The sequence below is a fragment of the Undibacterium hunanense genome (assembly GCF_014284335.1).
Lineage (GTDB): Bacteria > Pseudomonadota > Gammaproteobacteria > Burkholderiales > Burkholderiaceae_D > Undibacterium > Undibacterium hunanense.
On sequence record NZ_JACOGF010000017.1, the window covers coordinates 1 to 57,671 of the forward strand.

General features: G+C 51.4%; 48 protein-coding genes and 1 pseudogene. 16 read left to right on the forward strand and 33 right to left on the reverse strand.

Annotation, left to right across the window (positions count from 1 at the left end; translation table 11 throughout):
- Nucleotides 1-194 (reverse strand): annotated as a pseudogene (locus H8L32_RS23925) (DUF4214 domain-containing protein); the annotation flags it as partial.
- A 466-nt stretch (nucleotides 195-660) separates the two neighbouring features.
- Between H8L32_RS23925 and H8L32_RS28230 the strand changes: the two are divergent.
- Entirely contained in the window at nucleotides 661-3,906 is a 3,246-nt protein-coding gene (locus tag H8L32_RS28230) for a BTAD domain-containing putative transcriptional regulator (protein ID WP_186950155.1), read from the forward strand.
- 43 nt (nucleotides 3,907-3,949) lie between these two features.
- On the opposite strand, the gene H8L32_RS23935 is transcribed toward H8L32_RS28230, so the two are convergent.
- The 3 genes from H8L32_RS23935 to H8L32_RS23945 form a co-directional block, all read right to left on the reverse strand.
- Entirely contained in the window at nucleotides 3,950-7,999 is a 4,050-nt protein-coding gene (locus H8L32_RS23935; protein WP_186950157.1) for a sensor histidine kinase, read from the reverse strand.
- 183 nt (nucleotides 8,000-8,182) lie between these two features.
- The gene (locus H8L32_RS23940; protein WP_186950159.1) at nucleotides 8,183-8,650 is read right to left on the reverse strand and encodes a response regulator; all 468 of its coding nucleotides are present in this window, start codon (nucleotides 8,648-8,650) and stop codon (nucleotides 8,183-8,185) included.
- A 141-nt stretch (nucleotides 8,651-8,791) separates the two neighbouring features.
- Nucleotides 8,792-9,292 (reverse strand): DUF2306 domain-containing protein, encoded by a 501-nt coding sequence (locus H8L32_RS23945; RefSeq protein WP_186950161.1) that lies wholly within the window; start codon nucleotides 9,290-9,292, stop codon nucleotides 8,792-8,794.
- Between the two features lie 466 nt (nucleotides 9,293-9,758).
- Here H8L32_RS23945 and H8L32_RS23950 point away from each other — a divergent pair, with 466 nt between their 5' ends.
- Both H8L32_RS23950 and H8L32_RS23955 read left to right on the forward strand, forming a co-directional pair.
- Nucleotides 9,759-10,100, forward strand: coding sequence for a four-helix bundle copper-binding protein (locus H8L32_RS23950; RefSeq protein ID WP_186950163.1), 342 nt, complete (start codon nucleotides 9,759-9,761; stop codon nucleotides 10,098-10,100).
- 145 nt (nucleotides 10,101-10,245) lie between these two features.
- A complete protein-coding gene (locus tag H8L32_RS23955; protein WP_186950165.1) occupies nucleotides 10,246-11,817 on the forward strand; it encodes an oleate hydratase in 1,572 nt (523 codons plus the stop codon).
- Nucleotides 11,818-11,976: 159 nt separating this feature from the next.
- Here the strand turns inward: H8L32_RS23955 and H8L32_RS23960 are convergent, their stop codons facing one another.
- Together H8L32_RS23960 and H8L32_RS23965 are read right to left on the reverse strand one after the other, a co-directional pair.
- Complete coding sequence (locus H8L32_RS23960; RefSeq protein ID WP_186950166.1) at nucleotides 11,977-13,512, reverse strand: sensor histidine kinase; 1,536 nt, start codon at nucleotides 13,510-13,512, stop codon at nucleotides 11,977-11,979.
- Nucleotides 13,467-14,144: a response regulator transcription factor gene (locus tag H8L32_RS23965; protein WP_230412393.1), complete on the reverse strand. Its 678-nt coding sequence runs from the start codon at nucleotides 14,142-14,144 to the stop codon at nucleotides 13,467-13,469. Before H8L32_RS23965 ends, H8L32_RS23960 begins: the two co-directional genes overlap by 46 nt.
- Before the next feature lie 185 nt (nucleotides 14,145-14,329).
- Between H8L32_RS23965 and msrB the strand changes: the two genes are divergently transcribed.
- Genes msrB through msrA form a run of 3 tightly spaced genes read left to right on the forward strand, consistent with a single transcriptional unit; the run spans nucleotide 14,330 to nucleotide 17,436 of the window.
- On the forward strand, nucleotides 14,330-14,818 hold the full coding sequence (gene msrB / locus H8L32_RS23970) for a peptide-methionine (R)-S-oxide reductase MsrB (protein ID WP_186950168.1): 489 nt from the start codon (nucleotides 14,330-14,332) through the stop codon (nucleotides 14,816-14,818).
- Nucleotides 14,819-14,836: 18 nt separating this feature from the next.
- Nucleotides 14,837-16,705, forward strand: coding sequence for a cytochrome c biogenesis protein DipZ (locus H8L32_RS23975; protein ID WP_186950170.1), 1,869 nt, complete (start codon nucleotides 14,837-14,839; stop codon nucleotides 16,703-16,705).
- Between the two features lie 23 nt (nucleotides 16,706-16,728).
- Nucleotides 16,729-17,436 carry a peptide-methionine (S)-S-oxide reductase MsrA gene (gene msrA / locus H8L32_RS23980; protein ID WP_186950172.1) on the forward strand — a complete coding sequence of 236 codons (708 nt, stop codon included), beginning with the start codon at nucleotides 16,729-16,731 and terminating at the stop codon, nucleotides 17,434-17,436.
- A gap of 146 nt (nucleotides 17,437-17,582) precedes the next feature.
- Here msrA and H8L32_RS23985 read toward each other — a convergent pair whose 3' ends face one another.
- From H8L32_RS23985 to H8L32_RS23995, 3 genes are all read right to left on the reverse strand, one after another.
- Nucleotides 17,583-18,107 carry a hypothetical protein gene (locus H8L32_RS23985; protein WP_186950174.1) on the reverse strand — a complete coding sequence of 175 codons (525 nt, stop codon included), beginning with the start codon at nucleotides 18,105-18,107 and terminating at the stop codon, nucleotides 17,583-17,585.
- 158 nt (nucleotides 18,108-18,265) lie between these two features.
- Nucleotides 18,266-19,252, reverse strand: a complete 987-nt coding sequence (locus tag H8L32_RS23990) for a FecR family protein (RefSeq protein ID WP_186950176.1) — start codon at nucleotides 19,250-19,252, stop codon at nucleotides 18,266-18,268.
- A 125-nt stretch (nucleotides 19,253-19,377) separates the two neighbouring features.
- Nucleotides 19,378-19,842, reverse strand: coding sequence for a sigma-70 family RNA polymerase sigma factor (locus H8L32_RS23995; protein WP_186950178.1), 465 nt, complete (start codon nucleotides 19,840-19,842; stop codon nucleotides 19,378-19,380).
- A gap of 612 nt (nucleotides 19,843-20,454) precedes the next feature.
- Here H8L32_RS23995 and H8L32_RS24000 point away from each other — a divergent pair.
- Nucleotides 20,455-22,770, forward strand: a complete 2,316-nt coding sequence (locus H8L32_RS24000) for a TonB-dependent siderophore receptor (RefSeq protein WP_186950180.1) — start codon at nucleotides 20,455-20,457, stop codon at nucleotides 22,768-22,770.
- Nucleotides 22,771-22,817: 47 nt separating this feature from the next.
- Here the strand turns inward: H8L32_RS24000 and H8L32_RS24005 are convergent, their stop codons facing one another.
- From H8L32_RS24005 to H8L32_RS24035, 7 genes are all read right to left on the reverse strand, one after another.
- Nucleotides 22,818-23,594: an enoyl-CoA hydratase gene (locus H8L32_RS24005; RefSeq protein WP_186950182.1), complete on the reverse strand. Its 777-nt coding sequence runs from the start codon at nucleotides 23,592-23,594 to the stop codon at nucleotides 22,818-22,820.
- 30 nt (nucleotides 23,595-23,624) lie between these two features.
- Entirely contained in the window at nucleotides 23,625-24,497 is an 873-nt protein-coding gene (locus H8L32_RS24010; RefSeq protein WP_186950184.1) for an alpha/beta hydrolase family protein, read from the reverse strand.
- 83 nt (nucleotides 24,498-24,580) lie between these two features.
- Nucleotides 24,581-25,777, reverse strand: a complete 1,197-nt coding sequence (locus H8L32_RS24015) for an acetyl-CoA C-acyltransferase (protein ID WP_186950186.1) — start codon at nucleotides 25,775-25,777, stop codon at nucleotides 24,581-24,583.
- Between the two features lie 180 nt (nucleotides 25,778-25,957).
- Nucleotides 25,958-28,345, reverse strand: a complete 2,388-nt coding sequence (locus H8L32_RS24020; RefSeq protein ID WP_186950355.1) for a 3-hydroxyacyl-CoA dehydrogenase/enoyl-CoA hydratase family protein — start codon at nucleotides 28,343-28,345, stop codon at nucleotides 25,958-25,960.
- A gap of 57 nt (nucleotides 28,346-28,402) precedes the next feature.
- The gene (locus H8L32_RS24025; RefSeq protein ID WP_186950188.1) at nucleotides 28,403-30,193 is read right to left on the reverse strand and encodes an acyl-CoA dehydrogenase C-terminal domain-containing protein; all 1,791 of its coding nucleotides are present in this window, start codon (nucleotides 30,191-30,193) and stop codon (nucleotides 28,403-28,405) included.
- 92 nt (nucleotides 30,194-30,285) lie between these two features.
- Nucleotides 30,286-30,888 carry a TetR/AcrR family transcriptional regulator gene (locus H8L32_RS24030; RefSeq protein ID WP_162061746.1) on the reverse strand — a complete coding sequence of 201 codons (603 nt, stop codon included), beginning with the start codon at nucleotides 30,886-30,888 and terminating at the stop codon, nucleotides 30,286-30,288.
- Between the two features lie 265 nt (nucleotides 30,889-31,153).
- The gene (locus tag H8L32_RS24035; RefSeq protein WP_186950190.1) at nucleotides 31,154-31,540 is read right to left on the reverse strand and encodes an RNA-binding S4 domain-containing protein; all 387 of its coding nucleotides are present in this window, start codon (nucleotides 31,538-31,540) and stop codon (nucleotides 31,154-31,156) included.
- 272 nt (nucleotides 31,541-31,812) lie between these two features.
- Between H8L32_RS24035 and H8L32_RS24040 the strand changes: the two genes are divergently transcribed.
- Entirely contained in the window at nucleotides 31,813-32,451 is a 639-nt protein-coding gene (locus H8L32_RS24040; protein ID WP_186950192.1) for a TetR/AcrR family transcriptional regulator, read from the forward strand.
- Nucleotides 32,452-32,746: 295 nt separating this feature from the next.
- Here the strand turns inward: H8L32_RS24040 and H8L32_RS24045 are convergent, their stop codons facing one another.
- The 10 genes from H8L32_RS24045 to H8L32_RS24090 all read right to left on the reverse strand — a co-directional run bounded on the left by H8L32_RS24045 (nucleotide 32,747) and on the right by H8L32_RS24090 (nucleotide 42,254).
- Nucleotides 32,747-33,547 carry a DUF429 domain-containing protein gene (locus tag H8L32_RS24045; protein WP_186950194.1) on the reverse strand — a complete coding sequence of 267 codons (801 nt, stop codon included), beginning with the start codon at nucleotides 33,545-33,547 and terminating at the stop codon, nucleotides 32,747-32,749.
- The gene (clsB, locus tag H8L32_RS24050; protein WP_186950196.1) at nucleotides 33,544-34,707 is read right to left on the reverse strand and encodes a cardiolipin synthase ClsB; all 1,164 of its coding nucleotides are present in this window, start codon (nucleotides 34,705-34,707) and stop codon (nucleotides 33,544-33,546) included. The genes H8L32_RS24045 and clsB overlap by 4 nt, the downstream gene beginning before the upstream one ends.
- On the reverse strand, nucleotides 34,704-35,519 hold the full coding sequence (locus tag H8L32_RS24055; protein ID WP_186950198.1) for an endonuclease/exonuclease/phosphatase family protein: 816 nt from the start codon (nucleotides 35,517-35,519) through the stop codon (nucleotides 34,704-34,706). The genes clsB and H8L32_RS24055 overlap by 4 nt, the downstream gene beginning before the upstream one ends.
- An 11-nt stretch (nucleotides 35,520-35,530) precedes the next feature.
- Nucleotides 35,531-36,007, reverse strand: a complete 477-nt coding sequence (gene nudB / locus H8L32_RS24060; protein WP_186950200.1) for a dihydroneopterin triphosphate diphosphatase — start codon at nucleotides 36,005-36,007, stop codon at nucleotides 35,531-35,533.
- A 187-nt stretch (nucleotides 36,008-36,194) separates the two neighbouring features.
- Complete coding sequence (locus H8L32_RS24065) at nucleotides 36,195-36,677, reverse strand: cache domain-containing protein (RefSeq protein ID WP_230412394.1); 483 nt, start codon at nucleotides 36,675-36,677, stop codon at nucleotides 36,195-36,197.
- A gap of 317 nt (nucleotides 36,678-36,994) precedes the next feature.
- On the reverse strand, nucleotides 36,995-37,801 hold the full coding sequence (locus tag H8L32_RS24070) for a CsgG/HfaB family protein (protein ID WP_186950202.1): 807 nt from the start codon (nucleotides 37,799-37,801) through the stop codon (nucleotides 36,995-36,997).
- 28 nt (nucleotides 37,802-37,829) lie between these two features.
- The gene (aspS, locus tag H8L32_RS24075; protein ID WP_186950204.1) at nucleotides 37,830-39,632 is read right to left on the reverse strand and encodes an aspartate--tRNA ligase; all 1,803 of its coding nucleotides are present in this window, start codon (nucleotides 39,630-39,632) and stop codon (nucleotides 37,830-37,832) included.
- 61 nt (nucleotides 39,633-39,693) lie between these two features.
- Complete coding sequence (locus tag H8L32_RS24080; protein WP_186950206.1) at nucleotides 39,694-40,296, reverse strand: DUF502 domain-containing protein; 603 nt, start codon at nucleotides 40,294-40,296, stop codon at nucleotides 39,694-39,696.
- Nucleotides 40,297-40,349: 53 nt separating this feature from the next.
- Complete coding sequence (locus tag H8L32_RS24085; protein ID WP_186950208.1) at nucleotides 40,350-40,670, reverse strand: FmdB family zinc ribbon protein; 321 nt, start codon at nucleotides 40,668-40,670, stop codon at nucleotides 40,350-40,352.
- Between the two features lie 159 nt (nucleotides 40,671-40,829).
- On the reverse strand, nucleotides 40,830-42,254 hold the full coding sequence (locus tag H8L32_RS24090) for a sodium:solute symporter family protein (protein ID WP_186950210.1): 1,425 nt from the start codon (nucleotides 42,252-42,254) through the stop codon (nucleotides 40,830-40,832).
- A gap of 382 nt (nucleotides 42,255-42,636) precedes the next feature.
- Here H8L32_RS24090 and H8L32_RS24095 point away from each other — a divergent pair, with 382 nt between their 5' ends.
- On the forward strand, nucleotides 42,637-43,317 hold the full coding sequence (locus H8L32_RS24095) for a Bax inhibitor-1/YccA family protein (protein ID WP_186950211.1): 681 nt from the start codon (nucleotides 42,637-42,639) through the stop codon (nucleotides 43,315-43,317).
- A 96-nt stretch (nucleotides 43,318-43,413) separates the two neighbouring features.
- Here the strand turns inward: H8L32_RS24095 and H8L32_RS24100 are convergent, their stop codons facing one another.
- Complete coding sequence (locus H8L32_RS24100; RefSeq protein WP_186950213.1) at nucleotides 43,414-44,379, reverse strand: M20/M25/M40 family metallo-hydrolase; 966 nt, start codon at nucleotides 44,377-44,379, stop codon at nucleotides 43,414-43,416.
- Between the two features lie 366 nt (nucleotides 44,380-44,745).
- On the opposite strand from H8L32_RS24100, the gene H8L32_RS24105 reads away from it, so the two are divergent.
- Both H8L32_RS24105 and H8L32_RS24110 read left to right on the forward strand, forming a co-directional pair.
- A complete protein-coding gene (locus tag H8L32_RS24105) occupies nucleotides 44,746-45,876 on the forward strand; it encodes a GNAT family N-acetyltransferase (protein WP_186950215.1) in 1,131 nt (376 codons plus the stop codon).
- Between the two features lie 24 nt (nucleotides 45,877-45,900).
- The gene (locus H8L32_RS24110) at nucleotides 45,901-46,209 is read left to right on the forward strand and encodes a single-stranded DNA-binding protein (RefSeq protein WP_186950217.1); all 309 of its coding nucleotides are present in this window, start codon (nucleotides 45,901-45,903) and stop codon (nucleotides 46,207-46,209) included.
- Nucleotides 46,210-46,322: 113 nt separating this feature from the next.
- Here the strand turns inward: H8L32_RS24110 and H8L32_RS24115 are convergent, their stop codons facing one another.
- Complete coding sequence (locus tag H8L32_RS24115) at nucleotides 46,323-46,913, reverse strand: DUF938 domain-containing protein (RefSeq protein WP_186950219.1); 591 nt, start codon at nucleotides 46,911-46,913, stop codon at nucleotides 46,323-46,325.
- A gap of 33 nt (nucleotides 46,914-46,946) precedes the next feature.
- Nucleotides 46,947-47,579, reverse strand: a complete 633-nt coding sequence (locus H8L32_RS24120; RefSeq protein WP_186950221.1) for a LysE family translocator — start codon at nucleotides 47,577-47,579, stop codon at nucleotides 46,947-46,949.
- Nucleotides 47,580-47,713: 134 nt separating this feature from the next.
- Between H8L32_RS24120 and H8L32_RS24125 the strand changes: the two genes are divergently transcribed.
- Both H8L32_RS24125 and H8L32_RS24130 read left to right on the forward strand, forming a co-directional pair.
- Entirely contained in the window at nucleotides 47,714-48,160 is a 447-nt protein-coding gene (locus tag H8L32_RS24125; protein WP_186950223.1) for an Lrp/AsnC family transcriptional regulator, read from the forward strand.
- Nucleotides 48,161-48,337: 177 nt separating this feature from the next.
- Entirely contained in the window at nucleotides 48,338-49,018 is a 681-nt protein-coding gene (locus H8L32_RS24130; RefSeq protein ID WP_186950225.1) for a flavin reductase family protein, read from the forward strand.
- Between the two features lie 7 nt (nucleotides 49,019-49,025).
- Here the strand turns inward: H8L32_RS24130 and H8L32_RS24135 are convergent, their stop codons facing one another.
- Complete coding sequence (locus tag H8L32_RS24135; RefSeq protein WP_186950227.1) at nucleotides 49,026-50,255, reverse strand: hypothetical protein; 1,230 nt, start codon at nucleotides 50,253-50,255, stop codon at nucleotides 49,026-49,028.
- A gap of 273 nt (nucleotides 50,256-50,528) precedes the next feature.
- Here H8L32_RS24135 and H8L32_RS24140 point away from each other — a divergent pair, with 273 nt between their 5' ends.
- Complete coding sequence (locus tag H8L32_RS24140) at nucleotides 50,529-52,517, forward strand: OPT family oligopeptide transporter (RefSeq protein ID WP_186950229.1); 1,989 nt, start codon at nucleotides 50,529-50,531, stop codon at nucleotides 52,515-52,517.
- 76 nt (nucleotides 52,518-52,593) lie between these two features.
- Here H8L32_RS24140 and H8L32_RS24145 read toward each other — a convergent pair whose 3' ends face one another.
- Nucleotides 52,594-53,214 carry a TetR/AcrR family transcriptional regulator gene (locus H8L32_RS24145; RefSeq protein WP_186950231.1) on the reverse strand — a complete coding sequence of 207 codons (621 nt, stop codon included), beginning with the start codon at nucleotides 53,212-53,214 and terminating at the stop codon, nucleotides 52,594-52,596.
- 86 nt (nucleotides 53,215-53,300) lie between these two features.
- On the opposite strand from H8L32_RS24145, the gene H8L32_RS24150 reads away from it, so the two are divergent.
- Entirely contained in the window at nucleotides 53,301-54,332 is a 1,032-nt protein-coding gene (locus H8L32_RS24150) for an alpha/beta fold hydrolase (RefSeq protein WP_186950233.1), read from the forward strand.
- On the opposite strand, the gene H8L32_RS24155 is transcribed toward H8L32_RS24150, so the two are convergent.
- Both H8L32_RS24155 and H8L32_RS24160 read right to left on the reverse strand, forming a co-directional pair.
- Nucleotides 54,326-54,865 carry an RNA polymerase sigma factor gene (locus tag H8L32_RS24155; protein WP_186950235.1) on the reverse strand — a complete coding sequence of 180 codons (540 nt, stop codon included), beginning with the start codon at nucleotides 54,863-54,865 and terminating at the stop codon, nucleotides 54,326-54,328. The two genes, H8L32_RS24150 and H8L32_RS24155, sit on opposite strands and share 7 nt — an antisense overlap.
- Before the next feature lie 3 nt (nucleotides 54,866-54,868).
- Complete coding sequence (locus tag H8L32_RS24160) at nucleotides 54,869-55,084, reverse strand: YgaP family membrane protein (RefSeq protein WP_329605225.1); 216 nt, start codon at nucleotides 55,082-55,084, stop codon at nucleotides 54,869-54,871.
- Nucleotides 55,085-55,340: 256 nt separating this feature from the next.
- Here H8L32_RS24160 and H8L32_RS24165 point away from each other — a divergent pair, with 256 nt between their 5' ends.
- Nucleotides 55,341-57,641: a DUF6600 domain-containing protein gene (locus tag H8L32_RS24165; RefSeq protein ID WP_186950239.1), complete on the forward strand. Its 2,301-nt coding sequence runs from the start codon at nucleotides 55,341-55,343 to the stop codon at nucleotides 57,639-57,641.
- Nucleotides 57,642-57,671: the final 30 nt, after the last annotated feature.

A 57,671-nucleotide genomic window follows, 5' to 3' on the forward strand; every position in this document is an offset into this window, starting at 1 on the left:
TAGATGGTGTTGACGGTTTGCGCTGTGGTCAGGTTGGCATACGTGTCTGCGTATTCTTTCTGAACGGAGAAGCTTTGCGCGATGTCTTTGAGGGACAGGTTGGACGCTGTCCAGTATGCCAGGCCCAATGGGTCCGCTGGACGATTGAAATAAGCGATGTAAAGCTTTTGGATATCACTAGCTGCATTAGCCATTTAGAACTCCTGTAAATTTTATTTGAATCATTTTGCGCATCAAGCACGCACCAGTTAATTACCGGATCGTATCTTCACAGAGATAATTATCTGGAGTAAGTGTCTACAATCACAACAAGATATGACATTCGTCATTTCGCCTCTGCCTGGCCTGGAAAAATGCTTTTCTGTTCACGAATAAAGCGTGTTAAGCTTGATTCGGTCACTAAAATTGATTTCATCCATGAAAGCTGAAGTTAAGGCAGAGATAAAGACCAAAATGCAGCTATTCTGGTGCTCTGCGATGACGGGGATGAAAAGTTATCGGTACTCTTCATAAAGCCTCATTTATAGAAAATGCTTCCTTTGATGCAATGAGTGCGAAGTGAACGTTACAGCGTTTGAAATCAGTCCCGGATATTTCAATGGCACATAATTATTTGATGGATTAGTCAGCAGGTTCATATAAAACTTAATTCCACCCGTTGTGCCAAAAATCAATAAAACCAACAAGACATCCAAAGCATTAGCCACCACCCACACGGCTAACAAGAAAAGCCTTGGCATCAGCAAATATGCGAAGCTAACCATACCGCGCCTGCATGAAACCATGCAGCGGCCAAGATTATTTTCTTTGCTTGACAGCTTGTTTCAACAACATGCCATCGTTTGGGTAATATCACCACCAGGGGCAGGAAAAACCACACTCGCGGCAAGTTATCTTGCACAAAGTCAGCGCACGCCTATCTGGTATCAGATTGATGAACTGGACAGTGACAGCGGCACCCTGTTTTTCTTTCTTTCAGAAGCAAGCAACTATCTGGCAAAGCCTGTCTCCATCACGCATGAAGATAATTTGAAAGATACAAAAAAATTGGATCGCCTGTATTTTCGCGATTTTTATGCCAATCTCCCACCTGATACCATCATTGTCTTCGACAACATTCAGGAGTTTGACTGGCAAAACGGTATTCACCTGATCGAAAGTGCATTGAGTGAAATACCTGCTGGAATTTCCATACTGGTACTCAGCAGAGAAGCACCTCCGGCAAGATTTTCAAGAATGCAGCTGGATCATAAATTGAGTGTCATCAACTGGAACGAAATCAGCTTGACCCAGGAAGAGGCTTTAAACCTCGCGCGCTTGCACACCACGCACAGCGAGATAGACACACAATGGCTTTCACTGGTCGATGGCTGGGCTGCAGGCATCGTCATGTTGCGTGATCTTGCCAGACAAGCAGATGACAGCCCCCTTCAGCGATTTAATGGCCGGGATGAATTGTTCAGGTACTTTGCGGGTGAAATTTTTGAGCGCATGCCAGCACAGCATCAATTCATTCTATTAAAACTATCGGTCATGGCTGGCATAACCGAGAATGATGCAATCGCATTAAGCGGCGATCAAAACGCACCGTCACTTCTGAAATCGCTTTACTATAAATCTCTCTTTCTGGAAAGACGTGGAACAGAGCCCTACTCTTATCATTTTCATGCCCTGTTCAAAGAATTTTTGCGACACGAATTTAATTCACGGATCAGTCAACAGGACCAGATCGGGCTACGTAATATTGCCGCCAGACTTCATGAAGAAAAAGGGCAAATTGAAGATGCAGTCATCCTGCACCAAAAGAATGCCAATTTTCAGCAGTTGATACAACTCCTGATCAGCAGTGCAGAAGGCATGTTGAAAAATGGTCGTGGCCAGGTTTGGCGTGACTGGATAAGTGCTATTCCACCTGCGGTGATGAATGACGTGCCTGAACTCTGGTACTGGCAAGGAATGTTTCTCAATGACATAGCCCCAAGACAGGCACGCATCTCGCTGATACGGGCTGCCAATGCTTTTCATGGACCGGCACAATTGCACCTGAAGTTATTGTCCATCGCAGCAATTATCGAAGGCTATGATACAGAGGCAAAAAATTATGATGAACTGGGTCCCTGGATCAAGGAGATGCTGGCGGGGCTTGAGGTGCTTGATATCAGCACTACTCAGGCCGAAATTCAGCTTAGACTATATTCGAAATTACTGCTTGCGCTGCTATTGTTTTCGCCGGAATCTACCGATCCACCACACTTGGTCAAACAGGTCATCAGCACACTCAGAGTGGCGACAGAACCTGTAGAGAAATTATCAGCGGGATCCATCTTGCTGCGTGTCATTGAAAGAGGATTTGAAATCACTGCCGGGCAAATAAACTGGTTACTGGCGACCATGCAAGACTGTCTGTCTGCCTTTGCAGCTACTCCATTAAAGCAGGTGAAATGGCTACGTCAAATAATTCGCTGGCATCAGAATGAAGGTAATCTGCATGAGTCATCCCGCTTCCTCGATGAAATAAAAAACATCGTCAACAGCAGCAGTCTTGATCCAATTCTTGCACAACTCATAGAAATTGAATATCTGATCGCCACGGGGGACGTGAAAAATTCACGCCTTTTATTGGATCAGGTACAAACTGCCCTACCTCCCTCACCAGACAAAGAAAATATAGAATTTCAGATTCTGGAAGCAAAATGGAATGCCCTTGATAACCATATATCGCAGGCAATTCTCTGTCTACGCCATGCATTTGAATTAAGCGAAAAATTGAGGGTAAAGAACATAGGGCAATCACACCTGGAAATGTTTCTGGCCGCCTGTCATACGCAACAGGGTGAATTTATCCTGGCCATGGACTGGTGTGAAAAAGCATTAGAGAATGCAAACGGCTATGAACTCTTTATAGCCCAGGAATGCCAGATTTTTATCCAGGCCTATGCACAAATATCAGCCGGCAAGGACCAGATGGCAATCCAGTTACTGAATGATGCACTGACACGTCATCAACAAAGAAAGGCAATTACCCTTTTCCCACTGAACCCCATGCTTGCCGCACGTCTGATCGATTTTGCACTGAAGAAAAATATTCAGCCCGAACATGCAAGAAATATTATAGTCAGACAAAATTTAAGCCCGCCAGATAAGTTTACGTCTTATTGGCCATGGCCTGTCTCTGTACGTATCTTTGGCCAATTTGAGTTATCGATCAACGGAAAAATTCTTGCACATGCAGGTGGTGGTCAGCAAAAACCCTTGTTGCTGTTAAAAATACTGATCTGCGCTGGCAACAAAGGACTTGGCTTGAAATCGGTTGCTTCGCAATTATGGCCAGACTCGGAAACCGCCCGCACCACCTTGAATGTGACTGTACACCGTTTGCGTAAAATTTTAGGTGGCGATGACAGAATACTGATAGCGAACGGAAATATTTCTATTTCTGAATCAAGAACCTGGTCAGACCTGGCGGCCATGTCACATAGCTGCCAGATCATTTCCACTGTCAATCCAGCCACGTCAACAGCAAGTATTGTTCAGCTTGGCAATGCATTGCTGGATTTGTATAGAGGCCCCTTATGCGCTGAAGAAAGCGATAGCTGGCTCATTGCGCATAGAGAACGCTGGAACAATTATTTCGAAGATGCCGTAACACAGTTGGGACAACATCTGGAAAATTCCGGGGAATGGGGTCTGGCATCAACACTATATAGAAAAGTACTGGAAGTTGATGCCCTTGCAGAATCAAGTTACCGTGGCTTGATGCGTTGTGCCCATGCAGAAAATGATATCGTGACTGCCGTCGCCGCTTTCCGCAGATGCCGCGAAACACTGTCTATTCTGGTTGGCCTGCCGCCATCGGCTGAAACAACGTCGCTGGCCATAGAACTGGGTCTGATCATAGCGCCATAATCTGATTAGCACTCACATGCTAAAAACATTTTTTACCGCTCCTCTAGAGACGCGGACGTTCAAATTGCAATGGCAAATACAGCGTAAAACAAGTTCCTTCACCGACAATTGACCTTACATGTATGCTGCCGCCATGTTGTTCGATAATGTCACGGACAATAGTCAATCCCATACCCATACCCTCACCAGCTGTTTTGGTGGTATACAACGGATCAAACAAGCGTTGCTGTGATTCGTGTGACATGCCGATGCCGTTATCTTCAACCTCAACGGCCAATACCTCATTGATGATGGCGGTACGAATAATCAGGCTGCCGGGCTTCAGTTTATGCTGATTTTCAGGACGTGCAAGAATGGCCTGGCAAGCATTAATGAGAAGATTCATGAACACCTGATTTAATCTGGCGGGCCAACACTTCAGGACAGGATTGGCATCCAGCTGGGAAACAATTTCTATGACATCACCATACTGAACGCGCACCAGATTGACCGTTGAAAGCAAACCTTCAGCGATACCCGTTTCTTTCATATCGGCGTCATCCAGGCGGGAAAAGGTACGTAAATTCAATACCAAATCACGTATTTGTCTGGCACCACCCAATATGGTGTCGAGTGACTCGACAGAATAGTTCAAATGTTGCTGGAAAATATTTGCAATCTCGGCATCAGTATCCTCATCCAGTAAATTGGTCAGGAAATCATTGAACTGTATCAAGTGCAGACGCAAGTTCTGGCTGCCTACATAAATGAAGTTGACCGGATTATTGATTTCATGGGACAAGCCGGCAGTCAAGGTACCGATAGAAGCCACCTTTGCCTGGTTGATCATGTGCACCTGGGTTCTGTCCAGTGCTTCTCTGGTCGTATCAAGCTGTTGCGATGCCTCCAGATTTTCTATCGCAATTGCGCCATAGGAGCACAAGGCACGGAAAACCAGCTTCCTGCGTTCATCAAACACCTTGGTTTCAGGAAATTTAATGTGTATGAGTCCAAGCAATTTACTGCCAATAAGCAACGGCGCAATCAGCGCGGAAATTCTTGGATTCAACTGCAAGGCATCATTATCATCACCGTCATCCGTGGCGGGTTTAAGCAGTAGTTCTTTTCTTTCACGCGCCACTTTTGCAAGTTGGGATTCGCTTGAAACAACTGGAATTTTTCTTTCGCCGCTTACCGTCTTTGATCTTGTGGGAAATACCAACTCAAGCTCATCTCCCTCTTTCGTTGCCCGATAAATCAAGATCTCCGGTGCGTCAAGCAAACGGCTGATATGCGTATGCAAAGCTTCATACACCAGTTCGATATTTGGGTCGTGCGTTATTTCAACGCCAATTTCAGAAAGATGACGGAAACTTTCCAATGACAAGCCCAACTCGGTATTTGCCCGGTTCAGCGCAACATTGGTATGAATCAGGTTCTTGTTGATATCCATCAATTCAAGCTGCTTCTGCCTTAACGCTGCGGTACCTTCCTTGACCTTGGTATCAAGAACCATCTGCGCATTACGCAAATAACGGGTCCTTAACTGCACCAGGAAATACAGGATGGCGATAACAAGCAAAACCTGCAAGACGGTGAACCACCATGTCTGTCGCCACGAAGGTAGCACCAGAACCGGTATGTCCAGGGCCGGCTCGGTCCAGATGCCATTGCGATTCGATACGCGCAATTTCAAATGGTAACGCCCGGGTGGCAAATTTGAATAACTGACCAGGCGCCTGGATGCATCGACTTCTATCCAGTCCTTGTCATAATTTTCCAGGAAATAGGCGTACCGGTTATATTCGGGTGCGGAAAAATCAAGAGCAGCGAATTCCAGAGAAAAGTTATTTTCATCAGGACTGATCTTCAATTCCTGCGTGTCCGGTCCAGTAAATCGCAAGCCTGAGAGCTGATTCTTGCCACCAACTTGCAAATTACTAATCGCCAGCGATGCGCGATAATTCCAACTTTGAAATAGTTCAGGTTTCACTATCGTCAGGCCATCCGCGCCACCAAACAACAAATCACCTTCCGCAGTCTTTGCCCCGCTGTTCAACCAATGAATTTGTATGGCGCCACCATCGGCCAGTCTGACTGGCTGGATTTTCAGTGTATCGGGATTGATGACAGCTAATCCCTTGTCCGTACTCACCCAGATTTGCCCCTTTGCATCTTCAAAAATTTTATCCACAATGGCATTGGGCAAACCATCTTTAGTGGTAAGCCGAACCTGATCTGGAAATTTCTCTGTTGAAGATGCGACGCGACTGCGATTGAATAAGATGATGCCATCACCGAGTGTGGAGACCCACAGGCGGCCACGCGTATCGGCATGGACACTGGAAACGTAGGCAGATGAATTCGCCACACTTTTACCGGTGGGCCATATGTGTTCAATTTTCTGCATATGCTTGTCATAGCGATAAAATCCGTGGTGTCTGGTACCTATCCACACGCCTTTGTCAGCATCCTTTTCCAGCAACACGATAATGTCATTGTTTAATGCCTCGGTGCCAGGAACACGCCTGGTCAGTCTGGTGACTGACTGATCAAGATCAAACGTCCACAAGCCGTCAGTGCCGCCCATCCACAGCTGCCTGTCATCTTTCATTAACGCAGTGACTGACTCTGCGGGCTGACGCGGCGCTGTCGAAACCAACTGTATCTTCTTTTCGGAAAGATCCTTTGTATTTACTATGTAAAGGCCTCGTGCTGATGCCAGATATATCTCATTGTCAGACGCCTGCACCATGGCATTAATGGCGACCTTGGGAAGAGAAACAGCGGGATTCTCTTCACTGGACTTGATCCAGGTGATTTTTCCTGTCACCGGACTCACGATGTTTACACCGTTGGTGCGCAAGCCCAGCCAGATCTCACCATTTCTCAGCGGCAACACAGATGTGACATCTGTATCCCTGATTTTAAAGTTGGATGATGCTCCGCCAAATATCGTTTGAATGGCTGTTTGTTGTCCGTTTGTGCGACTGATACCGCGCTGGGTGCCTATCCAGACCGTGCCAGCAGTATCGCGCAAAATGGCCGAAGCAGTGTTATCTGCCAGGCTATATGGCAAATCATCCTTATGTTGCTCGCGACGTGTCGTCATTGTGGCCACATCAACGACCACAATGCCCTGGCCCAAAGTACCAAGCCAGACTTTGCCCGGATTGATTTCCTGGATAAAATTGATATCTTCCTTACTGATCACATGGGGCGTATTACCGGTCTCCTGAACCGCCTTGATCAGCATGGAAGAATAGGCAGTTATGGTTGAGTTTGCCGTTCGCTCTGCCACGAATGCACCCTGACCCAGGGTACCCACCCAGACCTTGCAATCGCTGCCTTTACTTAAACTCAGAATTTTTGGCGCGGCTTTGTCTTTACCGGGCAAAGTAACAGGAATATAGCTGTCCGACTTTTCATCCTTGATAAACAAGCCCTTGCCCGTACCCACCCACAAGACACCCTGACAATCGCGCACCAATGATCTGACTTCGCTGGAAATCAGGCCACGGGTATCCATCCCACTCTTGCTTTCATGTGTGACGGCATCGTCCTTGAATTGCAAATGATCCAGACCGCCCCTGCTGCCTATCCACAAGCCATCCTTGCCATCATCCAGGATGCTTGCAATTGCCGGATGACTGGTTCCAGTCACACCGACAGGGATGCGAATAAAGCGATCAAGCACATCATCATAACGGGCTAAACCGCCACTATTGGTGCCTACCCAAAGTCTGCCGCGGATATCGATATGCAAGCTGAGTATTGCACTGTCGGGAACGCTACTCTCATCATTCGGTATGGGATCAAAGTGGCGAAAGCGATAACCATCCCAGCGGGCAAGGCCACCCTGCGTTCCAATCCAGATAAAACCACGCTTGTCCTGGACAAGCGCAGTAACAAAAGAATGGGGTAAGCCATTGGAGGTGTTAAGGGTTTGGAAAATGCTATCGCCAAGCTCTTGCCAGGGGACAGCATTCGATGTCGGCTCATTTGCGACGGCAGTTGCATTCAGTAGTGCAAATACAAACAAAAGGCCAATACGTCTGGCTATCGGCAACAGCATCAGTATCAGCGCATGGGAAAATGCATTGATTATTTTCACAGAAAAAAGATTCAGATTCCTGGAGTCTGTGAAAAATCTCATTTTCTTCGATTAAGTGCGTGTTCCATCAGGTTTGAAATAAGTGATTTACTGTCGCTAATGCTGTTTGGCCTGATTTCCCGGCATTATCTCAATCGAAGGCCATCGACAGCCATCAATCGACAAACTGATTGATGGCCCACTTTAAATGGCAACAGAAGTTTTGCTCATGACTTCAAACTGCTGAACTGCAAAATTAACCGCATCCAATAGCTGCTGAGAGTCGTATGGCTTGACGATGAATTTACAAATACCACCCAGATTAATCGAATCGATTACAGCATCCACATCAATGTATCCTGATACCATGATGCGGGAAGTCAGCGGTACCAGACGCTTGGCTTCAATGAATAACTCCACTCCGCCCATCCTTGGCATACGGTAGTCGCTGACTATACAAGCCAGCTTGTCCGCCGTGCCGATACTATTGATTATGCCGACTGCTTCCAGCCCATCACGGGCTTCCAATACATGGAAATGATCGCGCAAAACGCTCGCCATGACAGACAGATTCGATTCCTTGTCATCAACGATCAGAACCGAATAGCGAGGTAAAGCAGAATCCAGCCCTGCTTGCAGTTGAGCCAGATTTTTTGTACTAAAAACAGCCATCAAACATCTCGATAGTTAACAATATATCTTGCCTAGACTAAATCATTATCTAGACATAGGCAAGGATAGAAAAATAGTGCCTGGCAACAATAAAAATGCACACCCTGGCCGATAAGCAGGTACGGCACAGACACAATGCATTTAAACACTCTGCAATTCAGGCACAGACACTTTCAGCCTGCGAAGCTGTATTACGACGCCAACCAGAAACAGGATAAAAATCAAACCTGTAGCGACGACCAGGCCCGGTGCGTCTGCATCAGGAAATACAGGATTGCCTGCGGGGAGCCGTGTCGTCGTTTCGGTCACGCCAGGTATCATATGGAAAAAGAAGGTCGTGCTGTAACTGACCGTCTCAACCAGCAGCCATGAACGGCCAAAGAGCTTCGTTTTTCCGGCAGCGACTGCCACACCCAACACGATCAGGGTCAAAATTCCCAATGCATGCGGTTTGCCGAAACCGCCGTGGGCGAAAATACCAAATCCGGTGAGGCAGGTGACGACGGTGGCCCAGATATACACCTGCCCTGTCAGCCCATCTGGCTTGATACGTCCATCACGAACAAAAGCCACAATCCCCGCAATTACGGCGATCAGGCTAATCAGGGTATGAATAAGACCAAGGGTAGACAGTCCGAACATGGTAGTGATCCTTATGGTGAAAATGCGTTATGAGGTCTTCAACAGAGGTCTTCAGCAGCGATTGAAGACAAGGGAGATGTGCAAGCATGACGACATTGCTATACAAACATGTTTTTACCTTATCAGGCAAGCATATTCCGTGTTTTGGCTCATATGTTTGTCTCTCGCGTCTCTTTCCAGTGCCATATTCAGTGCCATATTCAGACCGGCATCGTCACCGGCTTAAACGATAGCCTGCCGGATGAAAGCAATCATATTGAAAATAAGCTGCCATGTACGTCAGCGTACATTCTATTTTTTGAAAACGGCGTATATCTCGAACTCAGCTTATTACTCAGCTTATTACTAAGCTTATTTATGAAATGAATTCTGGATTTCATGCCCATACGCCATGTGGAAAATCTTCAATGCCACGTGTGGGCTTTATTCAACACCCCATCTGCCACGCCTGTACAAGGAGCCCGTCATGAAACTGAAACCACTCAATGAAAAAATGGAGCAATGTCTTGCCACCTGTCTGGCATGTCATCGCATCTGCACGGCAACTGCTGCCCATGTCATGCATGGGGACAGCAATCACAGTGAAGTGCTGCATCTGGTGAGTCTGCTCGATTGCGCCCAGATTTGTCTGGTACATGCCGATTTCATGTCTCGCCGCTCACCACATCATTCCCATCTGGCCAAAGAATGTGCGGAAATCTGCAAGGCCTGCGCCACGCTGTGTGAAGCCCATACTGACTCTGATGGCATGATGGATGAATGTGCCAAAGCCTGTCGTGCCTGTGCGGACAGTTGCACACAGATGTAAGTCACTGGCCCTGGGCATTGCCATGTACTGCCTTTTGAAAACCGGCATTTGTTTGTCATAGAACAAACCCTATAACACGAAAGCACGCCAAGCTGGTAGCAGATCAAAGCATGGCTACATGCATACTCTTACCAACAAGGACATCATGACTACCAATACAAAAGCATATCTGATCGGCGGTGGTATAGGCTCGCTGGCGGCTGCGGCATTTATGATACGAGACGGCAAAGTAAAGGGCGAACATATCACCATTCTTGAGGCAGGCTCTCTGATCGGTGGCAGCCTGGATGGTGCAGGCAATCCCGAACTGGGTTATTCATTGCGTGGTGGTCGCATGTTAACCACCGACAATTATGAATGTACATGGGATTTGTTCAAATCCATCCCTTCATTACACCATCCCGGTAAATCAGTATTTGATGAGACTCTGGAGTTCAATCAACACTACAAGTCCAATTCCAAGGCCAGACTGGTCGACAAGCGTCGCGCCAAAGTGCCCGTAGCGTCAATGGGTTTCTCCATGCATGATCGCATGGAACTACTGAAAATGACCATGACCGAAGAAGCAGAGATGGGCAACAGCGCGATTACCGACTGGCTCTCGCCCTCTTTTTTCGAGACAGAATTCTGGTATATGTGGGCCACCACCTTCGCCTTTCAGCCATGGCACAGTGCGGTCGAATTCAAACGTTATCTGCATCGTTTCATGATGGAATTTTCGCGCATAGAAACGCTGGCAGGCGTCAAACGCACCGTCTACAACCAGTATGATTCACTGGTCTTGCCTTTGCAAACCTGGCTGAAACAGCAAGGCGTACATTTCATCACAAATTGCCAGGTACAGAAACTGACGCATACCGTCAATAATGCGTCACTGATGGTAACCGGCCTGGATTGCCTGCGCGATAGTCGCAAGGAAAGTATCGTCGTCAATGAAGGTGATCTGGTATTCCTGCAAAATGGTTCCATGACTGATGCGTCCAGTCTAGGGTCCATGAGCAGCGCCCCGGAAAAACGCAGCAAGCTCGATAGTTGCGGCTGGCGCCTGTGGGAACAGCTTGCTGCGGACCGGCCAGGCATGGGCAATCCCACTGCATTCAACAGCTGTATAGCCCAATCCTATTGGGAATCTTTCACCGTCACGCTGAAAGACCCTCGCTTCTTCAACCTGATGCAAGAGTTCAGCGGTAATGAAGCCGGCACTGGTGGGCTGGTGACCTTCAAGGATTCAAACTGGCTGATGTCCATCGTACTGGCGCACCAGCCACACTTCATAGACCAGCCGGAAGGCGTTCAGGTGTTCTGGGGTTATGCCTTGTTCCCGGACCGCATCGGCAATTATGTCGCCAAACCCATGAGCGAATGCAATGGTGCGGAAATCTTGCAGGAACTATTGGGACATCTGCGCTTCGATGCCGAAGTATTTGACAACGCCAATTGCATTCCCTGCAGGATGCCTTACATTACCAGCATGTTCATGCCCCGTTCTACCGGAGACCGTCCTTTACCGGTGCCACCCGGCACCAGGAACTTTGCCTTCATCAGTCAGTTTGTTGAAGTACCTGATGATGTCGTCTTCACGGTGGAATATTCCGTCCGCGCAGCCCAAATGGCTGTCTACCAACTGCTTTCAGTGGACCGTCAGGTACCACCTGTCACGGCACATGACAAATCAATAGGGACAAAAATGGAAGCTTTCATCAAGGCATTTAAATAAGCTTGCGCAAACAATTCTGTATTGAAGCGCATACGCTAGCATGAACTTCAGCAAGATTTCTGTGAATCCAGAATGATTGCCTGGATGGTTTGAAACCGGCATACCGGTTTTACAGCCTATACCAGGCTGGATTGGACTATCCAAGCCTACCCTGCCGTGTCAATTCGTATTCACTACCAGCGGCAATTCAAAGCAGAAGCAGGCACCCTTTCCGGGTTCACTCCGCAACGCGATACTACGATGGTGCAGTTGCAGAATGCGATGCACGATCAATAGACCTATACCGCCACGACGCCCTTCTCCACTGAGCGCAAAAGGGCGCTTAAAGAGATTATCCAATAGTTCAGCCGGTATGCCGGGGCCGGTATCGCGGATGCAAAGTTCAACCGTGGTTGTCCGCTTTTCCACAGCCACGGTCACCGTACCGCCCACTGGCGTATGGCGGATCGCATTGTCGATCAGATTGCTCAGTACGCGCTCTATCATTCCCAGGTCCGCCGTTACCATGGCATTGCCAGATAATTCTGCGTCCAGCCTTACCTGGCCAGCCTGGGCTTGCAGTTCAAATTTCTGGAACACGTCCTGTATCAGGTCATTCAACAAAAAATTCTCGGGAAGCGGCTCAACACCACCATGTTCCAGCCGCGCCAGATCAAACAGGGCTTGCGCCAGGCGGCCGACCTTACGGCTCTGCCCCAGTGCAATCGCCAGGTAGCGCTGGCGATCTGCCGCATCCAGTGTGGCATCACGGGCAGCCAGGGTTTCCAGATAGCCGTGTATTGATGTCAGTGGCGTGCGCAGATCATGTGAAATATTCGCGACCACTTCGCGCCTGTCATGATCCATCTGTTTCAGTGTTTGCCATTGCTCGCTGATACGGGCGGCCATCTGTCTGAAGCTGATTTCCAGTACCGCGATTTCGTCACGCTGGTCGGCGGCCTGTACTGTTGGTGGCGGTACCAGCGCTTGTTCTGCCTGGGTGTCAAAGCGGCGCATGGTGTCGGTCAGTTTGTGCAGTGGCCTGGTGATCCAGCGCAACGCAGCCCAGGCAGCAACCAGGGTAAGCAATGCCACCAGTGCCATCGACCACAAGGTAACCCGTAACACGGCATTGATGCCTGCGCTGGCGGCATAACGGTCATGGGCTTCGCCTTGCAAAATTACGTAAATGTAACCCACCTCATGTCCATCGCGTCCATCAAGTCCATCACGCGCCTCACGATGCAGTGCCGCCGCACTGAAAACCTTGCGCCTGCTAACGCTGCGTGGATCATCTCCGGCTATGGGCAACATGCCACCCGCCAGGAATTTGTGCACCGGCGCCAGATCAATATGCTGGCGCTTCAAGTGACCGGGTGGTGCGGCATTGCCGATGATGTTACCGGTTTTATCGAGCAGATATACTTCCACACTGGGGTTGACCGTCATCAATTGATCAAACAGGTGGCGTACCGAATCAGGCCCCAGATCATCACTACCAGTCAATTGGGCATTCACTGCGATGCTATGGGCCAGACCACGCGAGAGACCCTGCACCACCTCCATTTCACGCATGTCGTTAGCGCGTATCTGCAACCATGCCGAGACACCGCAACTGGCCAGCAACAGTACTGAAAATGCCAGCGACAGCCGCTGTGACAGCGTCAGCTTCACGTTATTTCTCCCGCCACGGCATAACGGTAGCCCTTGCCCCATACGGTCAGAATACGGTGTGGTTCAGCAGGATTGGCCTCAATCTTCGCACGCAAACGGTTGATATGGGTATTGACGGTATGTTCATAACCTTCATGTTCATAACCCCATACCTTGTTGAGCAGATCCAGGCGGGAATACACATTGCCAGGGTTACGGACAAAAAAATACAGCAAGTCAAATTCGCGCGGGGTCAGATCCAGTAGCTTGCCGTCGGCCATGGCGACCCGGGTCAACGGCGATAAGGTGACGCCATCCACCGCCACATCGCCTGCTTCGGTGCGGCGGCTTTTATCCATCGCGTCTGCACGCCGCAGCATGGCCTTGACGCGGGCAACCAGTTCCAGTATCGAAAACGGCTTGGCCAGATAATCGTCTGCCCCCAGTTCCAGGCCCAGGATACGATGAACCTCGCTGGAACGGGCGCTGATGATGATGATCGGTGTATAGGTTTCCATCGCCCTTGCCTGACGACAGATTTCTAGCCCGTCTACCCCCGGCAGCATGATGTCCAGGATCAGCGCATCCCAGCGTCCCGTGCGCAATTGTGCCAGCCCCTGTCTGCCGTCGGCGCAATGGGTGACCTGATAACCCTCATCCTTCATATGCAGACGCAGCAGATCGGCGATTGGCATATCGTCTTCCACTATCAATATACGTTTTGGCTGATCCACGGCAATCCCGGTTAGCTGCTTGAATGTTGTCATTGTGCAGGATTTGTGCACAAAAAAGTATCACAAATCGTTTAACTTTACGTGAGGACTTGGAGAGCAGTCCAGGCGCACAATAGGGACCATGACGCATCAACCAAGGAGGCATTATGCAATCCAGACGTAAATTCTTGCTGGCTGGCGGTATGCTGGCTGCAAGCCGGATGTTATTCGCGGCACCGGCAGGCAACACATCGGCTGCCCCGCCGGAAATTCAGCACACAGACGCAGAATGGCGTCGCCTGCTGACCGGCATGCAATATGAAGTCTTGCGCCGTGGAGCCACCGAGCGCGCTTACAGCAGTCCGCTCAATGATGAACACCGCAGTGGCCAGTTCAGCTGCGCTGGTTGCCAGCTACCCTTGTTTTCATCCAGGACCAAATTCAACAGCGGTACCGGTTGGCCCAGCTTTTATGCGCCGCTTGACCGTGCCGTCAACAATATCACCGACACCACTTTTGGCATGCTGCGCACGGAAGTGCGTTGCCGCCGCTGCGGTGGCCATCTCGGCCATGTATTCGATGACGGCCCACGCCCCACGGGTCTGCGCTACTGCATGAATGGCATAGCCATGACCTTTACCCCCGGCAATGCCTGAACGGCGCAGAAAGCAAACATGTTGTTGATACTTATTTCTTATCTTGGTGGCGTACTGACCATACTCAGCCCCTGCATCCTGCCAGTGTTGCCATTTGTCTTTGCCCGCACTGGCCAGCCATTCCGCCGCAGCGGCCTGCCACTGCTGGGTGGCATGGCACTGACCTTTGCTGCGGTGGCCACGCTGGCGGCGGTTGGTGGCAATTGGGTATTACAAACCAATCTGTATGGTCGCTGGCTGGCAATGGCCTTGCTGGCCTTTTTTGGCCTGACATTGCTGCTGCCACAACTGGCCGACAAACTGACCAAGCCACTGGTCGCTGCGGGTGACCGCCTTTCCAGCGCGGCACAGGCAGATGGTGCAGGTGTCGGCTCATCGCTGTTGCTGGGTGTCGCCACCGGTTTGTTATGGGCACCATGCGCTGGCCCTGTACTGGGTCTGTTGCTAACCGGTGCTGCGCTGAACGGTGCCAGTGCTGGTACGTCATTGCTGTTACTGGCCTATGCTGCCGGTGCCGCAAGCTCATTGGCAGTGGCATTGCTGATTGGTGGCAAGGTGTTCGCAGCTATGAAACGCTCACTGGGTGCTGGCGAATGGATACGCCGCGCTTTAGGGGCGGCCATGATAGCCGGCGTCGCCGCCATTGCACTGGGCCTGGACACTGGACTGCTGACCCGCCTGTCCACCGTTGCGACGGCAGGACTGGAACAGCAATTGATAGATCGGTTTTCACCTGGCTTGTCATCTGATTTATCACCTGATTTGTCAGCTAATTTGTCAACCGGCTCAGCACCCACACAGACTTCGCCACAACAAGGTGGTGCCATGATGGCTTCCAATGCGATGATGGCATCAAACACCATGGCCCCATCGAATGCCATGATGTCAGCGCATGGTACCAATACTGCTGACACCCTGGCTGAAGAAGGAGCATTGCCACCGCTGACAGGTGCGACACTATGGCTTAATTCCAAGCCACTGACCGCGCAAGACCTGAAAGGCAAAGTCGTGCTGATCGATTTCTGGACATATTCCTGCATCAACTGCCTGCGCAGCCTGCCCTATGTACAGGCATGGGCCAAAAAATACCATGACCAGGGCCTGGTCGTGATAGGCGTGCATGCGCCAGAATTTGCATTCGAGCGTGATCCGGCCAATGTCAGCAAGGCAGTACGTGATCTTGGTATCAGCTACCCGGTCGCCATCGATAACAGCTATGCAATCTGGCGCGCGTTCGGCAACCGCTACTGGCCTGCGCATTACTTTATCGATGCAACCGGTCGCGTCCGTCACCATCATTTTGGTGAAGGTGATTACGTACAGTCAGAACAGGTGATACAGCAATTGCTGGAAGAAGCTGGTCAAAAAAATGTTGCCAATGATGTAGTCATGGATACCGGCGCTGCCGGCGCGCAAATGGCTGCCGACGACAGCCAGGTGAAATCTTCAGAGACTTATCTTGGCTATGGTCGTGCGCAAAACTTTGCTTCGCCAGGCGGCATACAACAAAACCGGGGCGCCGATTACAGCGTGCCAGCACAATTACCCCTGAATCAATGGGGATTGAACGGTCACTGGAAAGTGCAGGAAGAACATGCAGCACTGGAACAGGGTGCAGGTCGCATCAGCTATCGCTTCCACGCACGTGATCTGCATCTGGTGCTGGGGCCAGGCAAAGACGGCAAGCCTGTACGCTTTCGTGTCACTATAGACGGAGCAGCACCGGCTGACGCACATGGCAGCGATACAGCAGCCGATGGCAGCGGCACAGTGACGTCACAGCGTTTATACCAGTTGGTGCGGCAATCCGGAAAAATCGGTGACCATACCTTCAGTATCGAGTTTCTTGGCCCGGGTGTACAGGCTTACGCCTTTACTTTCGGCTGATTTTTCATTCACGTGGAGTAAACATGAAAACAGCAAATCGATTGACAGCGCTGGTGCTGAGCATAGGCGCTATCGCAACGGCCCTGGCGCTGAACGGCCAGGTTCACGCTGGCGAGGCAGCGGTAATTATTCCAGCACCGGTTGCAGATATACCGGCAGGCAGCACGCATACCGAAACTGCGGTATTTGCGGGTGGCTGCTTCTGGGGTGTACAGGGAGTTTTCCAGCATGTGCGCGGTGTCAGCAATGCAGTTTCCGGCTACGCTGGCGGCAAGGCATCTACTGCGCATTATGAAATAGTCGGTTCAGGTGCTACCGGCCATGCGGAAGCGGTGCAGGTGACGTTCGACCCGACCCAGGTCAGTTACGGCAAACTGCTACAGATATTTTTCTCGGTGGCACATGATCCAACACAACTGAACCGCCAGGGACCAGACAGCGGAACGCAATATCGTTCTGCCGTATTCCCGACGACACCCGTGCAGCGCAGCGTCGCCGAAAAATACATCGCCCAATTGAATGCTTCACACGCCTTCCGGGCATCTCTTGCGACAACCATTGAAGCAGACAGCGGCTTTTATCCCGCCGAAGGCTATCACCAGAATTACCTGACGCTGCACCCCAATGAACCCTATATCGCCATCAACGATATTCCCAAGGTCGACAACCTGAAACGCGTCATGCCAGCAGTGTACAGGGCAGATCCGGTTCTGGTGCGCAGGACTAACTGAACATACTGAATCATGCCGTCAGCCAGACGGCATGATGATGTTTTTTCTGTCGTTTTTTCCGGTTTTATTGACAGAAAACTTATCCACAAAAAATAAGCAGTGTTTGCAAGTACACTGCTTAAACACGACCGGCCCGGTTTCAATAATTACATTTGGCGGTCTTCGGCCTTGAATGTACCTTCCGTGATCATCAGCACGGCCTTGGTTTTCTTGTCCTTCAGTTCAAAAGAAAACTTGCCTTCGATCACCTTGCCACTAACGGTAGTAATTTCCAGCATGTTCTTGCCGTCACGTGCATCGTATTCAGCCACCGGTTCACCAAAGGGCTGCTTGCTTTCGCCTTTGATAAATTTGACTTCACAGCCATTATTACCAAAATCCCTGGCCTGATACTTGACTGGCTTGCCCTCAAAACTCCTGCAGATAATGCTCAGACGGTCCGTCAGGGTCTTTGGTGGCGGGTAAGCAGATGCGCCTTTGGTCGAGGCGATCAGATTAAGTACACCCTTGGTCGGTATCAGATAGGTGATGCCGTCATCATCGCTTTCGAATAACTTGCCATCGATTTTCGCACTAAGCTGCTGCGGTACCTTGGCATGCGCCAGCAATGCCGGTGCCAGGCTACATACAACCAGCGATGCAACTGTAATGACTGAATGGAATAGCTTCATAGGACTCCTTTAACAAGCGGTTAAAACACCTGTGCTTCAATAGCCACCAAGAGTTATCAAGACAATACCATACTCCCCAAAATGCAGGCCAAAATAAAAAACCCTCTTTATGTTGAGAGGCGGGTTATAGCGCTTGGAAAAATATCCTGTGGAAAGAATTATTTGCCATGAGGCAGGCGTGCGTTGATGACGGTTGCACCGTCGCCTCTCGCACTGAGATGTACCGGAAGAATTTTCGGAAGACTGTTAAAGAAATCCATAGGTTTGTTTGATTGAAAACTGCCGGTTACACGCATCTGACGCAGTACAGGGTCGTCACCCAATACCAGCGGCTCATGTAAATAGTCGTTCCAGCGTGAAAGTACCTGTTCCAGGGATGTGTTTTCGAACACCAGCCAGCCTTGTCGCCACGCGCCTACATCGTCCGGTTCGACAGAGCCAGTCAATCCGGTTCCGGTAGCGTCAATCTGTATGGTTTTTCCCCGGCTTAATTCCGCCGTTGCGGGTCGCTTGTCCATGTCAACCGGGAGACCCGATTCGTGGCTGGACCACACCGCGACCTTGCCTTCGGCCACTTCTACCGTCATGTGTTTGTCACGCACCGCAACTGTAAAAACGGTGCCAAGGACACGAACCCGCCCCAGGTCCGTCACCACGAAAAACGGTCTTTCCGTATCGCGAGCCACCGCAAACCGCATTTCGCCCTCGACTAGCCGGACTTCCCTGCGACTCCGATAATAGCTAACCTGCCCCTTGCTACGGGCCGCAAGGTCGATCATAGATCCATCAGACAAGCGCTGACTGGATCTCTCGCCGGTTTTAGTACTCAAGGCAAATTCCTGCAATGGTTGCTGAAACCACCATTGCCCGCCGCCGACCAATACGGCTGCACCGACGACCGCCAGAGCTATCGTCACACGGCGCCTGCTTTGATTGACCGATGGTATCGGCAACTGTCCTTTTAATTCGCCGGCGTCGCTGAGTTTCCAGGCTTTTAGCGCCGTTTGATAGGCGGTCTCGTGATCGCTGGCTTGGGTGCGCCACTGCTGCGACGTCTCAAGGGCTTGTTGTGCAACTTCCGGATCACCACCATGCTGGCGGACAATCAGAAGCATTGCGTATTCCAGGTGCTTGCTCAAAGACATAGTAGCTGGCAGAAATTGAAGAAAAGAACGCTAACGTCGGCTACCACATCAGTTGCCACACATTGTGAAAAAGAAAATGAGATTCATAGTGTTGATTAACGACTCAAAAACAATCAACCCGTCTTTCAACAGGTCATATCGATGCAGTCTAGCACGGCGCGTACCACATGCTTTTCGATCGCAGCCACGCTGCTGCAAAGATGTTCAGCCGCTTCGCGATGACTGTAACCATATACACGCACCATGATAAAAGCTTCGCGACGTTTGCCCGGCATTCTGGCCAATCGTGCCAGCAGACGGTCAAGCTGCTGGCGGACCATCACCTCGTGCTCGACCGAAGGCAATTCATCGCTTCCGGTCAGTGCCAGTGTGGCTAGCATCCGCGCTTCCGCATTTCGTCTGCGGGCGTCATCGACAATGAGATTCTTGCCGATCTTGTACAGCAGAGCCCTGGGTTCGGCAATCGCAACAGACGGATCCATAGCGAGAACGCGCGCATAACACTCTTGCACGATATCTGTTGCTGCGTCGCGATTTCTTAGGGTGTGGGAAAAAAAACCCACCAGCTCCTGATAATAATGCTGGACCATACCGACCAAAATCCTATAGCTTGCCCCCGCACTGTCTTGAGCATCTGACCTGACTTAAGAATGACACCATTACTGAAATCGCCAAAAATCCGGCGAAATTCCTGTTTTATTTTCAATAATAAATGAAACTCATTCTCATTTAAGCCGTGAATATTACCAAGTATCCCGGGATGTTGCCAAATATCTTTGCAAGAGGCGGCTAAAACGGGACATACACTAGAGATGCGTCTTGCTTGGCTAAAGCAGCCGTTTTTTATATCCGCCTGACATTTTCCTGCAGCTCTTCATTGACAAAATAGCAGCACCGCATCAATCCCTGCTCCTTGCTTATTGAAAAGCAACCAGAACTCATTTCAGCAATAAGGATGGGTTCTAGCTATAAACAAGAATCCAATTATTCAAAAATATTTGTCCGGTATTACCCTGCTCGTCCGTCTGCATGCTGAGTTCACAAAAATCAACCGATCAAAAAAGGAAGCAACAATGAGTACCGGTACGAAAACGAAGCGACGAAATACGCCAATGTCGCGCCAGGCCCCAAACCGCGAGCATCGCCGCAAGCATCACCGCGTGTCCACCCTGGTGCTGGCGTGTGCAGCAGCACTGTCGCTAATGGCGATCCCCCATTCGGCCCAGGCACAAGTCGCCAGCACGATCCTGTCGTCTACACAGAAATATTCGATTCCCGCCCAAACGCTAGGCAAAACGCTCAATGCGATCGCCCGTCAGGCTGGCGTCGCCATCTCGGTCGATTCCTCACTGGTCAGCGGCAAGTCCGCAGATGCCATCGAAGGCAATATGACACTGGGCCAGGCTTTGGAACAGGCGCTGACTGGCTCTGGCTTGATGGTCGTGCCGGGTAACAACGTTATTACAGTACAAACCAAACCCGCCGTCAGCATGCAACAAATCCTGCCGGAGATTAGTGTTAGCGCACAACTGGAGACAATCTCCGGGCGTGTCAATCCGGATGTGGCAGTCGGCTCCAAAATCCTGGTGGCGCAACGCCAAATCGCCCAGTCCGTCAGCGTAGTGACGCAAGAACAGATCCAGACCCAGAACATGCACAGGCTGGAAGATGCCATGCGCTATGTTCCCGGCGTCACGGTACGTGACGGCGACTCTGAACGGATGATGTTCTATGCACGTGGCTTTCCGGTGGACGCTATCCAGTACGATGGCGTCACCATCAATAACGGCAACAGTGCCTCCAGCCCTGCTTTGATCATGTTTGACCGGGTCGAAGTGCTGCGCGGACCGGCTGGTTTGCTCAATGGGCTGGGCGGATCTGGCGGTGCCGTCAACATGGTACGCAAACGCGCGCCGGATGCATTGCAATTCAGCGCGGATGCATCAGCCGGTTCCTATAACAATTACCGCGGTGAAGTCGATATCGGCACACCGCTGAACGAGTCCGGTTCATTGCGGGGACGCATTGCCGCTGCTCACCAGGATCGCAAATTTGCACAGGACAATGATTATCGAAAAGACGATCAGGTTTACGCCACGCTTGAAGCCAACCTGACATCAACGACTGTACTCCGCATGGGTTTGGGATATCAGGACCTGACCCAGCGTGTCCCCTGGAATGGTTTCCCCGGCTATTCCGACTACACCTTTCTGGATATCCCGACCGCACGCTCGATGGCGCAAGACTGGAACAGAAACAACTACAAGACGACGTCGGAATTCCTTGAACTCGAGCACAAGTTCAACAATCAATGGCTCGGCAAAGTGAGTATCACAGCGCTCCAGCATCGCAACAATTTGCTGACGTCTTCACCGATCAGCCCTGCTGATCCGGTCACTGGCGACTACACGGCCTATCCGTTTCGCGGGATTTGGGACGAAGATCAAAACGGGATGGATGCCTTTCTTGCCGGTCCGTTCTCGCTCTTTGGACGCAAACATCAATTGACGGTCGGCGCAAACTTACAATATTCCCGAGAATCGCAATCCACATCACCGTTTCAGTCTGTCGTCACGAATATAGCCGGTTCGAACTACGCCATGCCTGTATTTGGTAGCCAGCAGTCGCCCTGGATCACGCACGGAAAACAGATGGGAGTCTATTCCAACACCCGCCTGAGCATTACGGACCCGCTCACTCTGGTTATCGGCGCCCGCATGAGCTGGTGGAAAAATGACGTCCAATACGGTGCCGGCTCAGACGTACTGCGCGACTCGATCAACGCAAAGATCACGCCCAATATCAGTCTGATCTATGACATCAATGCCAACCACACGGTCTACGCCAGTTACTCCGGTATCTTTACCCCGCAATTCACCCGCGACGTCAACAACCATATCCTCAAGCCAGTCGTTGGCGACCAGCAGGAATTGGGAATCAAGGGCGAATATTTCGACAAGACGCTCAACGCCACGCTTTCCTTGTTTCGGATAACAGAAAAGAACCGCGCGCAGACAGACCCGTCCGACCCCAGCTTTACTTACTATCCCCAAGGTAAAGCACGCAGCCAGGGCGTTGAAACGCAAATCTCCGGAGAATTATTGCCCGGTCTGGACATGCTTGCCGGCTACACGCTGACCACCACCAGGTATCTGGATGCCAGCCTCAACACCAATGGTGATTTCGAAACCTATACGCCAAAGCATATTGTCAAACTGTGGGCAAATTACCGGCTTCCGGACGAGCTCTCGAAATGGACTGCAGGAGGTGGTGTTTACATTTCCAGCAAGCGCTATGTAATTGATCGCTATGCGATTCCTCAGCAGACGATGACGACAGGCGGTTTTGCCACGTTTGATGCAAGAATCGCTTACCAGGCTGCAAAAAATATCGAAGTAGCGCTGTCCGGCACCAACCTCTTCAACAAGCACTACTATCGCAACATCGGCGGAGCGACCAGCGGCAACTTTGTGGGCAATCCTCGTGAATTGCTGCTGACCTTGCGCTACAAGATGTAATCAATTTCGTGCGTTCTTAAAGATCTGACCTAACAAGCCATTCAATGTTAATTGAACTGGCTAAAATCCGGTTTACGCTTCTGGAAGAATGCCATGAAAGCTTCTTTTGCTTCTGGTGCATTCAGCATGGCCGAGAAGTATTTGTTTTCCTCTGTCATCTTGGCACTGATGGCGGCAGGTTGTACGCCTTTCATCAGGCGTTTGGTGGCGCGTATGGAAGCGGCTGGCAGGGCAACCAGTTTGGCTGCCTGCTGCTGGGCGTATGGCAGCAATTCTTCCAGTGGCAATACTTTATTGACGAAGCCCATTTCAAATGCTTCAGCCGCACTGAAGGCTTCGCCCAGCATGAGTTTTTCTGCGGCGCGTTGATAACCAACGATTTGCTGGAATACCATGCTGGAGGCAAACTCAGGGCACAGGCCAAGCTGGGTGAAGGGCATCGAGAGTTTGGCATTGTCGGCCAGGTAGATCAGGTCGCAATGCATGAGCAGCGTAGTACCTATGCCAACTGCGGCGCCAGAGACGGCGGCTATCACTGGCTTGCCTGATTCATTCAGTGCCTGCATGAATTGATAGACAGGTGGCACGGCATCTGATTCGGCCAGGCTGCGGGCATTCTTCATGAAGTCTTCAAGATCATTACCAGCAGTGAAAATTTCTGGCTTGCCGGTGATAAGGATGGCGCGCACTGCCACGTCTGTTTCTGCATCGCGCAGTGCATCTGCCATGGCCTGGTACATGGCCTGGGTGATGGCGTTTTTCTTTTCCGGACGATTGAAGTTGATCGTCAAAATACCGTTTTCTTTGTGGGTCAGGATATCCATTGTTGTAGTCTCTTAATTATGAGGTATTGATCAGGTGGATTGTGGTGCAGTAGTGAGCCATTGTAAGGCTTGCTGCCAAAGTGTGTTGCGGAACTGCGGACGGAAAAATCCAAAATGTCCGATACGCTTTGCATTCACTTCCGTGGGATGGATATAACGCCGTTCCACTGCCGCGTTGCTGTAATAATCATGCATGCTGTCTATGCTGCGACGGCTCATCATTTCGTCATCGGTAAAGCTCATGCACAGTATGGGCTTGTGGATTTTATGATGGCCGGTCTGCATGGGGCTGCCATCTTTCTCCACAAAATATTCAGGGCTGCGGCACCAGCGTGACCATTGATAAATCACGCCCTTGGGCAAGTCACCGACCTTGCGCATTTTTTTACCGGGAAAGTAACCCCAGATGCGGGTATACAAAGGCACGAGAAAATACCACATGAGCCAGACAAAGCGCTTCAACTGCGGTGAATTATCGCGCCAGTAGCCGCTGCCGCAACCTACAGTCAGCATACCATCGATGAGATGGTTGTCAGGTACCAGGCCAGGCAGTTGCCCGCCGAGGGAGTGGCCGACAATGAGCAGGGGCACATTGGGTTGCCATTCCTTGGCAGTTTTCAGAGCAGCATTGTAGTCACGCTCTGCCCAGACCAGGATATCAGCATCAAAGCCACGTAATGAATTGCGGTATTGCGCGGGTATGGATTCACCCATGCCACGGTAATCAAAACTCAGTACGGCAATGCCATTCTCTGCCAGGAATTCGGCAAAGGGTTCGTAAAAATTCTGCTTCACGCCCATGGCCGCCGGCATAACGACGACTGATTTTATTGTGCTTGAGGGTGTGAACTTTTTTGCTGTCAGCGCCGTGCCGTCAGCAGTGATAATTTGTACCGTCTCCATCATGGCTCCTTCAAACTCAGCTCATTAAAAAAAACCGCGCAGAAAATACAGTCTGCGCGGTTGTTTTTGTTCAGGCAAGCAGCTTACATGCGTTCAAAAATACCGGCAGCGCCCATACCCGTACCTACGCACATGGTGACCATGCCGTATTTGAGGTTGTTGCGATGCAGGGCATGGATAGTCGTTGCAGAACGGATCGCGCCAGTCGCACCCAGTGGGTGGCCCAGGGCAATCGCGCCGCCCATAGGGTTGACCTTGGCAGGGTCCAGACCCAGGTCTTGTACCACGGCCAGGGATTGTGCTGCAAAGGCTTCATTCAATTCAAACCAGTCGATCTGGTCTTGGGTGATGCCAGCGGCACGACATGCTGCCGGGATGGCTTCTTTAGGACCGATACCCATGATTTCTGGTGGTACGCCGCGTACTGCGAAAGAGGCGAAACGTGCCAGTGGTGTCAGGTTGAATTCTTTCAGGATTTTTTCGCTGACCAGGATCAGGGCACCTGCACCGTCAGAAGTTTGCGAGCTGTTACCTGCAGTGACGCTGCCTTTGGCTGCGAATACAGGTTTCAGTTTTGCCAGACCTTCGATAGATGTGTCTGGACGTGCACCTTCGTCACGGCTGACCGTACGGGTTTTCAATTCGATTTCACCCGTTGCCAGGTTAGGCACGCGGTCGATGATGTCGACAGAAGTTGTCTCAGCATCAAAGTAGCCAGCGTTTTGCGCGGCGATGGCACGTTGGTGCGATTGCAGGGCAAATGCATCTTGCGCTTCGCGCGATATTTTCCATTGCTGGGCAACTTTTTCTGCGGTCAGACCCATGCCGTAAGCCATGCCTACGTTTTCGTCTTTCAGGATAGCCATGTTCATGGATGGGCTATTCCCCATCATCGGTACCATGGACATGGATTCGACACCACCAGCAATCATGACGTCAGCCTGGCCAACGCGGATGCGGTCTGCCGCCATCGCAACGGCAGTGATGCCGGATGCGCAATAACGGTTGATGGTGACGCCACCGATAGTGTTAGGCAAACCTGCCAGCAAGATACCCATACGTGCCAGGTTCAAACCTTGCGGGCCTTCAGGGAAAGAGCAACCGATGATTGCGTCTTCAGCCAGCTTGGGATCAAGGTTGGGTACTTGTGCAAAAGCAGATTGCAGTACGCGCACCAGCAAGTCATCAGGGCGGGTGTTACGGAACATGCCACGACCAGATTTGCCGATCGGGGTACGGGTAGCAGAGACGATATAGGCGTCTTGGAGTTGTTTAGTCATTTTTGATTACCTCAATTCGTTAAGGTCAGCTCAGGCTTACTCTTCAAAAACCCCTCACCACAGAGGCACAGAGACACAGAGGAAAAACGGAGAAATTCAAAACAACAGGGTGTTCTCTGTGCCATCTCTGTGTCTCCGTGTCTCGGTGTCCAAGGGTTTTTGGTCTGTAAGCCTTTCTATTTAGTTACGGACTGGCTTGCCAGTTTGCATCATGCCCATAATGCGCTCTTGTGTTTTTGGATGATTCAGCAATTCCATAAACGCTTTGCGCTCCATGTCGAGCAACCACTGTTCGCTGACCAGGCTGCCATTATCGATGTCACCACCGCTGACCACTTCAGCAATCATTTTGCCCAGTTTGAAATCATGCGCAGAGATGAAGCCACCATCACGCATATTGATCAGTTGTGCAGCAATTGTGGCGATACCATGGCGGCCAGTGACTGGCACCAGTTTGCGCATAGGGGCGCGGTAACCGGCGTCAAACATGGCGCGTGCTTCAACTTTCGCAACGTGCAGCAATTCGTAAGGATTGAAGACGATGACATCATCGGCAGACAAATAGCCCATTTTCTGTGCTTCCAGCGCAGATTTGGAGACGGCGGCTGTAGCTGCATTGGTGAAGTAGTTTTTCAGGAACTGCAGCAAATCCGTGCCTTTGGCATCTGCCGCTGCACGTACTGCTGCTTCTTTCAAACCGCCACCGCCAGGAACCAGGCCTACGCCCACTTCAACCAGACCAATATAAGATTCGATGGATGCCACGCGTTTGGCTGTGTGCATCATCAATTCGCAACCACCACCGAGTGCCAGGCCAGATACGGCAGCAACCACAGGGATATTCGCGTATTTCAAAGCCTGATGCGCATTTTGCAGGCGGGAGATTGCTGGTTCGATTGCTTTCACACCACCGGACATGAACAAAGGCAGCATGGCTTGCAAATCAGCACCGGCTGAGAAGGCACCGCCGTCAGCCGCGTCTGCACTCCAGATGACCAGACCCTTGAAGTTTTTCTCGGCTTCAGCGATGGCTTTTTCCATACCTTCGATAACGCCCGGGCCAATCACGTGCATCTTGGTTTTCAGTGACAGAACCAGTACATCGTCATTCTGATGCCAGATACGGACAGATTCATCTTCAAAGAAGGTTGTACCGGCAGTTGCGCCAGTTGCCACGCCTGTGCCCAGTACTGGCGCACGGAATGCCTGACGATCGTACACAGCCAGTGTGGAACGTGGCACGTAAGTGTTGCTGGCTGGTGACCAGGAACCTTCGGCAGTATGTACGCCCGTGCGTCCATCCAGTACCCAGGCTGGCAGCGGTGCATTGCACAGCGCCTTGCCAGCGTCGATATCTTCCTTGACCCAGCCAGCAACTTCTTGCCAGCCAGATGCCTGCCATGTTTCGAACGGGCCTACATTCCAGCCAAAGCCCCAGCGCATGGCGAAGTCGATGTCGCGTGCATTGTCGGCAATCGTTGCGCCATGGACGGCGATGTAGTGGAAGGCATCACGGAAAATCGCCCACAGGAACTGCGCCTGTACATTGGTCGATTCACGCAGGGTCTTCATTTTCTTGACCGGGTCTTTTTCTTTCAACATGCGGGCGACGACATCGTCAGCCTTGGCACCGCCAGTCACATATTGTGCTGTGGCGAAATCCAGGCGCTGGATGTCCTTGCCGACTTTTTTGTAAAAGCCTGCACCGGATTTTTGACCCAGTGCACCTGCAGCGACCAGTTTGGCCAGCACTTCAGGTGTTTTGTAGACAGCAAAGAAAGGATCATCAGACAGATTGTCTTGCATGGTCTTGATGACATGGCCCATGGTATCGAGACCAACCACGTCAGCAGTACGGAAAGTACCAGAAGAAGCGCGGCCCAGTTTTTTACCTGTCAGGTCATCGACGACATCGACAGTCAGACCAAATTTTTCTGCTTCATAAATCGTTGCCAACATGCCGAAAATACCGACGCGGTTGGCGATGAAGTTAGGTGTATCTTTGGCGCGTACTACACCTTTGCCCAATGACGTTGTCAGGAAACCTTCAAGCTGGTCGATGATTTCTGGACGAGTAGCGACGGTAGGGATCAATTCCACCAGATGCATATAGCGTGGTGGGTTGAAGAAATGCACGCCGCAGAAACGGGCTTTCAGTTCTGCATCAAAGCCATCAGACAGGGCAGTGATGGACAGGCCGGAAGTGTTGGATGCGAAAATCGCATTCGGTGCAATGTGCGGTGAAACCTTTTTGTACAGATCATGTTTCCAGTCCATGCGTTCTGCAATGGCTTCGATGATCAAGTCGCAACCGGCCAGCACGTCGAGGTTGTCTTCGTAGTTGGCTACTTCGATGAGTGCTGCGTCATCCTTGTTACCCAGTGGCGCAGGATTGAGTTTTTTCAGATTCTCGATGGCGCGCAGGACGATACCGTTTTTCGGACCTTCCTTGGCAGGCAAATCAAACAGCACTACAGGGATCTTTGCATTGATACAGTGAGCAGCAATTTGCGCACCCATCACGCCAGCGCCCAGAACGGCGACTTTTTTAACGATGAAATTGGTCATTTTTAACCTCAGGTAGGACGTTCCATCCTGCAAGAGCAGGATGGAACGCATGTTTGATTAGAACAAGTCAGCTTCGAGTGCCAGCAAATTGGCAGAACCAGAACGTGCCTGGCGGATCAGCATTGCTGTTTCCGGATACAAACGGGCAAAATAGAAACGCGCTGTTGCCAGTTTGGAGATATAGAATTTGTCGCCTGAATCCTGCTTTTCAAGAGCGATCTTGGCCATTTGTGCGAAGAAATAGCTGTAAACCAGATGACCGACTACGCGCAGATAAGGTACGGCAGCAGCACCGACTTCATCCGGGTTCTGGAAGGCCTTCATACCGATTTCCATGGTCAGCTTGGTGACTTTGTCGCCCAGATCAGCCAATGGTGTGATGAATTCTGCCAGTGCTTCGTTGGTACCATTGGCTTCAACAAAAGCCTGTACCTTGGCACCAAACTTGCGCAGTTTTGCACCGTTGTCCATCAGGATTTTACGACCCAGCAAATCCAGGGACTGAATCGTATTCGTGCCTTCATAAATCATGTTGATGCGGGCATCGCGTACATATTGTTCCATACCCCATTCGGCGATAAAGCCGTGGCCACCGTAGACTTGCAGGCATTCAGAAGTCGCTGTCCATGCATTGTCGGTGATGAAGGCTTTGATGACTGGTGTCAGCAAGGCAACTTCGTCAGCGCAATCCTTACGCACTTGTTCATCAGGATGGTTGAATTCTTTATCCAGTTGCAGAGCAACGTAGGAACAGAATGCACGTGCACCTTCAGCATAGGCTTTTGCGGTCAACAACATGCGGCGTACGTCAGCGTGGACGATGATAGGGTCAGCTGGTTTGTCCGGTGCCTTAGGGCCAGACAGGCTGCGCATCTGGATACGGTCTTTGGCGTAGACCAGCGCGTTTTGGTAAGCAACTTCTGTCAGACCCAGACCTTGCATACCTACGCCCAGACGTGCGGCATTCATGAACACAAACATCGCATTCAAACCCTTGTGCGGGCCACCGATGAGCCAGCCGGTTGCGCCGTCCAGGTTCATCTGGCAAGTGGAATTGCCGTGGATACCCATTTTTTCTTCGATCGCGCCACAGAAAATAGGATTGCGTTCACCGATGCTGCCATCTGCATTCGACAGGAACTTAGGAACGATGAACAGGGAAATACCTTTGGAGCCTTCTGGTGCACCTGGCAAGCGTGCCAGTACCAGATGGATGATATTTTCAGCCATATCGTGTTCACCGGCAGAGATGAAAATCTTTGCGCCTGTGATTTTGTAGCTACCGTCAGTTTGTGGTTCTGCTTTGGAGCGCAGCATGCCCAGATCAGTACCGCAATGTGGCTCGGTCAGGCACATGGTGCCAGTCCAGTCGCCAGAAATCAGCTTAGGCAGGTACAGAGATTTTTGTTCTGGTGTGCCGTGTTCATGGATACATTCGTAAGCGCCATGCGACAAGCCTGGGTACATGGACCATGCCTGGTTCGATGAATTCAACATTTCATAGAAAGAATTGTTGACCACCAGTGGCAAGCCCTGACCACCAAATTCCGGGTCGCAAGACAATGCAGGCCAGCCCGCTTCCACATATTGTTTGTAGGCTTCTTTAAAGCCTTTTGGTGTGGTGACAGTGTGGTTGGTCTTGTCGTGGTGGCAGCCTTCGCGGTCACCGGAGTGGTTCAGTGGGAACAGTACATTGGCAGTAAATTTGCCGCCTTCTTCCAAAATCTGGTTGATGATGTCGCCATCAACATCAGCGTGCTTGGGCAGCTGTTTCAATTCTTCTTCTACATTCAACAGCTCATGCAACACAAACTGCATATCACGCAATGGAGCGATATATTGACCCATGATTTTCTCCTGACGGCAAAGTTATAACGGTAAATGTGGATACTAAATTTTTTGCGATGGTGTCTGTAAAAGCCTGTCAAAGCCTGTCAAATTCAGGCTGTAACCTGCACCGGCGCGTAATACTCGATCATTCGTTCAAATCCGACTTCGGCACGACCTACACTACCCGGCTTGCGCAAGAAACGCGCATCATGGTGCAGGGCTAATATGAGGCCATACATCTCATACACAATCTGTTCAGGTTCGACATCATCCCGCAAATGGCCGAGTTGTATCGCCTGTGCTGCGGCGCGGTGCAAGGCACCCTGCCATGCGTGGACCATACCTACCAGCTCATCCCTGATCGGCCCTGCCCGGTCATCGTATTCAGCTGCCCCGCTGATATAGATACAGCCAGATGCAATCTCTACCGTGACGCGCTTGACCCATAATGCAAACATGGACTGCAAACGCGGCAGGCCACGTTCTTCTTTCATGCTTGGATAAAACACCTCTTGCTCGAAATGATGGTGATACAGCTTCAGCACTTCGATCTGCAAGTCTTCACGCGAGCCAAAATGGGCAAACACGCCAGACTTGCTCATGTTCATCTTGTCGGCCAGCAAGCCTATGGTCAGCCCCTCAATGCCATCGCGGCTGGCAGCGTCCAGGGCTACATCCAGAATGGCGGCGCGGGTCAATTCCCCCTTGCGCATGAATTTTGATGTCATATTCATATTACATTGATTGTGTTGAGAAGATTCATGCTTACATGGACCAATATAAAAAAGTGATGCAAACAAATGAATTTATCGAACGCTCGTACTATTATGCACAGCGCATGAAATGTCAAACCAGATTCCGTCTTTAGAGGAGAGTATCTATTATGTTTTTACTCCTTTGATTCTGCTTATACCTAATTTACCTACCTTATTTACCTGCCTTATCTACCAGTCTTGCCTGCCGTCTTTAAAACCGGATTCAAGAGTCTGAACCACGAGTCTGGTCAAGCTGCCGCCTGTCGCGCTTGGTGGGCCTGACTGTCATGGTCGCCGTCGGTTCACGGAAATACCTTCTGTCTTCTGCCACTTTGGCGCGTTTTGCGGCACTTTCAGCGGTTTCTTCATACATGGTCTGGGCAACCGTCGCCGGACCGCGTACTTCCAGTATGCGCATTACCCTGACCTGCCAGACCTGCTCTGCCTGCTGTACCTCGATCAGGTCTCCGACTTTGACACTGTGGGCAGGCTTGATGCGCTGCTCGTTTTGCATGACGCGGCCCAGCTCTACGGCATTGGTGGCCAGGCTGCGGGTTTTAAAGAATCTGGCTGCCCATAGCCATTTATCGATACGGGTGGTGTCACTCATGAAAATGTCGCTTTTCAATTCAGGATAATCAAACTAAATAAAACCAGTATGACGTTAAAAATACGTTCATTCTATTTTGATGCAATGTATGGCAGCTGTCAGGCAAATACAAGCCATTTTTGCCCAAACTTTGTGCATACAACAAAGCCTGTCAACAAGTTGAGCTATGTTGCAGTGCGCATAGACAATAAACTGAACGACCGTACAATTCGGCAAAGTTTTGCATTAATTTATATACTTTCGCATGCTTGCCAATTTGGTCGGATCAGCTCATGAGCTCTGTTGAAGAACTAAGTGGAAAAAAGCGCGCAATTCTCATTGCCGCCGAGAAATGCTTCGCCGCACAAAGCTATGAAGGCGTCTCCATACGCGACATCGCGCATGAGGCCGGGGTACCCATCGCCCTGATCGGTTATTACTTCGGTGCCAAAAATGAGCTATATCACGCCATTTATGAACACCATAGCGGCTATATCGCAGAACGCCTGAACGGCCTGCGTCATGCACGCCTGCATAGTCCACCCGGTGTTGCACTTGAAGCCATTATCGCCGCCTTTGTGCTGCCGGTACTCAAGCTCAACGAAAAAGCCGAAGGCGCCAATTTTTCACGCATGGTGATGCGAGGTGTGATTGACCAGCATGAAGCCAGCGAACGCATCACCCGCGAATTTTATGACCCCATGGCCCGTGAATTCATCGCTGCACTGCACGATGCCCTGCCCCATGCGCCCGCCGACAGCATCTACTGGAGCTATCAGTTCGCCCTGGGTGCCCTGCTGCACCACGTCGTCGATACCCGGATAGAACGCCTGTCCGACGGCCTGTGCCCCGCCCGCCAGGCCGACCTGGCCGCACCGCACCTGCTGCGTTTCATTACCGATGGTATCAGGGCGGTCACGCGGGTGAATTAGTCAGGGCTTACGCAAAACCGTCCCAGCCGCGTTGCAGCTCCCGCATTTAGCAAAATTCGGTACCAAAGTACTGTGTGCGTCGCTGACGGTGTAGTTGGTGTTTCAGGCAACACGTTGCCTGCCAACGAAACGAACCTCCCTACAAGGGAGGTTTCTTAAAAGCGATAGGTGCAGTCGGGGTTTCAGGCAACATGTTGCCTGCCGACGAAACAAACCTCCCCTGCAAGGGAGGTTTCTTAAAAGCGATAGCCTTGCCGGGACAATTTTGCGTAAGTCCTATTAGTTACAGTAGAACTCAAGCGCCAACTATCCAACCTTCCAGCGCATCAAATATCGGCAAACCATAATTCTGTTCCCGTCTTTGCCAGCCCCATGCGGCCAGTAACAGGCATAGCACAGCGTCGAGCAGATCGGCGCTGCCGTCTTCTATCAGTTCATTTCTGAACTGAGTCACATCCAGCCTGATGTTCCAGGGCGTACGACCAGCTTCCAGTGCTTCAATTATCTGTACACGTGCCTGCCTGCGTTCAGGCGTCTGTTTAGCTTTGTCGTCGCTCTTGTAGGAAGCTTTGGTGATGCTGCGTGCCACCATGCCGGGGTAAGCTTCCAGCGCTATGCGTTGCAGATCACCGTCATGCATGCCGGGCAGGCTGACACCCGCATCCAGCAAACGCGGGGCACCTGCATGCAGCATATAGGCGACGGGTGGGTTGACCCATTTCATGGAAGGTGATGATCCGGCAGGAAAGTCAGCGGCCCTGTGGGCGAATTTATTGCCAGCAGGGCGTGCATCGCAAAAAGCCTTGAATTGCAGGCGCATGTCGGCTCGCGACAGGCTTTGCAAATGACGCATCAAAGATTGCCAATTCGTTGGCCAGCCCAGATGCTCGACCAGTTCTCGCGGCAGGGAAAACGGCAGGTCAAAACCGGCCAGCCAGGGACCAGGTTGCCTGAGCCAGGTTTCAAACGCTGCAAATTCAGACAGGCTGGTCAGCGTCTGCAATTGCAGCACATCGACGTGCAGGGTGCCGCTGGCAATGGTGATGCATTTGCGGCGCGTGGGTGCGGACGTGAAATCTACGCCATGCAGCTTCATCCGTAATGTCCGAATGTGACGATGCGCATCAGGCCGCGATAAACCAGGTAGGCAATGCCATGCCAGACGTGTTGATACCAGGCCTGTTTTTGCACATCGGCAGCGACAATTTCGACACCATCTGCCAGGCCCTGTTCCAGTTCATGCGACAGCGTCGCGGCAAAGTCACGGTCGCGTATGACAATATTCGCCTCATGATTAACGAACAGGCTCAGTCCATCAAAATTGCTGGACCCAACGGTTGCCCAGTCCCCGTCGACCACGGCCACCTTGGCGTGTAACTGCGTTTTCCGGTATTCGACGATACGCACGCCAGCCTTTAACAGGCGGCCATAAAAGGATTGTGCCACTGCATCCTGCAAGGCAAATTGACCCACGCCCAGCAGCAGTACGACATCGACCCCGCGTGATGCAGCAGATATCAGGGCGCGCCTGAATTTTCTGCCGGGGGCAAAATAAGGCGTCACCAGGATGGCACGTGTCCTGGCTGTGCCCAGCGCATGCAGATAGGCTTTCTGTATGGTGGTGCGGTTGCGCAAATTGTCCCGCACGACCAGTGCAGCTGCAGTGATTTGCTTGCCGCCGCGTTTGGCGTCCGCATGCAGGTGGCGCATCAGGGCAAAGCGTGAGCGGAAATTCAGGCGACCCAGCTTGCGCCATTGTGCATCCACTTCCAGATGCACATGGGCGACCAGTGGTCCGGTCACCCGCACGGCAAAATCCCAGCGTGGAGAGGGCAGAACAATACCAGAACCATCATCGGCTATGGAGTCGTCAATAATATTCAGACCACCGACCATGGCGACCTGCTGATCAACGACACAGATCTTCCTGTGAGTACGCGCTAGGCCACGTTTGAACCAGGGATTGAAACAGCGGCAATCGACACCGGCATCATTGAAAAGGCGGGTCAGGTCGATTGCCGCCTGACGGTCGCTACCGATCCAGTCAAGGACCACCCTGACCTGCACTCCACGGGCTGCGGCCTGTATCAGCGCAGCCTGCACGGCGACTGCTGTCTGGTCGTTGGCAAAGATATAGGTTTCCAGATAAATTTCATGCCTTGCCTGATCAATCTCAGCTGTCAGTGCAGGAAAGAACTGTGCACCGCTGTGCAGCAGTTGTATGTCATTACCGGCGACGAAATGCAGTCTGCTCATGTAGCTTCATCAGGATTCAACAATTCCAGGCTGGCCATGATGGGCACATGGTCTGACAGCGTGGCCCAGGGGGCACCCTTGAGTACTGCTGCTTCATTGACTTTGAAGCCGCGCAAATAAACCCGGTCCAGGCATAGCCATGGCAGGCCTGCAGGAAAAGTACGGGCATGACGCCCCTTGTTTTTGGCAAACAGGTTACGCATGTTGCGCAATGAAAAACGCGGCATGCCATGGCGGGCATCCACGTCAAAGGCTTCAAACACCCCCAGTTCCTGGTACAGGATCTGGCTCAGACGCTGGCTCCAGTCATTGAAGTCCCCGGCAATCACCAGCGGTGCATGAGCCGGCAGATCACGCTTGATAGTGTGGATCAGTGCCTGTATCTGACGGCGCCGGCTGACCGCAAACAGGCCCAGATGTATGACAAAACAGTGTACATCCACGTCCTCTACACGTACGACGGCATGCAGGATGCCACGCTGTTCATAGGCATGATCAGACACATCATGGTTCACGAAAGACGCAATCGGATAGCGGCTCAGCAAGGCATTCCCGTGATGACCATGTTCATACACGGCATTCATGCCATACACGGCCTGGTGTGATTGCCCGGCCAGAAAATCATGCTGGCCTTCTTGCGGCCACAAGGTGTGGTTTTCTGCATGCAGGTCGTGCTGGCCCTGCACTTCCTGCAGGAAGACAAGGTCGGCATCCAGCAGGTCTATGGCATCCTTGATGCCATGTATGCGTGCCTTGCGGCCAAATGCACTGACGCCCTTGTGAATATTATAGGTGGCGATGCGCAGTTTCATTTTGGCTCTCTTTAACTGGTAAGGTCGGCATGGGTCCGCATCCATTCAATCAATTCAGGCAATTGCAGAATGGCTTCCGCATTCGATGCAGAAAAACAGCGATCTGCCGCCTCACGCCACGGCAACCACTGGTACTGCAGGTGTTCGCGTGGTGCCAGTCGTACCGCGACATCAGGGCTGACACACAAGCCAAACACATGTTCGGTATTGCGTGTCACACCGGGTGCATAGCGATGACGCCAGACCGGATAAATGTCGTATACATTGGATAAATGCCAGTCACGCAAAGTGTGTTGTGTGGCGTCGATACCGGTTTCTTCAGCAACTTCGCGGATGGCGGTCGCCATCAGGGCTTCGTCCGGCGTGTCTTTGGAGCCGGTGACCGATTGCCAGAAACCGGCCTTGTCGGCCCGTTCCAGCAACAGCACATCAAGTGCCGGTGTATAGATAACAACAAGAACAGATTCAGGTATTTTGTACTCAGGCATGGTGCTTATGGTTGCGAGGCAGAGCCATATGGCTATCTTCAACAACACCATTCTAGCGCTTTTAGCTCAAGCATTTTTGCTATTGTGCAAAGTAAAACGCCACACCGTGAAATCACTTCACGGTGTGGCGTTAAAAATTCAGCGTCTGCCGGTCTATATTGACAGATCCATGCAGGCCGCAGGCTACTTATTTGGTGAAATAGGTACCAACACAAATCATGCTGTCACCGGCACCACGTTCGCAATACGAACGCTTCAGCTCATACGACTGGGTAGCCGGATTATTGAACTTGTACGGGCCATACCAGCCCTTGGAAGATGCCTTGACAGTATCTATCATGCCTTTGATGAAGGCATTGCCGTCCACATCTTTCATGCTGATCAGATTTTTGCCAACCATTTTTGCATTGGCACCCTGTGCCAGACAATTACCATCAAAGTCATAGACAAATACATACAAGTCTTTTTCCTTGAATGCACCATCAGGATGATCGGTAAATACCTTATAGGCTTTTTCTGCGCCCGCTGATTTGACCAGGGCCACGGCTTTTTTGACCATGTCCTGTGCTTCTGCTTCGCTTCCATGTTCGCCGGCGGCATAGGCGAGTGGCGTCAGCGCTGCGGTTGCCAGCATTGCGGCAGGCAATAATTTACTTAATAAGCTATTCATCGTTTCCCCTTGAAAGTGATTATTCGCTGACAAGACAGGCCATATCCCATCAGTCAATAGTTGCTTTATAGCAGCTTTATTTTCAGCATTCTCAAAAGAAACAAGAGTTCACATTGGCCTGTTTATACCGCGCTGCCACCAGAAATACACCTTTTCAAAAAGAACCACGCCAAAACATATTGGTTTTCACAGCTTGCCGACATAGCGCATTCTCTGCTTGCAGCGCAGCAAAAGATAAAATATCTGAGCAAACATGTTGGTGCAAAAAAGCAAAAAGGCCTGCATTGCAGGCCTTTTCATTCATATCACGACAAGCATTATTTCTTGACCGGTACTGCCGGTGGCAATTCTTTTTCCTGCAACTGTTTGATCTGCGGCACCAGTTTGTTGTGTGCATCCAGGAAGGCGGCAACGATGACCTTGGCTTCATTGGTATTGCTCCAGCCGGCACCAAAACCACCACCAGCTGCACCAAAGCTCAGACCACCCATGCCAAGATCAGTGGACTTGGCAGAGCCTGTTGAGGCGGCCAGTTGTTCGGTTGTTTCATTGTCCGTTAACAGCAGGGCGACCTGGGCTTCCTTGAAACTGACTTTTTCGGCATAGCCGGTAAAGTTTTTCAGAATCGGGATCATGCCCATGATGGCACCTATACCGCCGCCAGCCTTGCTTTCTGAAAACGTCAGGCTGGGGGTGAGTGTATATTGCGCTTCATAACCCTTGCCTTTAGCAACGGTAGAATTTTTACGGATAATGCCCTGGTCTTTCAGTTCCTGTTCCTGTATCACTGCTTTCAGGCCAGATGAACGATCAACCACGCGGAAACAACCGCTTTGCTGCGCCAGCAAACGGATCAGCGGCACCGGTGATGATGGCAGGTTGTACTGGCTGCTCATCACATAGCCATTCGGGTTTTCCACCAGTGACAGGGTCGCCACTGGGGCATCACACTTCACCAGGCTCTTGCTGGCGCCTTTGGCACCGGCAGGACCGGCAGCGCCGGTCACTTCCGAAGAACCTTCACCCAATTCGGTTTTCTTTTCACCGCAGGCAGCGAGAAACAGACTGGCGCTCAACAATAAGAACAGGGCTTTCTTGTTACTGGCTTGAATCTTGAAATTCATCGTTATTTCTCGCTGTTTCAGTAAAAAATTACGCGATTTTTGGTTCAGTCGCACGCAGGCGGATATGCAGTTCACGCAATTGCTTTTCGTCGACTTCAGACGGTGCCTGTGTCAACAGACATTGGGCACGCTGGGTTTTCGGGAAAGCGATCACGTCACGGATGGATTCTGCACCGGTCATCATGGTGACGATACGGTCCAGACCGAAAGCCAGGCCACCATGCGGAGGCGCGCCGTACTGCAATGCATCCAGCAGGAAGCCGAATTTCAATTGCGCTTCTGCGTCATCAATCTTCAATGCACGGAATACCTTGCTTTGTACTTCAGCACGGTGGATACGGACAGAACCGCCGCCCAGTTCCCAACCGTTCAGGACCATGTCATAGGCCTTGGCAATACACTTGCCTGGGTCTGTTTCCATCAAATCTTCATGGCCATCTTTTGGTGCCGTGAATGGATGGTGCGTTGCAGTCCAGCGATCGTTTTCTTCATCATGCTCAAACATCGGGAAATCAACTACCCACAATGGTTTCCAGACATCGTCAAACAAGCCGTTGGATTTACCGAATTCGCTATGACCGATTTTTACGCGCAAGGCGCCAATCGCATCATTCACAACTTTGGCCCGGTCAGCACCGAAGAAAATCAGGTCGCCATCTTGCGCGCCTGTACGCTCCAGGATTTGTGTCAATGCTGCATCATGGATGTTCTTGACGATAGGTGACTGCAAACCGTCACGGCCTTGCGCCTTGTCATTGACCTTGATGTAAGCCAGGCCTTTGGCACCGTAAATGCCAACGAATTGGGTGTAAGCATCAATTTCAGAACGTGGCATGTTGGAGCCACCTGGAACACGCAGACCAACGACACGACCATTGACCATATTTGCAGCACCGGCGAATACTTTGAAATCGACGTCTTTCATGACATCGGTCAATTCAGTGAATTGCAGTTTGACGCGCATGTCTGGCTTGTCGGAACCATACAGGCCCATGGCTTCGGCATAGTCCATGACCGGGAAAGGATTTGGCAAATCGATGTCCAGCGTATTTTTAAAGACCAGACGTATCATGCCTTCAAACATGTCGCGGATTTCCTGTTCATTCATGAAGGAAGTTTCGCAATCGATCTGGGTAAATTCTGGCTGACGATCAGCACGCAAGTCTTCATCACGGAAGCATTTGGTGATCTGGTAGTAACGGTCAAAGTTGGCCACCATCAGCAATTGTTTGAACAATTGCGGGGATTGTGGCAAAGCGAAGAAGTTACCGGCATTCACGCGCGATGGCACCAGATAGTCACGTGCGCCTTCCGGTGTGGACTTGGTCAGCATCGGTGTTTCGATATCGATAAAGCCGTTCGCATCGAGGAACTTGCGCACTTCCATCGTTACTTTATAACGCAGGCGCAGGTTGTTTTGCATTTGCGGACGACGCAAATCCAGCACGCGGTGGGTCAGGCGTGTGGTTTCAGACAGGTTGTCATCATCCAGCTGGAACGGTGGCGTGACGGAAGGATTCAAGACTTCCACTTCATGCGCCAGCACTTCGATCTTGCCGGATTTCAGATTGTTATTGCCAGTACCTTCGGGGCGGCTGCGTACCAGACCAGTAATGCGCAGGCAGAATTCATTACGTACGGTTTCAGCAGCTTTAAACACGTCAGCACGATCAGGATCGCAAACAACCTGCACCAGACCTTCGCGGTCACGCAAGTCAATAAAGATCACGCCGCCGTGATCGCGACGACGGTGAACCCAGCCACACAGGCTGACGGTTTGGCCGAGTAATTCCTCAGTAGTGAGGCCGCAGTATTGGGTACGCATGGACATATTTCTTACCTGTCTGTATTCAAAATTAAAAATGATTTGATGCGGTGGGTAACCACATCATTTATTTGGTGGGGAGATGCTCGGGAGCCACCACGCCCATGGAAACGATGTATTTGAGTGCGGCATCTACACTCATATCCAATTCTATCGCCTGATCTTTCGGCACCATCAAAAAGAAGCCGGATGTCGGATTAGGTGTCGTCGGCACATAGACACTGACAAAATCACCTTTCAGGTGATTAACCACATCACCACCCGGTATACCAGTCAGAAAACCGATAGTCCAGCAATCGCGACGTGGATATTCGATCAGCACGGCCTTGCGAAACGCATTGCCTGAAGACGAAAACAGCGTATCCGATACCTGTTTGACACTAGAGTATATAGAACTGACGATGGGAATGCGCTGTAACAGGCTTTCCCAGGCCTTGACGACATAGTTGCCGATAAAGTTTTGTGCCAGCAGGCCGGTCACAAAAATGATCAGCAAGGTCAGCACCGTACCTATGCCCAATACCTTGAAACCGACCAGTTTTTCTGGCCGCCATTCAACCGGCAACAGCAACAATGACTGATCCATGGTACTGATAACAGCGTGCAGCACCCACAGCGTAATTGCCAGGGGCACTAAAATCAGCAGGCCGGTAATAAAGTATTTACGCATGGTAATCGATTCACTCTGGATAAAAATGACAAAACAAACTGGGCAAATGCCGGTCAGACAGCCTGATTACCTTCTGCTGACGTCGAAGATGCTGGGGTCGTGGCCGAAGCAGAGGCAGCAGTTGATGCCGTCGACTCAGTGGACGCCGCCGGTGCAGATTCGCTTGCGGGCGCAACTGCTGCGCCGCCGGAACCACCCCGGAAGTCAGTCACATACCAGCCCGAACCCTTGAGCTGGAAGCCGGCAGCGGTGACCTGTTTCGTAAAAGAAGATTTGCCGCATGTTGGACATACGCTCAGCGGCTCATCGGAAATCTTTTGCAATACATCTTTGGCAAATCCGCATTCTTGACAGCGGTAAGCGTAAATCGGCATGGCTTTGCCCCTAAAAAAACTGATAAAACCCTGAATTATAAAGGTTTTTGATCAGAATTTGCGCATTGCATCACAGCCGGGCCTATGTCATACCTATACTATACCGATACATGCCTATGCCGGGCCAGGGTCAGGCCCATGCAAAGCCTGTCTTCAGGTCTATATCGCCAGGGTCTTGCGAGTGTACTGGGGCAGTAAAGAACCCAGGATCATCCCTGTCATGCTCATCAACACGCCCACCAATTGTGGCGGCCACAGGCCTTCAGGAAGCAATATCTCCATACTCACCCAGGAAACAATACCCAGAATGATGGAGGCCAGACCACCCTGTGTCGTGGCACGCTTCCAGTACAAACCAAAAGCCAGCGGCACAAAAGCAGCTACCAGGGTTACTTTGTAGGCATTTTCCACCATCTTATAGATGCTGGATTCGGTATTCATGGCAAAAAGAGTAATGATGACCGTGAAAACCAGCACAACTACGCGCATCATCAGTAAGAATTGCTTGTCACTTTGCTTGGGGAAGAAAGGCTTCAGGATGTTTTCAGAAAAGGTCACCGAAGGTGCCAGTAAAGTTGCACTTGCACAACTCTTAATGGCCGACAGCAGCGCACCAAAGAACATCACCTGGGCCAGCATCGGCACCTTGGTCATGATCAGGGTGGGCAGGATCAGTTGCGAATCCTTGTCGATCAGGCTTTCCACCATTTTAGGATCGATCAGCGTTGCTGAATACGCCAGAAACATGGGGATAAAGGCAAAGAAAAAATACAATACCCCGCCGAGCACAGATGCATTTCCGGCAATTTTTTCATTCTTTGATGAAGCGACACGCTGGAATACGTCCTGTTGCGGTATCGACCCCAGCATCATGGTAATCCAGGCTGCAAAGAACCACAGGCTTTCCTTGGCGGTAGGCGCAGGCCAGAAATCCAGCTTGCCGGCATTAGCCGCATGTTCTATCACGACACCAGCACCACCGACCATGCCCGACACTTCCCAGCCTATGTACAACATGCCGACCACGATAATGATCATCTGCAGGAAATCCGTGATCGCTACTGACCACATGCCACCCATCAGGGTATAAATCAGCACGCTGCCGGCACCGATGATCATGCCCACATCCATAGGGATATAACCACCGGACACAACACTGAAAACCAGGCCCAGTGCCTTGATCTGGGCAGCGACCCAGCCCAGGTAAGACACCACGATACACATCGTCACCATGACTTCGGCAGTACGGCCAAACTTGTTGCGGTAATAGTCACCGATAGTCAGCAGGTTCATGCGGTACAGCGGACGGGCAAAAAACAGCCCGACAAATATCAGACACAGGGAGGAACCGAAAGGATCAGCAACCACGCCCTTCAAACCATCCTTGACGAAGGTGGATGAAATACCCAGTACCGTTTCAGAACCAAACCAGGTCGCAAATACGGTTGCTGTCACCACATACATGGGCAGCGAGCGTCCGGCAACGGCGTAGTCCTTGGAATTTTTCACATAACGGGCGGCATACAGGCCTATCCCCACAGAGATGACCCAATACAGAATGACAAACCAGATTAATGTGTTCATGGATAGACGTGTTAGGTAGTGATATCAATAAAAAAACCCGCATTTTTGCTGCGGGCATTATAGACGTAAGTTACACGAAGTTTGAGCCTGAAGCTGGTGATTTTGTAACGAACTGAAGCTTTATTCTCTTTGTTGAGCGCTACTGCCACATGATTGGGAGTACTTATTTATTTTTTAAGACATTTGCACAAGAAAAGTGCAATGTCTTGCTGAAAAGCAGCAATACCGTGTCAGCCACCGCACCACACCTGAATTGTTAAAATTTGTTATATAGCAATGATTATTGTAGAATCAGGTACGACTTGCACTTTTTGCAGGTTACCTAATAAACCAAGCCACTTACCTTTTACAGGTTTAAGGCAATTCTAAGATAGGGATATCCATGGAACTGGCAAGCACCCAACAAGGCTACGGCCCTGCGCGTGAGCGCTTTATCAGCAAGACTTTCAACCACCTCGGTGGTGCCATTCTGAGCTTTACGGCAATTGAAGTCATTCTATTCAAGACGGGTGTAGCCGAAGTATTGGCCAAAGGCATGATGACGATGTCATGGATTATCATTCTTGGTGCTTTCATGCTGGTAGGCTGGCTGGCTTCACGTGCCGCCCATACTGTCGAAAGCCTGGCCATGCAGTATGTGGCACTGGCTGCCTACATCCTGGCTGAAGCCATTATCTTCATTCCTATCCTGTTCATTGCCAATCAGCTTGCTCCTGGTGCCATCGCCAATGCTGGTCTGATCACGGTGCTGGCAACTGTCGGTCTGGTCGGTGTCGCGTATATGTCACGCAAGGATTTTTCCTTCCTTGGCAGTATCCTGAAATGGGCCGGTCTGGTAGCACTGGTCCTGATCGCCAGTGGCCTGATCTTTGGCTTCCAGCTCGGCATGTTCTTCAGTGTTGCCATGGTCGCACTGTCCGGTGCTGCAATTTTGTATGATGCATCGAATGTCATCCATCATTATCCTGAAGACCGCTACGTCGGTGCCTCATTGCAGTTGTTTGCCTCTGTGGCCATGATGTTCTGGTATGTCTTGCGCATCCTGATCAGCCTGCGCGATTAAGCTGTTATCTCGATACCTGTCGTCTCAACATGTGCTGCCGCCCTGGCAGCGCATGGCTTACCTCTGCCATCGGCCTAAGGTGTGACAATAGCCGCTCTACGGCTTATTCCTGAAATTCATGGTCAGCAAAGCCTGATCCAGCAAATAACTGGCTTTGGACAGCAAATCTACCGTTCCCAGGTAAAACTGCGGGTTGATCTTGTCTGCTGTATCCGTCGGCTGATGGTAATCTGCATGGTCTTCCACACCAAAATAGATGTGCGGCACCCCGGCAGCAAAGAAAGGATAATGATCCGACTGTTTGGTCCAGTCATCGCTACCCTGCTCCGGCCGGTCATGGCCAAACATCAGCTTCACGCCCTGATTACCATTCAGCGGTGTCAGCAAGGTTTTCAATACAGGTAACTGATGCGTGCCGCTGGCGTACAGCTCGCCCTTGTCGCCACGGGCAATCATGTCGAAATTCATCACCATGCCTATGCGGGCCAGATCAGCCGCTGCCTGCGCTGTATAGGCGCGGGACCCACCGAGATTGACCTCTTCCGCATCAAACAGGATAAACATCACATCATGCCTGGGTGGATTCTTTTGCATGGCCGTAGCAATGGCCAGTACCGCAGCGACGCCAGACGCATTATCGTCAGCGCCATAATAAATCTTGCCATCACGCACACCCAGGTGATCATAGTGGGCAGAAATCACCATCCTGGCAGCGGCCGCATGGTCGTCCAGACTACCGGCACGACAAGCCAGGATATTGTGCCCCGTTTTGCTTGCTCCCAGCCGTGTCTGGAATATGAAGTCCTGTACAAAATCCATCCCGCAAGGCACGACGCCTATCTGCTTCAGCCGCTCAATAATATAATCACGCGCCTGCGCATTTCCCGCAGTATCACTGGCCCGCCCTGCCATTTCTTCACTGGCCAGACGCTGGACATCGGTCAGCACTTGCGATTTTGCTTCATCTGCCATTGCCATGCCACTACCAGCCAGCAACGCGGCAGCAGACAAGCACAGACTTACAAACAAAATACGCAGCGAAGATTTTCCTAATTCAGGCATATACACATTCCATTCAGGGTGAAAACGACAAATTCCGGGGATATTCCAGGCAAAGCGCCAGACACCTGAAGCCACCTGCCCTGACCAAGATTAAAACTCTTTTCATCAATACTCTGCCACAGACACAAAGCGATGTTAACCTCGGTCAGAACAACAAAAAGCGGATTAAGGTCTACACTGACAGTACCCACTACTTTACAAGCTTGCAATTTTCACGATAATTCACAGTAAGGTGACGTAAACGTCTGAGTGAAAGGCATTACGTACGTAGAAAAATTGAAATCATGTTTTTGTTAATGCACTGTCATGCGACAAATAAATAAAATAACACGCTGACAGCCTTCGCTTTGCCAGAATTTCCAGTTGATGCTGAATACAGAAAAATTTATTGTTACTACCGAAACCGGATTTGATGCCCTGGCAGCCCCTTGGCGTCAACTGGAAACGCAGGTAGCGCATTTATTACCCTTCCAGACCTTTGACTGGAACCGTGCCTGGTGGGCAGTATTTTCAGATTCTTCGTGGTTCCACAAAGACGAACTGGCCATCTGCACCCTGTATCAGGAACAGCAACTGGTTGCGGTCATGCCGCTGACCAATACCCATGTCGGCTTGCACAATCTATTCATCTACCGCTATGTCAGACCCTTTGGTGCCGACCCCAATCTCACTGAAATTCGGGTGCCACTGGCCCTGCCCGCCTATACCGAAACCATATTACAGCAGTGGGAAGATTTGTCGAAACAGGAAACCTTTGGCCTGACCGAATTCCAGATTATCCATACCAGACAACATGCCGCGCATTTTCTGGCAACGAATAGTGCCATGCATCCGCTGGAAGCCAGAGATATTCCGAATTTCATCCTGCAACTGGATACTGACTGGCCCAATTTCAAAACCGGCCTGAAACGCAACATCAAGGAATCTTTGCGTCACTGCTATAACTCACTGGCGCGCGACAACTTGCAGATCAAACTGCAGGTATGGCGCGGCAATGCAGCCGTGCTGCAAAACATCAATACCTTCTATGCCCTGCACGGCGCCCGCGCCATGGCAAAAAACACGGTAGAACACCCAGATTATTTTGCCGACGACAGACATAGGGCCTTTATCCTGGCCTTGCTGGACAGCCCGTTTGCCAGCAGAATCATTCTGTTTGGTCTGGAACTGGATGGCAAAACTGTCGCCATGCGCATGGCTTTTGCGATGGGTGATGAGTTATACCTGTACTATTCGGGCTATGACCTGCAATATGCAAAGTACAGCATCATGACCACCTTGCAGGCAGAAATCATACAGTGGGGATTTACCCAGGGTTTGAAACGCATCAATCTGTCGGTAGGCGGCGACGTATCCAAAACCCGCTGGGAGCCAGGCGTCATTGACTATGCCGAATACCAGTGCGTCAAGAACAGCCCCTGGCGCAGGAATCTGGGCAAGACCATTCTGAAAGTGCGCAAACTGCGCAAATCATGGTCTGCCAGTAAACAAGAATAAAACCAGAACAAACAGGAAATCAGCATGATAGACGCATTGATCGCTGGCCGCATTTATGGCCAGGTAGAAGAACGCGCGGGACAAAATGGGTCCGTGTATGTAACCTGCAAGGTACGCGCAGCCACCGATGACGGTGACTTCATTATCTGCAATGTCATCGCTTTCAACGATGCAGCACGCGCCAACTTACTCGGTTTGGGCGATGGCGACAGCCTGTCACTGTCTGGTGCATTAACCCCCAAAGTCTGGACCGACAAGCAAGGCAAAGCCCGACCAGCACTTGATTTGATTGCACATGCCGTGATCACGGCACATTCAAATACATCCGACTAAACGTTGACAAGGGTGCGCCATGCGCACCATTCAATAAAACTTGATGCGGCAAAGGTGGTGCGCGCGGCGCACCCTACTGTTATTTCGACATGCGGAGCTTATACAGTTCACGTCTACTTTGCCAACACCAGCAAACGATTATTGGCAGGCATGGCCATATCATCCTGCAAGCGCATGCCGTGCTTGCCTGCCAGTTCGATGATCTTTTCAATATCCCGTATGCCCATGTGAACCGCCTGCTGCTTCAACGATGCATCAAATTGCTGGTTACTGGCACTGGTGAATTCACCTGCATAATTGAAGGGGCCATAGATTAAAAACAGACCCGGTTTCTCCAGCACCTGGGTCACGCCAGCGAACATCAGTTCCACTTCTTCCCATGCCATGATATGGCAGGTATTGGCGGTATAAACCGCATCAAATACAGCTTGTGGCCAGGCAGTCTTGCCAATATTGAGTTCCAGTGGTGTTGCTACATTCGGCAGATTTTCCTCTTCTATCCAGGCCAGTATGCTGGGATGGTATTCTGACCGGTCACTGGTTTGCCACTGCAACTGCGGCAACTGCCGCGCAAAAGTGACCGCATGCTGTCCGGTGCCACTGCCGATTTCCAGTACTGTCCTGCAAGCTGCCAGCAAGGGCGTGATAGCTAGCAGAATGGGGGCGCTGTTTCTTTCACAGGCGGCGGAAAATAATTTGCTCATGCGGGTCTTTCTCTATCATAGTCAGTGGCGAGCTTACCACGCAAACCCTTCAGGTAAAATCTGCCATAGCTGCCAGATTGCAAAACCCAGCAGAAAACAGCCACCCAGACGATTGATCGCCATCATCACGCCAGTGCTGAGTTTTTTCCTGATGACAGCAATGCCGCAACTAAGCAAGAGCCACCAGCAGGCAGATCCCAAAAACACTCCCAGTACCATGACGCCCGCAGCAGGAAGCTGAACTGTCGCAGATCCGGCAATACTGGCAAATACCGCAACAAAAGAAACGATAGTCATGGGATTGGTGATGGTCAGCAGAAAAATGGAGATGAAAGCTTTGCCAGCCACCAATTTTTCTGATGTCGCAACCTGCGTGGGCAAAGCTTTCGACCACAACAACTTGCCGCCCATCCAGGCCAGAAACAATGCACCGGCAATCGCCAGTGGCAAGGACAGGGCAATAAAATAATCCGTCACGGCGGCCAGGCCAAACGCACCTATCGCACCATAGGTCGCATCAGCACAGGCAGCTCCCAGCCCGCTGACAAAACCGGTGCGCATACCATATACCATGGTGCGCTGTATGCATAACAAGCCTATGGGACCAACTGGCGCTGCGATAGACAAACCTATCAGCGCTGCTTTGAAGAATAATGTAATGTCCATGCTGAAGCCTGAAAACCTGTTGATGACGGTTCACAGTATGGCAAACACCCATTGGGAATAACATAGGAAAAATAAGCCAGAACTGCTACATTGCCTTAACTATTCTTGATTATCTTTAATCGGACTTAAACAATATGGATATTGACGCCAAGGCATGGAAAATTCTCGCCGCATTGCAGCGGGATGCGCGTATCTCTATCAAGGCACTGGCCGAAGAAACCGGGCTATCCCTGCCTGCCACATCAGAACGGGTAAAAAAGCTGGAAGAAGCCGGTATCGTGAAAGCCTACCGGGCTGAATTGAATGCAGAGGCCCTTGGCCTGACCGTTACGGCCGTCATTGGAATCACCGTGCCGCAGCCACAGAAAGCCAGTCTGATCACCTTGTTGAAGTCTTTGCCTGAAGTCATAGAATGCCTGCACGTTACGGGGCAGGATTCTTTTCTGCTACGTGTGGTGTGCAAGGATATCCGTCATCTGGAAAGCTTCGTCGGTAATATCAATCATTATGGCGAAACCCGTACGTCCATTGTGATGTCTGCGCCCATCCCATTGCGAGCGATTACAGACATTGCGAAATAACAGCATCCCCATCGATATCCATATCAATATCAATAGCCACAGCGACAGCGGCTTCACCATCGTCATAAAATCAATTAACCGAATTCTCTCCTGAAAATCTGGTGTCCGATTGCAGCCAGCCATGCTAACGGGCGTCGCGCATACTTTGCCTGTCATTCAACAGCATGCGAGGAAAAAATGCACGTCAGCAGCGAATCATCCATACTCTATTTTGGTACTCCCGTCATCCTGGTCAGCACGATCAATGAAGATGGCAGTTTTAATCTGGCACCGATCTCATCCATATTCTGGCTGGGCTGGCGGGCGATGATAGGCGTGGGATCAACATCACAAACAGCACGCAATCTGAAACGTAGCGGTGTCTGTGTACTGAACCTGGCATCGGTGAATGAAGCAGAGGCAGTCAACCGGCTGGCACTGACCACCGGTTCCGATGCCATGTCGGCATGGAAGGCTGCACGTGGCTACCGTCTGGAAAGAAACAAGTTTGCACTGGCCGGCCTGACACCGCAGGCATCAGAAACCGTGGCAGCACCACGCGTGCAGGAATGCCTGGTGCAACAGGAAGCCAGTGTCGCCGCCATGCATGGCATTGCTGAAGATGAGGCTATGCTGCGCGGCGGCATTCTGACTTTTGAATTGCGCATACAGCGTCTGTACCTGGATGCATCCATCCTGCTCGATGGTAACCCTGACCGGGTTGATCCTGACAAGTGGCAACCACTGATCATGAGTTTCCAGAAATTCTATGGTCTGGACAATCAGCAACTGCATCCGTCGACGCTAGCAGGTATCCCAGAAAAAGCCTACCGCAGCCCGGATATAGACAAGGCACGCCAGATACCGGCAATCGCCTGAAGCTTTCTTATTTCATCATGGAAGCTGTTTTTGGTTTGGCCAGCAATTCTGCAAATACCTGCCAGTGGCTGCCTTCATTACCTGGCTGAGCCAGTCGTTCTACATAGGCCCTGGTCATATCCTGACCAAGGTTGTAGTTGATGACGTAGGAACGATGCCTTTCCATGAAACGCAAACGCTGCCTGGACCTGGCTTCGTCCGACAGGGCATATTTCATCAGCATGGTAACGGCAGCTTCGGTGTCTATATCACCGTCCAGATAAAGTTGGGCAACCATATTGCCAGCGTAAGACAGCTTCTGCAGCACCGCCTGTACCTGATAATAATGATCTACTTTTGCCGGATCGATACCTGCCAGCGGAAACAGTTGCGCCTTTTCAAAAGCCATGCGCTCTGCATGTGGGAAGGCGACTTCGATACCGTAATTGGCGCTGCCCTCTGCCAGAAAAGACATGGGAGAATACAGTGGATAGATACTGTATTCAACCCAGCCGTTTTCATTGACCAGATGCTTTTCAATCAATAAATTGAAGACATGGTGACCAGGGTAACCCTCATGGCTGGCCAGGTCGATGGCGCGGCTGATGAACATGGGGAAATCCGTATTCACCTGTATCAGGCTATAGCTATTGCCCTTGTACCAGTTATAGGCACTCCAGACCTGGTCCTTCACATATTCGACCCTGAAGCTTTCTTCTTCTGGCAGGCTGATATGCTTTCTGGTACGCGCCCGGGCTTCATTGATGGCAGCGCTGAAGACTGCATCGAGCTTGTCTTGCGGGATTTCAAATTGTTTGTTGTAACTGCTCAGGCGGGTGTTCAAGCTATTCAAATCACCATCCAAATCACCATCACCAGGCAATAGCTGATCAAGTTCAGCCAGTATGGGTTCAAAATCAGCCGGACTCAAATCAGGTGAACGGGCGTCGTACAAGGCCAGCGATTCTTCGTTGAAAGACAGGGTCGTCCCCGACAGATGGGCGATATAGGTACGCAAGGCAGCCACATGCAAACGCAAAAAATCCTGACGCAATTCTTGTCCGGCAACAGCAGGTGGCAGGGCATGCGCCTGTTTAGTCAACTCTTCTGCCTGTTCCAAAAGTTCAGCCAGGGGTAATTTTTGACTGTCTGCCTGCCATTCTGGCGGGCCATAATAGGCATCAACATAGCCTGGATCATGCTGACCAGTGGCAAGTACCAGTTTTACATAGGCTTCGGCAACGTCATTGAGTGTCATGAAATAAGTCCTGACTTGAATTGATTAAAAGTATTTTACTGTGCTTGGACCACTTGGTCCCATTCAAGTTCAAGTAAGTTCAAGTCTGAGAAAACCAGGTTGAATACAAAAATTGACATGCTGTTCGGCTAACACTATATTGCGCTACCGCCCTTGATCAAGCATCCCACAAGGATGCAGTACGACTAACAGGACTGAAGCAAGATTGCTACTGCAGGCAGCCGCACACCGTAGCAGCAGTTTTGCCAGAATCCGAACAAAAATGGAGAACATATGGCTTTGCAGCAACTGGACGAAGCACAGATACGCACCTGGACACGACGTCAGAAAGATCAGTGGTGGTTTGACAATATCTACCAAAAGGATATGGCGCAACTGACCCTGCGCTCGGCACTGACCGGTTTTCTGCTGGGTGGCATACTGGCTGCCACGGCCCTGTACATTGGCGCCAAGACCGGTATCGGTATCGGTGTCGGCCTGACTTCCGTGATTCTGTCCTTTGCGATTTTCCGTATTCTGCACAGCCTGGGTATCACCTCTGACTACACCATACTGGAAAACAACTGCACGCAATCCATTGCCACGGCTGCCGGCTACATGATCAATCCGCTGATTTCCAGCCTGGCTGCATATATGTTGATCACTGGCAAGATCATCCCCTGGTGGCAGATGCTGCTCTGGGTCACGGTGGTGGCGCTGATCGGTGTGCTGGTTGCCTTCCCGCTGAAACGCCGTTTTGTCAATGAAGATCAACTCCCCTTCCCGGAAGGCCGCGCCTGTGGCGTAGTGCTTGATTCCCTGTACACCGATGGCGCGGGCAGCGGCCTGTACAAAGCCAAGCTGCTGGGCTATACCAGCCTGTTCGCCGGTTTGTACCAGATGATCGTCAGTGATGGCTGGATGCGTCTGATACAGTTCAAGATACTGCGCATGGATAAATGGGCTGGCATGACAGAAGCCTGGAACCTGCCCGAACGCCTGGACACCTACTACTACACGGCTGCAGCCAAACTGCACTGGTGGATACCCAATATACTCGGCACCGACATACGTCAGTTGGGCCTGCGCCTGAATCTGGATGTTGCGATGTTCGGCGTTGGTGGTCTGATGGGTATACGGGTTGCCAGCAGTGTCATGCTGGGTGCCTTCATCAATTTTGTCTTGCTGGCACCGTGGATGATACAAAAAGGAGATATCGCCGCACGTACCATGCCGAATGGCACCATAGTACCTATCTCGCGTACTGAAATTGTCAATCAATGGGGTCTGTGGTGGGCAGTGACCATGATGGTAGTCGGCTCTTTGGTGGGCCTGCTGGCCAAGCCGGAACTGTTCAAGGCTGCGTTTAAATCCATGACCGGCAATGGCAAAAAAACCGTGGATGCCGGCCCCGATCCGCTGAAGGATATTGAAGTACCTTTGTGGATTTCCTACATCGGTGTACCCGTGCTGTGCATCATTGCAGCCTGGCTGGTGAACCTGCTGTTTGGTGTTCCCTTCATCATGGCCATGGTCGCCTTCCCGCTGATTTTTGTGCTGACCATTATCTGTATCAATGCCATGGCACTGACTTCCTGGGCACCCATCGGTGCACTGGCGAAGATTACCCAGTTCAGCATGGGTGCCATAGATCGCAGCAATCCGGCCAACAACCTGCTGCCAGCCGGCATGACTGCAGACATTGCCTTCAATGCCTCTGCCCTGTTGTCTGACATCAAACCAGGTTATATGCTGGGTGGCAAACCCAGGCATCAGGTCATCGGCCATATCATCGGCATTTTCTCTGGTGCACTGGCTTGCATACCCCTGTTCTTCCTGTTGTTCCTGCCACCTGACCACGACGGCATACGCAGCACGGCAACTATCGTCAGTGAACAGTTCTCTTTCCCGTCCGCCTTGCAATGGAAGGGCGTGGCCGATATTATCGCCAAGGGTATCAGTGGTTTGCCGACTTCCGCCATCATCGCCATGGCCGTCGCCGGTTTTTGTGCTGCTTTTATCGAAATCACGAATGTCATCACCCGGGGCCGCCTGCCACTGTCTGCCGTTTCCATAGGCCTGGGTGTGATATTGCCGCCAGAATCCTGCTTCGCCATGTGGCTGGGCGCCTTGATATTCTGGTACATGGGCAAGAAAAACCCGAAAGCAGGCAGCAAAGGCCATACCTTCTGGGTAGAGGGTTGCGAAGCCATCAGCGCAGGCCTGATATCCGGTGCGGCTATTCTGGGTATAGGGAATGCCATCATCAACGTCCTGATGTAAGTTAGGTGCCGGCTCTGCCAGACCAAGCGGTCTGGCAGAAGCTGTTTTCACTTTCCCGGCAGATCCGGGTTCTGGCCTAAGTCTGCAAATAGCGCAGCAGCATCGTCACCAGTTCATTCTTCCCACGCTTCTGAAACTCCGGTGGCGGCTGGTCAATTACCAGCCTGTGGGTGAAGTGTTCTATCGCATGCACCACAAAATAAGCCTGCATCTGGCGGTCGGCAATGGCCACATCGGGCCGCAGACTCAGACAACGTGCCACTTCGGCTATCAGGAACTGTTCCGCCTGCCGGGCTGCCTGCCTTAACGCCGCCGGTAACAACCCCTCTTCATACAATAACCGGTGCAAGCCGGGATTGTGTTCATGCAGACGTAGCATGTGATCAACAATCTCGTCCAGAGTCGGCGCTAAAGGCTGGCTGGTGGTACGCAGGGTTTCCAGCAGGCGCACGCTAAGCGCCAGACCTTCAGCCAGGTGCTGCTCTGCCAATGCCGTCAAAATGGCATCCTTGTTCGGGTAATACTGATACAGCGAGCCTATGGATACCCCGGCGCGGCTGGCTATGCGCGATGTGGTGCCAGCGGCATAACCAAATTCATCGAAAACATGAATAGCGGCTTCGAGTATGGCTTGCACCGTCATCCTGGAACGCTGCTGCAAGGGCTGTTTTAAAGGCTGAACGCGTGATTTGCTCATGGCAGAAATCCGCTCCCGAATGCGAATAGACAATGTGAATGATTATTCATATTATAGGTCAGCATCAAAACAACCTGACAAATGATATGACACCACCTGCTCCTGATTCTGATTCTGCTCCTGCTCTCAACGCCGCCCGCTCTGAACAGACTTACTGGCACTGCTATCACGACCCTGCCCTGCTGGCCCGCGTGCTGGCGGTCGTGCAAACCCGTCATCTGTCATCCACAGGGGTGGAATTGCATATGGACCTGTATCAGCAACAAGACCCTGCGGCACCGGTATTGATACTGAATCATGGCGGTGGCGGCTATGGCGGCCTGTTCATCGGCCTGGCGCTGGCTTTTTATGAGCAGGGCTACACCGTCGTTGTGCCAGATCAAAAAGGCCAGGGCCGTTCTGGTGGCGTTATGGGTGATTTTACGGTGAGTGAAGCGGTACAAAACATCGTCGACGTGGCTGCCTGGGCAAGGCAGGAATTCAATGCCCCTCTGTTTTTGTGTGGTGGCAGCATAGGCGGCGGCCTGACCTATGCCGCCGCAGCCGTCATGGCGAGTCAGGGGCTGGCACCAGCAGCCATCGTTTGCCTGAATCTGTATGACTTTGGCGATCCCGCAACCGGTCTGGCATTTACCCGCTTTGCCGCCCTGGCCACATTGCCCGGCCTGGCCAAACTATGCCGGGTAACAAGTGGTCTGCTGGCCAGACTGGCACCGCGCCTGCGCCTGCCCTACAGACCCCTAGCGCGCTTTGAACATATGGTAGATGAACGTGACCTGGCACAAGGTTTTTATGCCAAATGGCAAGCCGATCCACTGACCCTGCGTACTGTCACGGCCAATTATTTCGCCAGCATGCTGGATACCGCCTTTGTCATCCCGCTGGAAGCGAATGCCCAGGTGCCGGTACTGGTCATCAACCAGCAACGCGACAAAATGGTCAAGCCGCAACTGACACTGAACTGTTTCCAGCGACTGTCCGGCCCCAAAGCCTATGCCGAACTAGACTGGGGCCATTTCTCGCTGCAAACGGCATTTATCGACCAACTGATCTGCCTCGGTCACGATTGGCTTTTGCAACATGCAGCAAGCTGGCGCGCAAAGCAGTTACTTCACTGACTACAGCTGGAATCATAGGCAAGCAGATATTCCCGCACCAGCACCCGGGCACGGTGCAAGCGACTCTTGACGGTACTGACCGGTTCCGCCAGACGTGCAGCAATGTCAGCGATGGTCAGTTCTTCAAAGTCGCGCAAGATGACTACTTCCAGATAATGGGCGGGTAAGGATTCCAGTGCGGCGACCAGATCCATGCGCAGGCTGTCATCGCTTTTGTGCGCAAGTTGCTGTTCTGGTGTGATCTCATCGAGTGAAGTGTACGGCAACAAGGCACGACCCAGTCTCTGGCATTCACGCTTGATGATGGTAAACAGCCAGGATGAAAATGCCACCACCGCCTGCAGCCCACCAAGCTTGCGTGCAATAATCATCAGGGATTCTTGCACGGCATCATCGATGTCGCTGGCCCGGCAATGGCGGTAAGCATAACGCCGCGCATCTGCCTGGCAGACTTGCAGCAAACTGGCAATGGCACTGGCATCACCTGTCTGTGCAGCAACAATCAATTGTTCCCGTTCCACACTGGCCGCCATGGTCTAAGCGTTCCTGTCCAGTTTGCGCGCAACAGGCTTACGGCCAAGCAATGCACACATGGGACAAAACCCGATCAGGCCGGTCAGTGCTGCCATTGCCCCGCTGATTCCTGCCAGCACACTTAATCCGGCTATACCCCAATTCATTGCAGTAAATACCAGACATGCCAGTCCTGCAACAATACGCAGCAGACGTTCCCAAGATGGTAAATTTTTCATATACAGCATGATATCCCCTTAAAAAGATGTGAATGACGGTTTGTCATACTTAAGAGGCTACCCAAAGGCAAAAGGATTCGCAGGCACGGCATTATTTTTTGATAGCCATTCATCAACTTGCTGGCAATAACAGGCAGGCAGCAAATTAAAAATTTCAACTTTATGCAAGTTGTTGACATCCAAAACGCCCGCTCATGCGTTATGGATAAAACAGATCGACTATTTTTAAATTACCTCCTATGCCGGGAAGAGACAAATGAGTGCAAATCTTCGCTCCACCCCAGTCCTCAGCATTGCTGCATTGCTGATTGCCACCCTGTTTATCCAGGCACCGGCCCGGGCACAGGATGAGCCACCCGGGCGTGTTGCCAGGGTCAGCTATTCATACGGCAATATCAGTTTTGCAGATGCAGGCACCGACAACTGGTCCACCTTGATAGCAAACCGTCCTATCGCTGGCGGCGACAGCCTGATGGTTGCGCCATCCGGCAGGGCTGAACTGCATGTCGGTGCGAATGCCGTGCGGCTGCAGGAAGGTTCACGCATCAGCTTTACCACCCTCAATGATGAAAATACCCAGATCGACCTGAAACAGGGCAGCATCATCTTGCGTGTACGCACGCTGGCCGGCAGGGAAAATTTTGATGTCAGCACACCGAATCTAGTGTTTTCTGTGCAAGAGCCGGGTGAATACAGAATTACTATTAATTACGACAACAGCACCAGCATCCTGATACGCAGTGGTACCGGCATTGCCCTGGGGGACCGTGACACCATTACCCTGCGTGCAGGTGAACAAACGCGCTTTTCCGGCAGCAATCTCCAGCATACGCAGATAGGTGCGGCACCACCGCCGGACACCTTCGACATGTGGGCCGCAGACCGTGACCGTGCCGAAGAAAATGTGACGACTGCACGCTATGTATCACGCGAAGTCATAGGCTATGAACAGCTGGATGATTACGGTGCCTGGGAAACTACAGTTGAATATGGTGCCGTATGGTACCCAAGACAGGTCACCACTACCTGGGCTCCTTATCGCGATGGCAAATGGGTCTGGGTTGCGCCATGGGGCTGGACCTGGGTAGACCGTGCCCCCTGGGGTTTTGCGCCTTACCATTATGGCCGCTGGGCCTTTGTCGGTGCCCGCTGGGCCTGGGTACCTGGTCCCTATCATGCGCATCAGCGCCCTGTGTATGCACCGGCGCTGGTTGCCTTTGTCGGCAATAGCAATATCGGTATTAATCCTTCAAATGGGCATCGCAATATACCTGGCGTGGCCTGGTTCCCGCTCGGACCTGGCGAAGCCTATCGTCCTGGCTACACCCACAACAGCAACTACATACAGAGACTGAACCAGAACGTGGTCATCAATAACACCGTCATCAATAATAATCGCGGTGTGTATGTGAACCAGAATATACGTAATGCCGTCACCGTTGTGCCGACACAAACCTTCGTGCGTGGTGAGCATGTATTACCTGCATCGACCACCAGGGTCATCGTGGAAAACCAGCGCACACCGGTGGTGACCGAAGCACCAGGCCTGGTACCTGGCAACAACAACCGCTTTGGCGAAGCCCGTCCGCAAAATGTGCAAAACGTGGATCAATTCCGTCAGCGGATTTTGAAAAGTGCGCAGTCACGCGATGAACCACAGGGTGTACCTGTCAACAATTTCAATAACCGTCAGCAAAACAATGCCGGTCCGGTGCAGAATGCAGCACCTGTTGGTGCCAGCTCGCTGAATCCGGGGGCAGGTATCAACGCACCGGGTAACGGCAATGCGAACATCGGCCCCAGCTATAACCGTCCACAAGACAATGCAAACAACCGCCCGTATGGCAATGGCGTGTCCAACAATGGCAATAACCGTCCGCAAGGCAATCTGACGCCGGTACAAACAGCACCCGCCAACACAGCGACCGTGGTTCAGCCTGCCAGCATCAATGCGCCGGTGAATAATGTTCCTGCGGCTAACCAAAGGCCGGCAGACAACAATGGCGGCGTCCGTCAATACGGTAATGGCGGACAGAATAATTATTCAGGTCGTCCACAAAACAATGTGACAGTGCCACAAAATGCAGCCCCGGTAATCAACAATCCACCGGTCAGCAGCATCAATACACCTGTCAACACACCCATACACACGCCAAATACCAACAGCCCGGCGAATAATGCCATCATGACGGCACCCACTCGCCCTGCCGACAATATCGACAGGACACCAAGACAAGGTGGCGGCAGAGCCTGGGACAATAGCGGCCAGGGTGAAATCCGCAATGAAAGAGCCGTAGAACGCATGCCGGACCGCCCTGTCGTCGAAAGACCGGCAGAACGCCCACGTGCCAGCTACACGCCGCCAGAACGTCCACAGCAAATGGCCCCAATGCCACAGCCAGCACCAAGAGTGGAAGCACGCCCGGCACCTGCCCCGGTAGCAATGCCGGTACCGATGCAGGCTCCGGCGGCAGCACCTGCGCCAAGAGCAGAAAGACCGAAAGAGAAAGAAGAAACCAAAGCCAAGCAACACGGCTTGAGTGAACGTGAGCGTTAATCATTTACAGCAACAACGTCGGCAAGTGTA

Bases quoted from the DNA above. Each gene is read 5' to 3' on its own strand.
- H8L32_RS23940 (WP_186950159.1), bottom strand. From the start codon at position 8,650: ATGGCTGTTTTTAGTACAAAAAATCTGGCTCAACTGCAAGCAGGGCTG.
- H8L32_RS23945 (WP_186950161.1), bottom strand. From the start codon at position 9,292: ATGTTCGGACTGTCTACCCTTGGTCTTATTCATACCCTGATTAGCCTG.
- H8L32_RS23950 (WP_186950163.1), top strand. From the start codon at position 9,759: ATGAAACTGAAACCACTCAATGAAAAAATGGAGCAATGTCTTGCCACC.
- H8L32_RS23955 (WP_186950165.1), top strand. From the start codon at position 10,246: ATGACTACCAATACAAAAGCATATCTGATCGGCGGTGGTATAGGCTCG.
- H8L32_RS23960 (WP_186950166.1), bottom strand. From the start codon at position 13,512: ATGGGGCAAGGGCTACCGTTATGCCGTGGCGGGAGAAATAACGTGAAG.
- H8L32_RS23965 (WP_230412393.1), bottom strand. From the start codon at position 14,144: ATGCCAATCGCCGATCTGCTGCGTCTGCATATGAAGGATGAGGGTTAT.
- msrB (WP_186950168.1), top strand. From the start codon at position 14,330: ATGCAATCCAGACGTAAATTCTTGCTGGCTGGCGGTATGCTGGCTGCA.
- H8L32_RS23975 (WP_186950170.1), top strand. From the start codon at position 14,837: ATGTTGTTGATACTTATTTCTTATCTTGGTGGCGTACTGACCATACTC.
- msrA (WP_186950172.1), top strand. From the start codon at position 16,729: ATGAAAACAGCAAATCGATTGACAGCGCTGGTGCTGAGCATAGGCGCT.
- H8L32_RS23985 (WP_186950174.1), bottom strand. From the start codon at position 18,107: ATGAAGCTATTCCATTCAGTCATTACAGTTGCATCGCTGGTTGTATGT.
- H8L32_RS23990 (WP_186950176.1), bottom strand. From the start codon at position 19,252: ATGTCTTTGAGCAAGCACCTGGAATACGCAATGCTTCTGATTGTCCGC.
- H8L32_RS23995 (WP_186950178.1), bottom strand. From the start codon at position 19,842: ATGGTCCAGCATTATTATCAGGAGCTGGTGGGTTTTTTTTCCCACACC.
- H8L32_RS24000 (WP_186950180.1), top strand. From the start codon at position 20,455: ATGGCGATCCCCCATTCGGCCCAGGCACAAGTCGCCAGCACGATCCTG.
- H8L32_RS24005 (WP_186950182.1), bottom strand. From the start codon at position 23,594: ATGGATATCCTGACCCACAAAGAAAACGGTATTTTGACGATCAACTTC.
- H8L32_RS24010 (WP_186950184.1), bottom strand. From the start codon at position 24,497: ATGGAGACGGTACAAATTATCACTGCTGACGGCACGGCGCTGACAGCA.
- H8L32_RS24015 (WP_186950186.1), bottom strand. From the start codon at position 25,777: ATGACTAAACAACTCCAAGACGCCTATATCGTCTCTGCTACCCGTACC.
- H8L32_RS24020 (WP_186950355.1), bottom strand. From the start codon at position 28,345: ATGACCAATTTCATCGTTAAAAAAGTCGCCGTTCTGGGCGCTGGCGTG.
- H8L32_RS24025 (WP_186950188.1), bottom strand. From the start codon at position 30,193: ATGGGTCAATATATCGCTCCATTGCGTGATATGCAGTTTGTGTTGCAT.
- H8L32_RS24030 (WP_162061746.1), bottom strand. From the start codon at position 30,888: ATGCGCAAGGGGGAATTGACCCGCGCCGCCATTCTGGATGTAGCCCTG.
- H8L32_RS24035 (WP_186950190.1), bottom strand. From the start codon at position 31,540: ATGAGTGACACCACCCGTATCGATAAATGGCTATGGGCAGCCAGATTC.
- H8L32_RS24040 (WP_186950192.1), top strand. From the start codon at position 31,813: ATGAGCTCTGTTGAAGAACTAAGTGGAAAAAAGCGCGCAATTCTCATT.
- H8L32_RS24045 (WP_186950194.1), bottom strand. From the start codon at position 33,547: ATGAAGCTGCATGGCGTAGATTTCACGTCCGCACCCACGCGCCGCAAA.
- clsB (WP_186950196.1), bottom strand. From the start codon at position 34,707: ATGAGCAGACTGCATTTCGTCGCCGGTAATGACATACAACTGCTGCAC.
- H8L32_RS24055 (WP_186950198.1), bottom strand. From the start codon at position 35,519: ATGAAACTGCGCATCGCCACCTATAATATTCACAAGGGCGTCAGTGCA.
- nudB (WP_186950200.1), bottom strand. From the start codon at position 36,007: ATGCCTGAGTACAAAATACCTGAATCTGTTCTTGTTGTTATCTATACA.
- H8L32_RS24065 (WP_230412394.1), bottom strand. From the start codon at position 36,677: ATGAATAGCTTATTAAGTAAATTATTGCCTGCCGCAATGCTGGCAACC.
- H8L32_RS24070 (WP_186950202.1), bottom strand. From the start codon at position 37,801: ATGAATTTCAAGATTCAAGCCAGTAACAAGAAAGCCCTGTTCTTATTG.
- aspS (WP_186950204.1), bottom strand. From the start codon at position 39,632: ATGTCCATGCGTACCCAATACTGCGGCCTCACTACTGAGGAATTACTC.
- H8L32_RS24080 (WP_186950206.1), bottom strand. From the start codon at position 40,296: ATGCGTAAATACTTTATTACCGGCCTGCTGATTTTAGTGCCCCTGGCA.
- H8L32_RS24085 (WP_186950208.1), bottom strand. From the start codon at position 40,670: ATGCCGATTTACGCTTACCGCTGTCAAGAATGCGGATTTGCCAAAGAT.
- H8L32_RS24090 (WP_186950210.1), bottom strand. From the start codon at position 42,254: ATGAACACATTAATCTGGTTTGTCATTCTGTATTGGGTCATCTCTGTG.
- H8L32_RS24095 (WP_186950211.1), top strand. From the start codon at position 42,637: ATGGAACTGGCAAGCACCCAACAAGGCTACGGCCCTGCGCGTGAGCGC.
- H8L32_RS24100 (WP_186950213.1), bottom strand. From the start codon at position 44,379: ATGCCTGAATTAGGAAAATCTTCGCTGCGTATTTTGTTTGTAAGTCTG.
- H8L32_RS24105 (WP_186950215.1), top strand. From the start codon at position 44,746: ATGCTGAATACAGAAAAATTTATTGTTACTACCGAAACCGGATTTGAT.
- H8L32_RS24110 (WP_186950217.1), top strand. From the start codon at position 45,901: ATGATAGACGCATTGATCGCTGGCCGCATTTATGGCCAGGTAGAAGAA.
- H8L32_RS24115 (WP_186950219.1), bottom strand. From the start codon at position 46,913: ATGAGCAAATTATTTTCCGCCGCCTGTGAAAGAAACAGCGCCCCCATT.
- H8L32_RS24120 (WP_186950221.1), bottom strand. From the start codon at position 47,579: ATGGACATTACATTATTCTTCAAAGCAGCGCTGATAGGTTTGTCTATC.
- H8L32_RS24125 (WP_186950223.1), top strand. From the start codon at position 47,714: ATGGATATTGACGCCAAGGCATGGAAAATTCTCGCCGCATTGCAGCGG.
- H8L32_RS24130 (WP_186950225.1), top strand. From the start codon at position 48,338: ATGCACGTCAGCAGCGAATCATCCATACTCTATTTTGGTACTCCCGTC.
- H8L32_RS24135 (WP_186950227.1), bottom strand. From the start codon at position 50,255: ATGACACTCAATGACGTTGCCGAAGCCTATGTAAAACTGGTACTTGCC.
- H8L32_RS24140 (WP_186950229.1), top strand. From the start codon at position 50,529: ATGGCTTTGCAGCAACTGGACGAAGCACAGATACGCACCTGGACACGA.
- H8L32_RS24145 (WP_186950231.1), bottom strand. From the start codon at position 53,214: ATGAGCAAATCACGCGTTCAGCCTTTAAAACAGCCCTTGCAGCAGCGT.
- H8L32_RS24150 (WP_186950233.1), top strand. From the start codon at position 53,301: ATGACACCACCTGCTCCTGATTCTGATTCTGCTCCTGCTCTCAACGCC.
- H8L32_RS24155 (WP_186950235.1), bottom strand. From the start codon at position 54,865: ATGGCGGCCAGTGTGGAACGGGAACAATTGATTGTTGCTGCACAGACA.
- H8L32_RS24160 (WP_329605225.1), bottom strand. From the start codon at position 55,084: ATGAAAAATTTACCATCTTGGGAACGTCTGCTGCGTATTGTTGCAGGA.
- H8L32_RS24165 (WP_186950239.1), top strand. From the start codon at position 55,341: ATGAGTGCAAATCTTCGCTCCACCCCAGTCCTCAGCATTGCTGCATTG.